General features: G+C 72.8%; 41 protein-coding genes and 1 riboswitch (1 of these 42 only partly in view). Of the genes, 6 read left to right on the top strand and 35 right to left on the bottom strand.

Going from position 1 to position 56,766, the window contains the following annotated elements; all coding sequences use genetic code 11:
- Nucleotides 1-282, top strand: a 282-nt coding sequence (locus AC0B61_RS24640; protein ID WP_471742900.1) for an ATP/GTP-binding protein, incomplete at its 5' end; no start/stop codon positions are given.
- A gap of 88 nt (nucleotides 283-370) precedes the next feature.
- Here AC0B61_RS24640 and cimA read toward each other — a convergent pair.
- The 4 genes from cimA to AC0B61_RS24620 form a co-directional block, all read right to left on the bottom strand.
- A complete protein-coding gene (gene cimA, locus AC0B61_RS24635; RefSeq protein WP_471742899.1) occupies nucleotides 371-1,990 on the bottom strand; it encodes a citramalate synthase in 1,620 nt (539 codons plus the stop codon).
- Between the two features lie 387 nt (nucleotides 1,991-2,377).
- Complete coding sequence (locus tag AC0B61_RS24630; protein ID WP_471742898.1) at nucleotides 2,378-3,490, bottom strand: branched-chain amino acid aminotransferase; 1,113 nt, start codon at nucleotides 3,488-3,490, stop codon at nucleotides 2,378-2,380.
- Between the two features lie 246 nt (nucleotides 3,491-3,736).
- The gene (locus AC0B61_RS24625; RefSeq protein WP_471742897.1) at nucleotides 3,737-4,774 is read right to left on the bottom strand and encodes a 3-isopropylmalate dehydrogenase; all 1,038 of its coding nucleotides are present in this window, start codon (nucleotides 4,772-4,774) and stop codon (nucleotides 3,737-3,739) included.
- Between the two features lie 60 nt (nucleotides 4,775-4,834).
- A complete protein-coding gene (locus AC0B61_RS24620) occupies nucleotides 4,835-4,996 on the bottom strand; it encodes a hypothetical protein (RefSeq protein ID WP_471742896.1) in 162 nt (53 codons plus the stop codon).
- Nucleotides 4,997-5,153: 157 nt separating this feature from the next.
- Here AC0B61_RS24620 and AC0B61_RS24615 point away from each other — a divergent pair, with 157 nt between their 5' ends.
- Nucleotides 5,154-7,652: a YfhO family protein gene (locus AC0B61_RS24615; RefSeq protein WP_471742895.1), complete on the top strand. Its 2,499-nt coding sequence runs from the start codon at nucleotides 5,154-5,156 to the stop codon at nucleotides 7,650-7,652.
- Between the two features lie 77 nt (nucleotides 7,653-7,729).
- On the opposite strand, the gene AC0B61_RS24610 is transcribed toward AC0B61_RS24615, so the two are convergent.
- From AC0B61_RS24610 to AC0B61_RS24500, 23 genes are all read right to left on the bottom strand, one after another.
- Nucleotides 7,730-11,086 carry a S8 family peptidase gene (locus AC0B61_RS24610; RefSeq protein WP_471742894.1) on the bottom strand — a complete coding sequence of 1,119 codons (3,357 nt, stop codon included), beginning with the start codon at nucleotides 11,084-11,086 and terminating at the stop codon, nucleotides 7,730-7,732.
- A 246-nt stretch (nucleotides 11,087-11,332) separates the two neighbouring features.
- Nucleotides 11,333-11,494 (bottom strand): hypothetical protein, encoded by a 162-nt coding sequence (locus AC0B61_RS24605; RefSeq protein WP_471742893.1) that lies wholly within the window; start codon nucleotides 11,492-11,494, stop codon nucleotides 11,333-11,335.
- Nucleotides 11,495-11,822: 328 nt separating this feature from the next.
- A complete protein-coding gene (gene serA / locus AC0B61_RS24600; RefSeq protein ID WP_471742909.1) occupies nucleotides 11,823-13,403 on the bottom strand; it encodes a phosphoglycerate dehydrogenase in 1,581 nt (526 codons plus the stop codon).
- Between the two features lie 246 nt (nucleotides 13,404-13,649).
- Complete coding sequence (gene ilvC, locus AC0B61_RS24595; protein WP_471742892.1) at nucleotides 13,650-14,648, bottom strand: ketol-acid reductoisomerase; 999 nt, start codon at nucleotides 14,646-14,648, stop codon at nucleotides 13,650-13,652.
- Nucleotides 14,649-14,763: 115 nt separating this feature from the next.
- A complete protein-coding gene (gene ilvN / locus AC0B61_RS24590) occupies nucleotides 14,764-15,288 on the bottom strand; it encodes an acetolactate synthase small subunit (protein ID WP_030057405.1) in 525 nt (174 codons plus the stop codon).
- A 35-nt stretch (nucleotides 15,289-15,323) separates the two neighbouring features.
- Nucleotides 15,324-17,177, bottom strand: coding sequence for an acetolactate synthase large subunit (locus AC0B61_RS24585; protein ID WP_471742891.1), 1,854 nt, complete (start codon nucleotides 17,175-17,177; stop codon nucleotides 15,324-15,326).
- A gap of 327 nt (nucleotides 17,178-17,504) precedes the next feature.
- Nucleotides 17,505-20,411, bottom strand: coding sequence for a putative bifunctional diguanylate cyclase/phosphodiesterase (locus AC0B61_RS24580; RefSeq protein WP_471742908.1), 2,907 nt, complete (start codon nucleotides 20,409-20,411; stop codon nucleotides 17,505-17,507).
- Between the two features lie 515 nt (nucleotides 20,412-20,926).
- The gene (locus AC0B61_RS24575; protein WP_471742890.1) at nucleotides 20,927-23,974 is read right to left on the bottom strand and encodes a helix-turn-helix transcriptional regulator; all 3,048 of its coding nucleotides are present in this window, start codon (nucleotides 23,972-23,974) and stop codon (nucleotides 20,927-20,929) included.
- Between the two features lie 134 nt (nucleotides 23,975-24,108).
- The gene (locus AC0B61_RS24570) at nucleotides 24,109-24,267 is read right to left on the bottom strand and encodes a hypothetical protein (RefSeq protein ID WP_471742889.1); all 159 of its coding nucleotides are present in this window, start codon (nucleotides 24,265-24,267) and stop codon (nucleotides 24,109-24,111) included.
- A gap of 295 nt (nucleotides 24,268-24,562) precedes the next feature.
- Entirely contained in the window at nucleotides 24,563-26,074 is a 1,512-nt protein-coding gene (gene gatB / locus AC0B61_RS24565; RefSeq protein WP_471742888.1) for an Asp-tRNA(Asn)/Glu-tRNA(Gln) amidotransferase subunit GatB, read from the bottom strand.
- Nucleotides 26,075-26,157: 83 nt separating this feature from the next.
- Complete coding sequence (locus tag AC0B61_RS24560) at nucleotides 26,158-26,418, bottom strand: hypothetical protein (protein ID WP_030243916.1); 261 nt, start codon at nucleotides 26,416-26,418, stop codon at nucleotides 26,158-26,160.
- Complete coding sequence (gene gatA / locus AC0B61_RS24555; protein ID WP_471742887.1) at nucleotides 26,415-27,923, bottom strand: Asp-tRNA(Asn)/Glu-tRNA(Gln) amidotransferase subunit GatA; 1,509 nt, start codon at nucleotides 27,921-27,923, stop codon at nucleotides 26,415-26,417. The genes AC0B61_RS24560 and gatA overlap by 4 nt, the downstream gene beginning before the upstream one ends.
- Nucleotides 27,924-27,928: 5 nt before the next feature.
- Nucleotides 27,929-28,225, bottom strand: a complete 297-nt coding sequence (gene gatC / locus AC0B61_RS24550) for an Asp-tRNA(Asn)/Glu-tRNA(Gln) amidotransferase subunit GatC (protein WP_030057414.1) — start codon at nucleotides 28,223-28,225, stop codon at nucleotides 27,929-27,931.
- A 250-nt stretch (nucleotides 28,226-28,475) separates the two neighbouring features.
- Nucleotides 28,476-30,281, bottom strand: a complete 1,806-nt coding sequence (locus tag AC0B61_RS24545; RefSeq protein WP_471742886.1) for a putative bifunctional diguanylate cyclase/phosphodiesterase — start codon at nucleotides 30,279-30,281, stop codon at nucleotides 28,476-28,478.
- 322 nt (nucleotides 30,282-30,603) lie between these two features.
- On the bottom strand, nucleotides 30,604-32,892 hold the full coding sequence (gene ligA, locus AC0B61_RS24540) for an NAD-dependent DNA ligase LigA (RefSeq protein ID WP_471742885.1): 2,289 nt from the start codon (nucleotides 32,890-32,892) through the stop codon (nucleotides 30,604-30,606).
- 19 nt (nucleotides 32,893-32,911) lie between these two features.
- Entirely contained in the window at nucleotides 32,912-33,922 is a 1,011-nt protein-coding gene (locus AC0B61_RS24535; RefSeq protein WP_471742884.1) for a methionine synthase, read from the bottom strand.
- A 163-nt stretch (nucleotides 33,923-34,085) separates the two neighbouring features.
- A complete protein-coding gene (locus AC0B61_RS24530; RefSeq protein WP_471742883.1) occupies nucleotides 34,086-36,344 on the bottom strand; it encodes a right-handed parallel beta-helix repeat-containing protein in 2,259 nt (752 codons plus the stop codon).
- Nucleotides 36,345-36,603: 259 nt separating this feature from the next.
- Complete coding sequence (locus AC0B61_RS24525; RefSeq protein ID WP_471742882.1) at nucleotides 36,604-37,293, bottom strand: SDR family oxidoreductase; 690 nt, start codon at nucleotides 37,291-37,293, stop codon at nucleotides 36,604-36,606.
- 13 nt (nucleotides 37,294-37,306) lie between these two features.
- Nucleotides 37,307-37,831 (bottom strand): LOG family protein, encoded by a 525-nt coding sequence (locus AC0B61_RS24520; RefSeq protein ID WP_471742881.1) that lies wholly within the window; start codon nucleotides 37,829-37,831, stop codon nucleotides 37,307-37,309.
- Between the two features lie 149 nt (nucleotides 37,832-37,980).
- Complete coding sequence (locus AC0B61_RS24515; RefSeq protein WP_471742880.1) at nucleotides 37,981-38,532, bottom strand: flavoprotein; 552 nt, start codon at nucleotides 38,530-38,532, stop codon at nucleotides 37,981-37,983.
- A 187-nt stretch (nucleotides 38,533-38,719) separates the two neighbouring features.
- Nucleotides 38,720-39,892 (bottom strand): alpha/beta hydrolase family protein, encoded by a 1,173-nt coding sequence (locus tag AC0B61_RS24510; RefSeq protein WP_471742879.1) that lies wholly within the window; start codon nucleotides 39,890-39,892, stop codon nucleotides 38,720-38,722.
- 137 nt (nucleotides 39,893-40,029) lie between these two features.
- Entirely contained in the window at nucleotides 40,030-41,166 is a 1,137-nt protein-coding gene (mnmA, locus tag AC0B61_RS24505; RefSeq protein ID WP_471742878.1) for a tRNA 2-thiouridine(34) synthase MnmA, read from the bottom strand.
- A 47-nt stretch (nucleotides 41,167-41,213) separates the two neighbouring features.
- Nucleotides 41,214-42,395 (bottom strand): cysteine desulfurase family protein, encoded by a 1,182-nt coding sequence (locus tag AC0B61_RS24500; protein WP_471742877.1) that lies wholly within the window; start codon nucleotides 42,393-42,395, stop codon nucleotides 41,214-41,216.
- Between the two features lie 196 nt (nucleotides 42,396-42,591).
- Between AC0B61_RS24500 and AC0B61_RS24495 the strand changes: the two genes are divergently transcribed.
- On the top strand, nucleotides 42,592-43,365 hold the full coding sequence (locus AC0B61_RS24495; protein ID WP_471742876.1) for an IclR family transcriptional regulator: 774 nt from the start codon (nucleotides 42,592-42,594) through the stop codon (nucleotides 43,363-43,365).
- Here AC0B61_RS24495 and AC0B61_RS24490 read toward each other — a convergent pair.
- Nucleotides 43,271-43,930, bottom strand: a complete 660-nt coding sequence (locus AC0B61_RS24490; protein ID WP_030243933.1) for a trimeric intracellular cation channel family protein — start codon at nucleotides 43,928-43,930, stop codon at nucleotides 43,271-43,273. The genes AC0B61_RS24495 and AC0B61_RS24490 overlap by 95 nt on opposite strands.
- A gap of 145 nt (nucleotides 43,931-44,075) precedes the next feature.
- On the opposite strand from AC0B61_RS24490, the gene AC0B61_RS24485 reads away from it, so the two are divergent.
- Both AC0B61_RS24485 and AC0B61_RS24480 read left to right on the top strand, forming a co-directional pair.
- Complete coding sequence (locus AC0B61_RS24485; protein WP_471742875.1) at nucleotides 44,076-45,365, top strand: acyltransferase family protein; 1,290 nt, start codon at nucleotides 44,076-44,078, stop codon at nucleotides 45,363-45,365.
- Complete coding sequence (locus tag AC0B61_RS24480; RefSeq protein ID WP_471742874.1) at nucleotides 45,362-46,771, top strand: acyltransferase family protein; 1,410 nt, start codon at nucleotides 45,362-45,364, stop codon at nucleotides 46,769-46,771. The genes AC0B61_RS24485 and AC0B61_RS24480 overlap by 4 nt, the downstream gene beginning before the upstream one ends.
- Nucleotides 46,772-46,850: 79 nt before the next feature.
- Here the strand turns inward: AC0B61_RS24480 and AC0B61_RS24475 are convergent, their stop codons facing one another.
- The 7 genes from AC0B61_RS24475 to AC0B61_RS24445 all read right to left on the bottom strand — a co-directional run bounded on the left by AC0B61_RS24475 (nucleotide 46,851) and on the right by AC0B61_RS24445 (nucleotide 55,272).
- The gene (locus tag AC0B61_RS24475) at nucleotides 46,851-47,927 is read right to left on the bottom strand and encodes an ABC transporter ATP-binding protein (RefSeq protein WP_471742873.1); all 1,077 of its coding nucleotides are present in this window, start codon (nucleotides 47,925-47,927) and stop codon (nucleotides 46,851-46,853) included.
- A 34-nt stretch (nucleotides 47,928-47,961) separates the two neighbouring features.
- A complete protein-coding gene (locus AC0B61_RS24470; RefSeq protein ID WP_471742872.1) occupies nucleotides 47,962-49,032 on the bottom strand; it encodes an ABC transporter ATP-binding protein in 1,071 nt (356 codons plus the stop codon).
- Nucleotides 49,029-50,039 carry an ABC transporter permease gene (locus tag AC0B61_RS24465; RefSeq protein ID WP_471742871.1) on the bottom strand — a complete coding sequence of 337 codons (1,011 nt, stop codon included), beginning with the start codon at nucleotides 50,037-50,039 and terminating at the stop codon, nucleotides 49,029-49,031. Before AC0B61_RS24465 ends, AC0B61_RS24470 begins: the two co-directional genes overlap by 4 nt.
- 98 nt (nucleotides 50,040-50,137) lie before the next feature.
- Nucleotides 50,138-51,901 (bottom strand): ABC transporter substrate-binding protein, encoded by a 1,764-nt coding sequence (locus AC0B61_RS24460; protein ID WP_471742870.1) that lies wholly within the window; start codon nucleotides 51,899-51,901, stop codon nucleotides 50,138-50,140.
- Between the two features lie 56 nt (nucleotides 51,902-51,957).
- The gene (locus AC0B61_RS24455) at nucleotides 51,958-52,947 is read right to left on the bottom strand and encodes an ABC transporter permease (RefSeq protein WP_471742869.1); all 990 of its coding nucleotides are present in this window, start codon (nucleotides 52,945-52,947) and stop codon (nucleotides 51,958-51,960) included.
- Between the two features lie 446 nt (nucleotides 52,948-53,393).
- Nucleotides 53,394-54,341, bottom strand: a complete 948-nt coding sequence (locus tag AC0B61_RS24450; RefSeq protein WP_471742868.1) for an enhanced serine sensitivity protein SseB C-terminal domain-containing protein — start codon at nucleotides 54,339-54,341, stop codon at nucleotides 53,394-53,396.
- A 118-nt stretch (nucleotides 54,342-54,459) separates the two neighbouring features.
- The gene (locus AC0B61_RS24445; protein ID WP_471742867.1) at nucleotides 54,460-55,272 is read right to left on the bottom strand and encodes an enhanced serine sensitivity protein SseB C-terminal domain-containing protein; all 813 of its coding nucleotides are present in this window, start codon (nucleotides 55,270-55,272) and stop codon (nucleotides 54,460-54,462) included.
- 208 nt (nucleotides 55,273-55,480) lie between these two features.
- A riboswitch (glycine riboswitch) is annotated at nucleotides 55,481-55,584 on the top strand.
- Between the two features lie 230 nt (nucleotides 55,585-55,814).
- Between AC0B61_RS24445 and gcvT the strand changes: the two genes are divergently transcribed.
- Nucleotides 55,815-56,766: the 5' portion of a glycine cleavage system aminomethyltransferase GcvT gene (gcvT, locus tag AC0B61_RS24440; RefSeq protein WP_471742866.1), read on the top strand. The gene runs 170 nt beyond the window's last position; 952 of the gene's 1,122 nt are visible here — the first part of the coding sequence; it begins with the start codon at nucleotides 55,815-55,817; its stop codon lies beyond the right edge, outside the window.

The raw sequence follows: 56,766 nt of genomic DNA, 5'->3' as shown, positions 1-56,766 counted from the left end.
GACCTCGTCCGCGGCGCCATCGGAGCCGTCGTCCTCGTCGACACCCGCCGCCTCGCCGACTGCTTCCCCGCCCTCGACTACTTCGAGAACAGCGGACTCCCCTTCGTCGTCGCCCTCAACGGCTTCGACGGACACCAGCCCCACACCGCCGACGAAGTCCGCGAAGCCCTCCAACTCGGCGCCGACACCCCCGTCATCACCCTCGACGCCCGCCGCCGCGACAGCGCCAAAAGCGCCCTCATCACCCTCGTCGAACACGCCCTCCTCGCGCGACTGCGATGACCGCGCGGCCCTGCGGCCCACGGGACCTCGTACGGAGTCCGGTGGGCCGCGGGCAGAACGGGCGCTGACAGCCCGGGGCTCCGGCCGACTACTCGGTGGGCTCCAACCCGGCCCGGACCAGGCCGTAGGTGTACGCGTCCTCCAGCGCCAGCCAGGAGGCCGCGACCACGTTGTCGGCCACGCCCACGGTCGACCAGGTGGTGGTGCCGTCGGTGGACTCGATCAGCACCCGGGTCTTGGACCCGGTGCCGTGCTGGCCCTCCAGGATGCGCACCTTGTAGTCCACCAGCTCGAAGGTGGCCAGCGGCGGGTAGATCCCCTCCAGCGCGGTGCGCAGCGCCTGGTCCAGCGCGTTCACCGGGCCGTTGCCCTCGCCCACGGCGATCCGCCGCTCGCCCTTGGCCCACAGCTTGACGGTCGCCTCGTTGCCCGAGACACCCTGCGGGCCCTGCTCGCTGATGGTCCGCCAGGACTCCAGCCGGTAGAAGCGGTCCCGGCTGCCGCGCACCTCGTCTCGCAGCAGCAGCTCGAAGGAGGCGTCGGCGGACTCGTAGGTGTAGCCGAGGTTCTCCTGCTCCTTCACCTTGGCCACCACCCGGCCGGCCAGGTCCCGGTCGGTGGAGAGGTCGTAGCCCAGTTCCTTGCCCTTGAGCTCCACGGAGGCCCGGCCGGCCATGTCGGAGACCAGCATCCGCATGGTGTTGCCGACCTGCTCCGGGTCGATGTGCTGGTACAGGTCCGGGTCGATCTTGATCGCGGAGGCGTGCAGGCCCGCCTTGTGGGCGAAGGCCGAGTAGCCGACGTACGGCTGGTGGGTGGAGGGGGTGAGGTTGACCAGCTCGGCGATCGCGTGCGAGATCCGGGTCATCTCGGCCAGCCGGCCCTCGGGCAGGACCCGGCGGTCGTACTTGATCTCCAGCGCGCCGACCACCGGGAACAGGTTGGCGTTGCCGACCCGCTCGCCGTAGCCGTTGGCGGTGCACTGCACGTGGGTCGCGCCGGCGTCCACCGCGGCGAGGGTGTTGGCGACCGCGCAGCCGGTGTCGTCCTGGGCGTGGATGCCGAGCCGGGCGTCGGGCCGGTAGGTGCGGCAGTGGGCGAGCACGTCGGCGACGATCTCCCGGACGCCGGCCGGCAGCATCCCGCCGTTGGTGTCGCAGAGCACCACCACGTCCGCCCCGGCCTCGTGCGCGGTGCGGACCACCGCGAGGGCGTACTCGCGGTTGGCCCGGTAGCCGTCGAAGAAGTGCTCGCAGTCGATGAACACCCGGCGGCCGCGGGAGCGCAGGAACTCGACGCTGTCCCGGACCATCTCCAGGTTCTCGTCCAGCGTGGTGCGCAGTGCCAGCTCCACGTGCCGGTCGTGCGACTTGGCGACCAGGGTGACGACGGGGGCGCCGGAGTTGACGAGGGCGGCGAGCTGCGGGTCGTCCGCGGCCCTGCCGCCGGCCCGCCGGGTGGCGCCGAAGGCGACCAGCTGGGCGTGGGCCAACTCCAGCTCGGCGGCGGCGCGGGCGAAGAACTCGGTGTCGCGCGGGTTGGCCCCGGGCCAGCCGCCCTCGATGAAGCCGACCCCGAACTCGTCCAGGTGCCGGGCGATGGCCAGCTTGTCCGCCACCGTCAGGTTGATGCCCTCGCGCTGGGCGCCGTCGCGCAGCGTGGTGTCGAACACGTGGAAACTGTCGTCGGTACGGCTGACCTCGGTCATGACCCCTGGTTCTCCGTTCGGGGAGGTTCGTACTGCTCTGGCCGGATTCCGGTCCGGCTCCACTGTCCAGGATCGCGCGCGCTGCCCCGGTGTCCCCGAGCCCTTCGTGGGGGCTCCCGGCCGGTCCGGGGGTGTGCTCGATGGGGCGGTGCCCAAAAAGCGAAAAGACCCCTCGCGGGTGCGAGAGGTCTGCGCGCGGGTCTGGACGCTCGTGGTCGCTCCGCGGAGGGTCCTGCGGAAGCGGTCACTGCGGACCGGCGCGCCTGCTGCTAATCATCAGCGAAAGCGAGGACACGTCGGCAGTCTGGCACAGGGCCCGGGATCCGGCCCGCCCGTCTCGCGATGCGGAACGGGCGGGCCAGGGGGGCCGGGCGGCGTGCGGGCCGCTCAGGCGATCTTGTGCATCCAGTTGTGGGTGTCGGGGCTCTGGCCGCCCTGGATCGCCAGCAGCGCCTTGCGCAGCTCCATGGTGATCGGGCCGGGCTCGCCGGTGCCGACGGTCCAGTCGGCGGCGGCGGACTTCACCGAGCCGACCGGGGTGATCACGGCGGCGGTGCCGCAGGCGAAGACCTCGGTGAGGGTGCCGTCGGCGTTGGCCTGCTGCCACTCGTCGGTGGAGATCCTGCGCTCCTCGCCGGCGTAGCCGAGGTCGGCGGCGAGCTGCAGCAGCGAGTCACGGGTGATGCCGGGCAGCAGGGCCCCGGACAGCTCCGGGGTGACGATCTTCGCGTCCTTGCCCTCGCCGAAGACGAAGTACAGGTTCATGCCGCCCATCTCCTCGACCCACCGGTGCTCGGCGGCGTCGAGCCAGACCACCTGGTCGCAGCCCTTCTCGGCGGCCTGGGCCTGGGCGACCAGCGAGGCCGCGTAGTTGCCCGCGCACTTGGCGGCGCCGGTGCCGCCGGGCGCGGCCCGGACGTACTCCTTGGACAGCCAGACCGAGACCGGCTTGATGCCGCCCGGGAAGTAGGCGCCGGCCGGCGAGGCGATGATCATGAAGAGGTAGGAGTTCGCCGGGCGGACCCCCAGGCCGACCTCGGTGGCGAACATGAACGGCCGCAGGTACAGGCTCTGCTCCGGCTCGTTCGGCACCCACCCCTGGTCCTGCTGGACGAGCAGCTCGACGGCCTCGACGAAGGTCTCGACCGGCAGCTCCGGCATCGCCAGGCGGCGGGCGGAGGCCTGGAAGCGGGCGGCGTTGGCCTCCGGGCGGAAGGTCGCGACGGAGCCGTCGGCCTGGCGGTAGGCCTTCAGACCCTCGAAGATCGCCTGGCCGTAGTGCAGCGTCATGTTCGCCGGGTCGATCTCCAGCGGCGCGTACGGCGCCAGCTGGGCGTCGTGCCAGCCCACGCCCTCCGTCCAGCGGACGGTGACCATGTGGTCGGTGAAGACCCGGCCGAAGCCGGGGTTGGCCAGCCGGGCCTCCCGCTCCGCTACGGGCAGCGGGTGGGCGGAGGGCTTGAGATCGAACGTGATGGGCGCCTGGGTGGGCGTGCTCATGGCTGTTTCCTTCACCGTGGGGTTGGTCCGGGCCGCCACCGCCGGCGGTGCGTTCCGGCGATCGAACGCCGGAATGAACGCACAGCGGCACGGCCCACTGTCGATACTCGCATCCAGAGGGCCGTGCCGAACAGCTGTCCGCTCCTTTGAGAGCTGCAAGCTGCGGTTATGCGGTCCGGCCCACCTGGCCGGAAACCTTGTCGGATCCGGCCGCCCGGCCGGAATCCCGCTGTCGGATCCGGCCCGCTACCCGGATACTCGGCCGACGAGCGCGTCGCCGACCTGCGAGGTGCTGCGGGCGCCGGAGCGCGCGGTCAGGTCCGCCGCGACGGCGGCCTCGACCCGGGCGGCCTCGGCGGCGAAGCCGAGGTGCTCCAGCAGCATGGCGACCGACAGCACGGTGGCGGTCGGGTCGGCCTTGCCCTGGCCGGCGATGTCCGGCGCCGAACCGTGCACCGGTTCGAACATCGACGGGAACTCGCCGCCCGGGTTGATGTTGCCGCTCGCGGCCAGGCCGATCCCGCCGGTGACGGCCGCGGCCAGGTCGGTCAGGATGTCGCCGAACAGGTTGTCGGTGACGATGACGTCGAAGCGCTCCGGCTGGGTGACGAAGAAGATCGTCGCCGCGTCGACGTGCAGGTAGTCGGTGGTGACCTCGGGGAACTCCTCGCCGACCGCGGCGAAGATCCGCGTCCACAGGTGCCCGGCGTGCACCAGCACGTTGTTCTTGTGCACCAGGGTGAGCTTCTTGCGCGGCCGCGCCTGCGCCCGGCGGTAGGCGTCGCGCACCACGCGCTCGATGCCGTACGCGGTGTTCAGGCTGACCTCGGTGGCCACCTCCTGCGGCGTCCCGGTGCGCAGCGAGCCGCCGTTGCCGACGTACGGACCCTCGGTGCCCTCGCGGACGACCACGAAGTCGATCTCCGGCTCGCCCGCCAGCGGCGACTTCACCCCGGGGAAGAGGCGGCCCGGCCGCAGGTTGATGTGGTGGTCGAAGGCGAACCGCAGCTTGAGCAGCAGCCCCCGCTCCAGCACCCCCGACGGCACGCTCGGGTCGCCGATGGCGCCCAGCAGGATCGCGTCGTGCGACTTCAGCTCCGCCAGCACGTCGTCCGGCAGCGTCTCCCCCGTCCGGTGGTAGCGCCGGGCCCCGAGGTCGTACTCGGTGGTCTCCAGCTTCACGTCGGAGGGAAGCACGGCGGCGAGGACCTTGAGGCCTTCGGCCACCACTTCCTGGCCGATGCCGTCACCCGGGACGACTGCGAGACGAATGGTGCGAGACATGCTCGGACCCTACTCCGCCGTCCCAGGGGCTGACACCTGGCGTCCACGATCCGGACAGGGTCAGGTCAGGTCGATCTCGACCGGGAACGGCTGATCGACCTTCAACTGCTTGTGGTGGATCCCGGTCGGGAAGTACCGCGTGGATGCCGGCTCAAGCTCGTCCTCTACCGTGTAGCCACCAGCAGGAGGCCGAATCCAGTCGGGGTACGGCGCGATGCTCATGGTTCCTCCCATACGGGCATCCTGATGGCCCTCTCAGGCTACTCGGCAGCGCCTCCTCTGACGCCACTCCTTCGATGGAGCGCGTGCGTCGAATTCCGCGCCGGGGGCGCGCTTAGGGTGGCGAGATCCGGGGTCATCGGCAGAACGGGGCGCGTGGGTGAGGGCCGAGCGGCGGCGGGAGGTGCTGGTCTGCGGGGGTGCGGCGGGGCTGGCGACGGGCGGGTACGCGGTGGCGGCGGGGCTGCGGGGGCGGTGGCCCGCCGGGGCGGACGCGGTCGCCGTCCCGTACCACGCCCACCTGTGGGACCTGCTGCACGGGCAGGCCGCCGGGGACCTGTTGTTCGACTGGAACAGCGGGTACGGCGTCCCGTTCCTGGCGGACTTCTTCGCCTATCTGATGAACCCGTTCTCCTGGCTCGCCGCGCTGCTGCCCCGCGACCGGGGCGAACTCGCCGTCTTCCTGGTCACTCTCGCCACCATCGGCCTCGGCACCGCCCTGATGGCCCGGCTGCTCGGCCGCGTCCACCCCGGCCCGCGCCGGCTGCGGGCGCTCGCCGCCGTCGGGTACGGGCTGTGCGCCTGGGTGCTGGACGTCGGCGGGGCCGCGCCGATGTGGCTCTGGGGCCTGGTCTCGCTGCCGCTGCTCGGCCTCGCCGCCGACTGGTGCCTGCACGAGCGGCGCTGGGTGGCCGGCTCGCTGTGCGTCGCCGTCGCCTGGGCCGGCAACCTGTACACCGCCGCCCTGGCCACCCTGGTCGCCGGACTCCTGTTCGCCGTCCGGCTGTTGGCCACCCCGCGGCCGTTCCGCCACCGGGTCCGGGCCACCGGCCGGGCCGTCACCGCGGTGACCGCCGGGGTGCTGCTCGCCGCCCCGGTGCTGTTCGTGGCGGTCAGGGCCGCGCGGGGCGCCCAGCCGGAGTCCCCGGTGCAGCCGCTCGGCCCGTCCGGCGTCGGCGGCCACCTCGCCCAGTTGCTGCCCGCCACCCACGGCGGGTCGGCGCTGCCGGACGTGGCGATCGGCCTGTTCGGGCTGCTGCTGGTGTGCGGGCTGCCGTTCAACCGGCGGGTGCGGGTCCGGGAGCGGGCGGTGTGGTGCGCGGCGCTGGCGCTGGTGGTGCTGGGCTTCGTCTGGACGCCGACCGTCCTGGTCTGGCACGGCCTGGCGATTCCGGCGGGCGGGCCGTACCGGGTGGCCTTCGTGCTCAGCGGGCTGCTGGTGCTGGCCGGCTGGGTGTCGTTGGCGCACCGGCCGGACGCCCGCACGCTGCTGGGCGGCGCCGCCGTGGTCGCGGTGGTCGCCGGGCTGGCGGCGGGCCGACATGCGGTGCGGCCCGCGACCTGGGTGCTGCTGACCGTCGGCGGCGCCGTCCTGTTCGCCGCGCTGTGGATCCTGGACCGCCGGCACGCCGACCGGCGGGCGAACGCCGTCGCGACCTGGGTGGTCGGCGCCGTGGTGCTCGGCAACGCCGTCTGGTCCGGGTACTCGGCGCTCGGCGCGGCGCCCTCCGACGGGGTGCGTCCGGCGGCGGTGCGGGCCGGCCACGCGGCGGTCCGCGGGGCCGACGACTGGCCGCGCGGCCGCAGCGACCCCGGCCCGCACGCCTTCACCGCGAACGACCCACTGCTGCTGAACGGTCAGGGCGGCGGCTACTTCAGCAGTTACCTGCCGACCGTCACGGCCCTGCTGCTGCACGACCTCGGCGCGGGCTGGACGGCCGGCGGCCGGCAGACCGCGAGCGTCGCCGACCCGGTCGGGCAGTCCCTGTTCGGCGTCCGCGCGCACCTGGCGGACGGGCCGCCGCCGTACGGCTTCGCTCCCGGCCGGGCGGCCGCGCCGCCGCTGGTCACCGTGCTGCCGCCGGGTGCCCGGCCGGACACCTCCTCGGTCTGGTCGCGGCAGGATTCGCTGCTCGGCAGCCAGGTGTACGACGCCCCGCTTCCCGTCCCGGCCGGCGGGCCCGCGCCCACCCTGCACGGCACGAGCGGCTGGTCGGTGCCGCCCGGCGGGGAGGGCACCGTCCTCACCGCCGCCTGCACGCCCGGCTCGACGGCGTACTTCCACGGCGTCTGGTACCGCGGCACGGTCAGCGGCCTCGGCACCGCCTACCGCAGCGACGGCGAGCAGCCCACGACGGCGGTGGCGATCCACCGGCTGGGCACCGTCCCGGCGGACGGCGTGGTCCGGGTGACGCTGCGGTCCGACACGGTGAGCCAGGTCCCCGCCCGGCCGATCGGCTGCCTGCGGGCGGACGCCCTGGACGCCGCCGTGGCCCGTCTCTCCGCCACCGGCGCCACTTGGGTCGAGGCCGGCGGGCACAGCCTCGCGGCGGCCCTCCCGGCGGGCTCCACCGGTACCGCGCTGCTCTCCGTCTCCGCCGCCGAGGGCTGGACCTGCGCCGTCGACGGCGGCCGGTACACCGCCCCCACCTCGGTGCTGGGCATGATCGGTGTCCCGCTCGGCCCGGGTGCGTCCCGCGTCGCCTGCGCCTTCCGGCCGCCCGGCCTCACCGAGGGCCTGACCGTCGCCTCCGCGGCCGCCGCCGCCCTCGTCCTGGTCGCCGCCTTCGCCTTCCTCGCCCGTCGCCGCCCCGCGCACACGTCCCGCCGCGACCGCCGCCGGTCCGCCGCCCAGAGGTCGGCCGAAGGGTCGGCCTGAGCCTGCGGCCGGGCGTGGCGGTACGCGAAGGGCGGCCCGCGGTGGTCGCCGGGCCGCCCTCCTGCACGCCGCGGGGGTCAGGGCAGGGTCACCACCTGGGCCCGCCGCTCGCCCGGGTTCAGGTGGTGCAGCAGCAGCACCTTGGAGGTGTCACCGGCGGCGCGGTGCACGGCGAGGACGCTGCCGGGCCCGACGGGGGCCAGCACCGCCGGGGGCCCGGTGAGGCCGGCCCGGGCGGCGAGGGCCGGGTGTAGGACGTCCAGCGGGACGGCCGGGCGGGTGCCGTGCAGGCCGATGGCGGAGTAGGCCTCGGCCACGTCCGGGGTGCCGGGGGCGGGGGTGCCGGTCCAGACGCCGTAGTGGACGGTGCTCTGCCCCGGCCGGACGCCGGGCAGGGCGCTCAGCCGGACGGGCAGGACGAGCACGTCGCTGTCCAGCAGCGCGGTGTCGGTGTCGCCCCAGCGGGCGTTCAGCGGCTGGACGTCGAGTTCGGCGCCGGTCCGGGCGTCGAGGGCGCGGGAGACCAGGACGTCGCTGCCGCGCAGCCGGTCGGCCTCGAGGATGACGTCGGTGGTGCCGTCCCCGTCGGTGTCCAGCGAGACGCGCACGCCGAACAGCCCGACCGGGCTCGCGGCGGGGGCCCACAGCTGCGCGCCGACGTACAGCAGGTCGGGGTCGACGGCCGCGCCGACCGCCCGCAGGTCGGCGGACCGCTCACCGGGGTGCTCGACGCAGACGTCCTGCGCCGGGTCGCCGCCCTCCCCCGCGCCCTCGGGCCGGATGCCCGCGCCCGGTCCGACGGCGGCCCCGCTGCCAGCCGGGCAGTCGGCCCAGCGGGCGCCTTCGCCGCCGAGGGCGAGGGCGGTGACCAGTCCGGGTGTCGCGCCGGGCGCGGCGCTGCCGCCGAGTGTGACGAGCGTGCCGTCCCGCGCGGTGCGGGCGGTGGCCGTCGCCGCGAGGCCGCTCGCGGGCCGCGGGGCGGCGAACACCGGGATCCGCAGCTGCGGCAGGGTGTCGTCCGCGGCCGGGGTGAGGAGCACCCGCCCGGAGAGTTCGCCCCGGTAGCTGCGTGCCTTGCCGCCCTGCTCGGTGTCGATGGTCGGGTCGGGCGCGCGCCCCAGCCCGCCCGGGACGGACAGCGTCACCCGGACCCGCGCGGTGCCGCCCGCGGGGACGTCGACCCGGGCCGGGGACACCTCGTACGCGGCTCCCGGCAGTTCGGTGGCCGCCGCGTAGCCGGTGCGGTAGGCCAGCGGCGCGGCGGAGAGGTTTCGGACCTCGATGTCCCGTCCGAGTGCCGTCGGCCCGTCGACCTCGACCGGTCCGAAGGAGACTCCGACGGCGCCCTCCTCGGCGCCGTCCCCCGCCGCGTAGGCGACGGCGGGCGTGCGCACCGCCCGGTCGACCCGGACTCGCCCGGCCCCGGTGCGCTCGGGCCCGTAGACCGGCCCGCCGTGGTCGTCGCCGAGGTAGGTGTCCGCGGTGGTGTTCATCAGCGCGGCCTTGAGCTGTTCGACCGGCCAGTCCGGGTGCGCGGCGCGGACCAGTGCGGCGAGCCCGGCGACGTGCGGGGTGGCCATCGAGGTGCCGCTCTCGCGCTGGCCGCCGGCGCCGCTGCCGACCAGCGCGGACCAGATGCTCTCGCCGGGGGCCGCGAGGTCGGGCTTGACCACCCCGGGCACGCCGAGGCCACGCGAGGTGAAGTCGGTGAGGGTGTCGGCCCGGGCCGGCTGGTCCTGCGCGACCGAGCCGTGCAGCGGGTTGCCGGGCGCGGCGAGCCGGACCCGTACCGGCCCGGCGGCCGTGGCCTGCCGCAGCCGCTCGCCGTCGGCGTGGGCCAACAGCGCGGCCGGGATGCGGTCGTCGCCCGCGATCTCGGCGAGGTGGTCGGTGTCGGCGGTGTAGAGCGCGCCGATCGCGCCGGCGTCGGCGGCGTGGTCGGCGCGCGGGCCGGAGTTGCAGGCCCGGTCGGCCTCGGCGGTCTTCCAGGCGAGTACGGCGATCCGGCCGGCCAGTCGCTGCCGGTCGGCCTCGCTGAAGGCGGTGCAGCCGTCCGACTGGTCGGCGGGCAGGGCTAGTTCGCCGTTGACGTCGGCGGTGGACCAGCCCTGGTAGCGCTCGCTCCAGTGCGCCGGGACGACGCCGGCGAGGTCGGCGGGGGCGAGCACGGTGAGGCCGTCGACGTCGGCGTGCCCGTGGACGGAGGCGGCGACGGTGATCGCCCGGGCGGCGGTGCCGGGGCTGCCGCCGATGCCGTACACGTCGCCGTCGTTGCCCGCGGCCGCGACCACGACGGTGCCGAGCGCGGTGAGCCGGTCGACGGCCAGCGCGTCGGTGTCGTCGGGGCTGCCGAAGCGGCTGCCGAGGGAGAGGTTGACGACGTCCAGCCGGTCGCCGAGGTCGCCGTCGCCGTTCGGGTCGGCGGCGAGGTCGAGGGCCTGGGCGAGCCGGTCGGTGGAGCCGTCGCAGCCGAACACCCGGATCGCGTACAGCTGGGCGCCGGGGGCCGCGCCGGGGCCGACCCTGAAGGCGGCCGGGTCCAGCCCGGGCCCGTACGGGCCGGTGTACGGGTGGCCGTCGGCGGTGACGCCGTACCCGGCCGCGGTCCCGGCGACGTGGGTGCCGTGTCCGTTGCGCACGCAGTCGAGCGGGTTGTCGCCGGGGTGCGGCACGGGCTGGTGGTGCGGGGAGCTCGGGTCGGGGTCGTAGTCGTCGCCGACCAGGTCCTTGCCGCCGACGACCTTGGCGTTGGGGAACAGTGCGGGCGGCGCCGGCTTGCCGCGCTCGACGGAGCGGAAGGCCTCCTCGGTGCCGGGGCCGCCGAAGTCGGCGTGGGTGTAGTCGATGCCGCTGTCGATGATCCCGATCCGCACGCCCTTGCCGGTGTTGCCGTCGGGCGCGGGGCCGTCGGCCCAGACCTGCGGGGCGCCGGTCAGCGGGACGGAGTGGGCGTTGTCCCGCCGCTTGTTGACGATCGGGTGGACGGCCCGGACGCCGGGCAGTGCCCGCAGGGCGGGCAGCCGGTCGGCGGGCGCGCTGACGGCGAGGCCGGTGAGCAGGGTGCGGGTGCGGTAGAGCTCGCGGGCGGCGGGGGCCGCCCGCCGGACGGCTCCGGCGAGCCGGTCGAGCGCGTCGCCGGTGCGGGCCCGCTGGGCGGCGCCGGCCTGCGCGGCTTCCCGGCGGACGGCCTCCGGGGAGCGTTGGGCCCGGCGGGCCCCGTCGGCGGCGCGCTGCCAGGCGGGGCCGGCCGCCTCGGTGGTGAGTTCGAGCAGGACGGAGGCGGTTCGGCCGGCCCCTGGCGGCCCTGCGGCGGGCGGCCCTTCGGCGGGGCGGCCGCCTGCCGCCGGGGCGGCGGCGAGGGCGACGCTCCCGGCCAGCAGGGTCAGGGTGAGGCCGATCCGGGCGATGGGTCGGCGGACGGGTGGCAGGCGCACTGGGCCCTCTCCCCCGGCAGGGGGGACTGATCCGCACTCCGTGTCGCTGGCGCCCGCCCGCGCGGACGCCGATCACCCTTCCGGGGGCCCCAAATTAGGATGATCGCGCCGACGGGGGCGAGCAACTTCCCTCGGACGGACCGCGGTTGCACTCTACGGAGTGACACACCGTCAGCCCGTTCGGAGCAGTAGCCCGATGAACGCCACCCGCGGCGCCGCTCAGCGGTGACGGCCAGAGATGGCCGCTCAGCGGTGGCCGGTCACGCCGCCGTTGTCCCGGCGGTCCAGCGCGCGCTGCAGGGCATCGGCCGCGAAGGGGTTCCGCTCGGCGGCCCGGCGGCGGCGCGGGGCGCGGACGGGGGCGGCGGAGGGAGTGGGGGTGGCGTGGCGGTCGGCGGTGGAGGGCATACCTGGCTCCTTGGAAGCGGCGCTGCGGCACAGCGCGGGAGGGAGAAGGAGGTGCCGTGTGCGGCGTGCCCCCGAGGGGGCGGCGGTGCGCGGCGGGTGCGCGCGGGGCAGGGGTCGCCCGCCCGTGACGGCGCACGCACACACGGGCCGCGCGCCCTGGCTACAGGGGCGGCTCACCGTGTGGCTCTTCCACGGTACGACCAGGCCCGGATCGTGTCTGCACGAATACTCGGATTTCCTACTATCTGAGACGGGAGCCTCCCCTGGGAACGCAGCGGGGCCCGGACCGCCGTTGGAACGGCGGTCCGGGCCCCGCGGGGCGTCAGTCTCAGCCCAGGTCGACCGACCGCGCGAAGTGGGCGCCGATCTCGGCGGCGATCACGGTCAGCACCTCGGCCGGGATCTCGCTGTCCACGGTGATGGAGGCCAGCGCGCTGCCGCCGTCCCGCGCGACCTGCATGCCGGCGATGTTGATGCCCGCGTCGCCGAGGTGGCGGCCGAGCACGCCGACCACGCCGGGGCGGTCCTCGTACTTGAAGAAGGCCATGTGGTCGGTGAGCGCCACGTCCACGTCGAAGGCGTCCACGCCGACGATCTTCTGGATCTGCTTGGGGCCGGCCAGCGTGCCGGAGATGGCGATCTCCTCGCCGTTGCCGAGCGTGCCGCGCACGGTGATCACGTTGCGGTGCTCGGGGCTCTCACTGGAGGTGGTCAGGCGGACCTCGACGCCGCGCTCCTGGGCGAACAGCGGGGCGTTGACGTAGGACACCGTCTCCGCCACGACGTCCTCGAACACGCCCTTCAGGGCGGACAGTTCGAGCACCTTCACGTCGTGCTGGGTGATCTCGCCGCGGACCTCGACGTCGAGCCGGACGGCGACCTCGCCGGCCAGCGCGGTGAAGATCCGGCCGAGCTTCTCGGCCAGCGGCAGGCCCGGGCGGACGTCCTCGGCGATCACGCCGCCCTGGACGTTCACGGCGTCCGGCACCAGTTCGCCGGCCAGCGCGAGGCGCACCGACTTCGCGACCGCGATGCCGGCCTTCTCCTGCGCCTCGTCGGTGGAGGCGCCCAGGTGCGGGGTGGCGACCACGTTGTCGAAGGCGAACAGCGGGGAGTCGGTGCACGGCTCCTTGGCGTACACGTCCAGGCCGGCGCCGGCCACCCGGCCCTCGCGCAGGGCGCTCGCGAGCGCCTCCTCGTCGACGATGCCGCCGCGGGCGGCGTTCACGATGCGCACGGTCGGCTTGACCTTGTGCAGCGCCTCGTCGCCGATCAGGCCGATGGTCTCGGGGGTCTTGGGGAGGTGGACAGTGATGAAGTCCGCGACCTCCAGCAGCTCCTCCAGGGAGACCAGCTTGACGCCCATCTGGGCGGCGCGGGCGGCCTGGATGTAGGGGTCGTACGCGACGATCTTCATCCCGAACGCGGACATCCGCTGGGCGACCAGGACGCCGATCCGGCCGAGGCCGACGACGCCGAGGGTCTTCTCGCTCAGCTCGACGCCGGTGTACTTGTTGCGCTTCCACTCGCCCTGCTTGAGCGCGGCGTTGGCCGGCGCGATGTTGCGGGCGACGGAGATCAGCAGGCCGCAGGCGAGTTCGGCGGCGGTGACGATGTTGGAGGTCGGCGCGTTGACGACCATCACGCCGGCCTTGGTGGCGGCGGCCACGTCCACGTTGTCCAGGCCGACGCCGGCCCGGGCGACCACCTTGAGCTTGCGGGCGGCGGCCAGCGCCTCGGCGTCGACCTTGGTGGCGGAGCGGACCAGGATCGCGTCGACGTCGGCGATCGCGGTCAGCAGCTCGTTGCGGTCGGCGCCGTTGCAGTGGCGGATCTCGAAGTCGGGGCCGAGGGCGTCGACGGTGGCGGGCGACAGCTCTTCGGCAATCAGTACGACGCCGGTTTTCACAGTGGTCGCAGTGCTCACGACAGTGTTGTCCTTAACTGTCCGGTTCCCCCGGCACGTAGGTGGCGTGGAAGGGCGGGGGAAGGTGGCATGCCGCGTAGGTAGACGCACGACGCTGTGGGCCTGACGCGCACTCGGAAGTGTATCGACGGGCTGGGTGCCAGGCTGCTCCCGTCCGGCGAAATCACCCGGACGAGAGCAGCCTACTTGTACAAGGGAGTTACCGGACCGAGCCGACGGGGAAGGGGGTCAGGCCTTCTCGTTGACCCAGCTCATCAGCGAGCGCAGCTTCTTGCCGGTGGTCTCCAGCAGGTGGTCCTCGTCGGCCTTCTTGTACTCGTTGTACTTGGGCAGGCCGGCCTTGTACTCGGCGATCCAGGTGTTGGCGAAGGTGCCGTCCTGGATCTCGGTGAGGACCTTCTTCATCTCGGCCTTGGTGTCGGCGGTGATGATCCGCGGGCCGGTGACGTAGTCACCCCACTCGGCGGTCTCGGAGACCGACCAGCGCATCTTCTCCAGGCCGCCCTCGTACATCAGGTCGACGATCAGCTTCAGCTCGTGCAGGCACTCGAAGTAGGCGATCTCCGGCTGGTAGCCGGCCTCGACCAGGGTCTCGAACCCGGCCTTCACCAGGGCGGCGGTGCCACCGCAGAGGACGGCCTGCTCACCGAACAGGTCGGTCTCGGTCTCCTCGGTGAAGGTGGTCTTGATGACGCCGGCCTTGGTGGCGCCCAGGCCCTTGGCGTACGACAGCGCCAGGGCGAAGGCGTTGCCGGTGGCGTCCTGCTCGACGGCGACGATCGCGGGGACGCCGCGGCCCTCCTCGTACTGGCGGCGGACCAGGTGGCCCGGGCCCTTCGGGGCGACCATGCAGACGTCGACGTCCGCCGGGGGCTTGATGAAGCCGAAGCGGATGTTCAGGCCGTGGCCGAAGAACAGGGCGTCGCCGGCCTTCAGGTGCGGGGCGATGTCGGCCTCGTACACGTCGGCCTGGATCGGGTCCGGGACCAGGATCATGATGACGTCGGCCTCGGCCGCCGCCTCGGCCGGGGTGACGACGCGCAGGCCCGCCTCCTCCGCCTTGGCGCGGGACTTCGACTCCGGCTTCAGGCCGACCCGGACGTCGGCGCCGGAGTCGCGCAGGGACAGCGCGTGGGCGTGGCCCTGGCTGCCGTAGCCGATGACCGCGACCTTGCGGCCCTGGATGATGGACAGGTCGGCGTCGTCTTCGTAGAACAGCTCGGCCACGGGGGCACATCTCCTTGCGTGATGGGTGCCGGGTACGCGGTGACTACCGTATGCGCACCCGACGGGGGTGTGGGTCTTCGCTTCAGAAGGTGAGACGGTCGTCGTCTCGCGCGGGCTACGCGCTGCGGTCGAGGGCGCGCAGCGACCGGTCCGTGATCGAACGGGCGCCGCGGCCGATGGCGACCAGGCCGGACTGGACCAACTCCTTGATGCCGTAAGGCTCCAGCATCCGGAGCATGGCCTCCAGCTTGTCCGAGCTGCCGGTGGCCTCGATGGTCACCGCTTCCGGCGACACGTCCACGGTCTTGGCGCGGAACAGCTGGACGATCTCGACGATCTGCGACCGGGTCTCGTTGTCGGCGCGGACCTTCACCAGGACCAGTTCCCGCTGGATCGCAGCGGCCTGGTCGAGTTCGACGATCTTTATCACGTTCACGAGCTTGTTGAGCTGCTTGGTGACCTGTTCCAGCGGGAGGTCCTCGACGTTGACCACGATCGTCATCCGGGACACGTCCGGGTGCTCGGTCGGGCCGACCGCGAGGGAGTCGATGTTGAAGCCCCGACGGGAGAACAGCGAGGCGATACGGGCGAGCACGCCGGGCTTGTTCTCGACCAGGACGGAGAGGGTGTGCTTGGACATGTGGTTCCTCAGTCGATCCGGGTTGGCAGGGGCTGTCACTCGGAGTCGTCGCCGAAGTCGGGGCGCACGCCCTTGGCGAACTGGATCTCGTCGTTGCTGGTCCCGGCCGCGACCATCGGCCAGACCATGGCGTCCTGGTGGACGATGAAGTCGATGACGACGGGGCGGTCGTTGATCTCCATCGCCTGCTGGATGACCGCGTCCAGGTCCTCGGGGCGCTCGCAGCGCAGGCCGACGCAGCCCATCGCCTCGGACAGCAGGACGAAGTCGGGGATCCGGGTGCCCTGGGCCGGCGGCTCGATGCCGTCGTGGTCCGGGCCGGCGTGCAGCACGGTGTTGGAGTAGCGCTGGTTGTAGAACAGCGTCTGCCACTGCCGGACCATGCCCAGCGAGCCGTTGTTGATGACCGCGACCTTGATCGGGATGTCGTTCAGGGCGCAGGTGACCAGCTCCTGGTTGGTCATCTGGAAGCAGCCGTCGCCGTCGATGGCCCAGACCGGGGTCTCCGGGCGGCCGGCCTTGGCGCCCATCGCCGCGGGGACGGCGTAGCCCATGGTCCCGGCGCCGCCGGAGTTGAGCCAGGTGCCGGGCTTCTCGAACCGGATGAACTGCGAGCTCCACATCTGGTGCTGGCCCACGCCCGCGGCGTAGATCGCCTCGGGGCCGACCAGCCGGCCGATCCGCTCGATGACCTGCTGCGGCGAGAGCTGGCCGTTCGGGGCCGGCTCGTAGCCGATCGGGTACGTCTTCTTCCACTCGTCGAGCTTCTCCCACCACTCGGCGTAGTCGCCCTTGTGGCCGGCGTCGAACTCGGCCTGGACGGCGACGATCAGGTCGGCGAGCACCTCGCGGGCGTCGCCCACGATCGGCACGTCCGCCGGGCGGTTCTTGCCGATCTCGGCCGGGTCGATGTCGGCGTGGACGATCTTGGCGTACGGGGCGAAGCCGTCCAGCTTGCCGGTGACCCGGTCGTCGAAGCGGGCGCCGAGGGTGAACAGCAGGTCGGCCTTCTGCAGGGCGGTGACGGCCGGGACGGAGCCGTGCATGCCGGGCATGCCCAGGTGCTGGGGGTGGCTGTCCGGGAAGGCGCCGAGCGCCATCAGGGTGGTGACCACCGGGGCGCCGGTCAGCTCGGCGAGGATCCGCAGCTCGGCGGTGGCCTGCGCCTTGATCACGCCGCCGCCGACGTACAGCACCGGGCGCTTGGCGCCGACCAGCAGCTTCGCGGCCTCGCGGATCTGCTTGGCGTGCGGCTTGGTGACCGGGCGGTAGCCGGGCAGTGCGGTCTCGACCGGCCAGCGGAAGGTGGTGGTCGCCTGCAGCGCGTCCTTGGCGATGTCGACCAGGACCGGGCCGGGGCGGCCGGTGGCGGCGATGTGGAAGGCCTCGGCGATCACCCGGGGGATCTCCGACGGGTCGGTGACCAGGTAGTTGTGCTTGGTGATCGGCATCGTGATGCCGCAGATGTCCGCCTCCTGGAAGGCGTCGGTGCCGATCGCCTTGGAGGAGACCTGGCCGGTGATCGCGACGATCGGCACGGAGTCCATGTAGGCGTCGGCGATCGGGGTGACCAGGTTGGTCGCGCCCGGGCCGGAGGTGGCCATGCAGACCCCGACCCGGCCGGTGGCCTGGGCGTAGCCGGTGGCGGCGTGGCCGGCGCCCTGCTCGTGCCGGACCAGGATGTGGCGCACCTTGGCGGAGTCCATCAGCGGGTCGTACGCGGGAAGGATGGCCCCGCCCGGAATGCCGAACACGGTGTCCGCGCCGACGGCCTCCAGGGAGCGGATGAGCGACTGGGCGCCGGTCATGGTCTCGACGACGTGCTGGGGAGCGGGAGCGTTGGCGGCCGGGTTGTCCCCGCGGCGGGGGGATGCGGCGTGCTCGGTCATCTGCCTGTCTCTTCTCGGGTTTTGCCGACCTGGTACTGCGGGCCCCGTGCTGCGAGGTGGGGTCCCGGTCCGGGCCGATCGCCGGCTCTGCCTCCATCGTCCCGCTCGATCCGACAAGTCGGACGTTCTGGGGCGGTGAGGCCAGGGGTCTTGCGGGGTGGAACAGCGTCAGTGCAACAAAAAACCCCTCGTGCCCAAGGGCATGCGAGGGGTGGCGCGTCGGTCTGTCACGAGCAGGGCTTGTGTGCCCTGTCAGCCGACGCGCCCGCCAAGTACGAGAATTCGGGTGCGCATGGCAACGACCATCCTCCCGTCCGGGGTGGCGTGTCAAGCAGGTGGGACGACCGTCTCGCCATGCGGACCTCCGCCCGGACCGCCGGCGGCACGGTGTTCGGGCAGGTCAGAGCCGCTGTGGTGACGTACGACACGTCCCGGCGCGGCGTCCGTCCGGCCACTCGTCCGGGCGTCCGGGGCCGGGTACGCGCGGCGGGCGGCGAGCGCGCCGAGCGGCGTCGGCAGCGGGTAGCCGCGGCGGGCCAGCGCCCGGCGCAGCCGGGGCTCGTCCAGCGGCGGGGCGAAGGCGGAGCCCTGGGCCTGTCCGCAGTCGAGTTCCTGCAGTGCGGCGACCTGCCGGGGCAGGTCCACCCCCTCGGCGGCGGTGGCCATCCCGAGGTCGCGGCCGAGCCGCAGGGCGTGCCCGGCGAGCGTGCGGGCGAGCGAGGACTCGCCGAGGTCCTGGACGAGCGTGCGGTCCAGCTTGAGGCCGTCGAGGGGCAGCCGGGCGAGGGCGCCGAGCGAGCCGCCGCCGGCGCCGTAGCCGGCCAGCCAGACGCCGACGCCGAGGCGGCGCAACGCGGCCAGTCGGCGGCCGAGTTCGTCGGCGAGCGCGTCCGGCCCCGTCCGGGCCACCTCGATCACCAGCTCGCCGGCCGGCAGTCCGCTGTCGCGCAGCGCGGCGGCCACCGTCTCGTACAGGCCGGGCGAGCAGAGCCGCTCGACGGAGAGCCGCACGGCCACCGGGACGGGCTGCGGCACGCCGCGGCTGCGGCCGACCGTGCCGCGCCGGTCGACGGCCGCGGCGACGGCCTCGCGGACCAGCCAGCGGGAGAACCGGGTGGCCGCGTCGCCGTGCTCGGCGGAGCGCAGGAACTCGGCCGGGGTGAGCAGCAGGCCGCCCGCCGAGCGCCAGCGGGGCTGCGCCTCGACGCCGGTGACGGCGCCGCTGGCGAGGTCCACGACGGGCTGGTGGAGCAGGGTGAAGCCGCCCTCCCGGACGGCGAGTCTCAGCCGTTCCTCCAGTTCGGTGCGGCGCTCCAGGTCGGCCCGCATGGCGGGGGTGTAGAGCACCACCCGGCCCTTGCCCTCGGACTTGGCCCGGTACATCGCGAGGTCGGCGTTGCGCATCAGTTCGTCGGCGGCGGCCCTGGGGTCGGCGGCGGGGCCGCGTTCGGGGGTGCCGAAGGCGATGCCGATGCTGGCGGCGACGCTGAGTTCGGCGCCGCTGATCCAGTACGGCGCGGAGAGCGCGATGCGCAGCCGCTCGGCCAGTTCCTGGACCTGGAGGCGGCCGAGCGGTCCGCAGACCAGTGCGGCGAACTCGTCGCCACCGAACCGGGCGACGGTGTCCCCGGAGCGGACGGCGCCCTGCAGCCGGCGGGCGGCCTGCACCAGCAGTTCGTCGCCGACCTGGTGCCCGGCGCTGTCGTTGACCGCCTTGAAGCCGTCCAGGTCGAGGAAGAGCACCGCGATCCCGGCGCCGGTCCCGCCCTGCTGGCCGCGAGCGCCGAGGGCGCCCCGCAGCCGCTGGGTGAACAGCGCCCGGTTGGGCAGGTCGGTGAGCGGGTCGTGGAAGGCGTTGTGCTGCAACTGGGCCTGGAGCATGACGCGTTCGGTGACGTCGCGGCTGTTCAGCAGCAGGCCGTCGCGGTGCCGGCTGACCGTGGACTCGACGTGCAGCCACTCGCCGCCGCCCGAGCTGATCCGGCACTCCACCCGGGCCGAGGGCTCGGCGGTGCCCGGGACGCGGTGGGCGGTGAGCCGGACCCTGGCGAGGTAGCGGCGGACCTCGGAGAGCACCCGGTCCACGTCCTCGGGGTGGACGAGGTCCAGCAGGTTGCCGCCGACCAGCTCCTCCGGATCCCGCCCGTAGACGCCGAGCGCGGCCGGGGAGACGTAGGACAGCACGCCGTTGGCGCCGGCGATCATGATGACGTCGCTGGAGCCCTGCACCAGGGAGCGGAAGTGCGCCTCCTTGTGGGCGAGTTCCTGGGCCAGCGACAGGTTGTCGAGCAGCATCACGCCCTGTCTGAGGATCAGTGCCAGCCCGACGGTGCAGGCGGCCGCGGCCACCACGCGGTCCAACGCGCGCCCGCCGAGGGCGTTGTAGAGGATGCCGGCGGTGCAGACCGCGGCGGCCGCGTACGGGGTGAGCGCGCTGAAGGTGGTGGCCACCCGGCGGCGCGGCAGGCCCCCGGCCGAGGGGTGCTCGCGCAGCGGGCGGCGCCGGCGCGGTGACCACGGGGCCCAGGCCAGCAGCAGGCTGCCGGAGAACCAGCCGGCGTCCAGCAGTTCGCCCGAGTGGTAGCTGTTGCGCAACTCCGGGGAGGTGAACAGGGCGTCGCACAGCACGGTGACGGCGAGCGCCAGCATCGCGGTGTGCACGGCCGCCCGGTTGCCGTCCCGGCCGCCGAAGCGCAGCCCGACGACCAGGCTGACCAGCAGGATGTCCAGCACCGGGTAGCCCAGGTTGAGGGCCAGGCGCAGCGGGGAGCCGTCCTCGCCGGCCGCGATCCGGCCGAGTGCCAGGCTCCAGCTGAGGGTGAACAGCGAGCCGGCGATCAGCCAGCCGTCGAGCAGCAGGCAGAGCCAGCCGGCCGCCGAGCGCGGGCGCTGGGCGAGCACCAGGACGCCGGTGATGGCGAGCGGGGCGAACAGCAGGAAGGCGTACTCGGCTAGCGAGTCCTGCGGCAGCGGGGTGCGCAGGACCAGTTCGTACCAGCCCCAGGTGCCGTTGCCGAAGGCGACCATCAGTGAGGAGAGGCCGAACAGCAGCCAGGCCGGGCGGGTGTGGCCGCCGGCCGTGCAGCCGTACACCAGGCAGGACAGCGCGGCCGCGAGGGCTGCTGCGGCCAGGCCGAAGTCGCCCATGAAGATGGACAGTTGGCGGGATCCCCAGCCGGTGGCGGCGCCCGTGGCGTAGGCCACGCAGAGTGCGCCCAGGGCGAGGCCGGGCACGGTGCGGCTCTCCTCGAGCGGGCCCCGCCGGCCGGTGTCGGCGGGCGCGGGCAGGTCGGTGGCGGTCGTGTCGGTGGCGGACGTGTCGGCGGGCGGTGCGCCCGGGCGTCCGGCTCCGGGCAGCACCGTTTCGGTGGAGCTCACTCGGCCTCTCCCCCTCCAGCCCGGGGCCTCGCGCCCCGGCCACGGGCCACCGGTCGCGTACCTCTTGGCCGTACGCGGGGGCCTGGTGCCCCGTCAGGACGGCGGCCCAGGGGGTGGGCGGCCTTCCGGCCGCCGCACCGCACCGATGCTCCCGAACTGGACCCTACACCAATTCCGTCACTCAATGACACGCACATTCAACTTAGAGTAATGGCGGAAGGGTGGGGGAATGCCCCCGATTCCGACGGATCGGCCCGGTTGGCGGCGGCGCGCGGACAGGGGCTCACGCGGCGCGCACGGGAGCACGCGGCGGCGCCCCCGCCGCCGGGCGCCGCGTCGACGGCGGTCCGGGCCCGGCGGCGGGGGCGGGTTCAGCGGCCTGACAGGGCCTGATCGTCCGGGAACAGCCGCAGTCGGTGCGCCAGCGCGGCCGCCTCGCCCCGGCCGGCGACCGCGAGCTTGCCCAGGATGTTGGAGACGTGCACGCTTGCGGTCTTCGGAGAGATGTACAGCTCCTCCGCGATCTGCCGGTTCGTCCAGCCGCGCGTGAGCAGCCGGAGCACGTCGCGCTCACGGGGGGTGAGGTTGAAGGAGTCCCCGGCGGCCGCGGCCGGCGCCTCCTCGACGGCCGCCCGCTCACGGGGGGCGAGGTTCACCCCGGCCCGCTCGGCCAGGCCCGTGATCTGCGCCAGTAGCGGCCGGTCGTCCCGTACGGCCGCCAGTTCGACCGCCTCGCGCAGCAGTTCGGCCGCGCCCTCGCGCCGCCCGGCCCGCACCTCCGCCTCGCCGGCCCGCAGCAGGGCGAGCGCCAGCGGGTACGGCAGGCAGGTGGGGCGCAGCGCCTCGACCGCGGCGGCCCACTGCGCGGGGGTGTCGGCGCCCCCGGCCCGGGCCAGTTCGGCCTCCAGCAGCCGGGCCCAGCCGTGGTGCAGCGGCGCCCGGGGCCGCAGCCCGGCGGCCGCCGCGGCGATCGCGGCCAGCGCCCCGGCCCGGCCCGCCTCGGCCTCCGGCAGGCCGCGGCTGTCCGCCTCCGCCGCGGCGGCCTCGACCAGCAGCGGGTAGACGTCGGACTCGTGGCTCAGCCGCCCGTCCTCGGCGAGCGCGGCGAGCAGTTCGGCCCGGGCCTCCAGCGGCCGTCCGCCGACCGCGGCGAGCCGCACCGCGAGCCGGCTGATCGGCACGCTGTGCTGGACCTGGCCGACCCGGTTGGCCGACCGGGCCCGCGCCAGCATGGTCGCCGCGCCGGGCAGGTCCCCCTTGAACAGGGCGAGTTCGCCCCGCATCCGGTCCAGGAACTCGGCGTGGGTGCCGCTCAGGCTGATCAGCTCGCAGGCGGCGAGCACCTCCTCGGCCTCCCGGACCCGCCCGAGGTCGGTCAGCGCCTCGACCAGGTTGCCGGTCAGGATGGTGCCGATGTTGCGCAGCAGGCCGCTGCCGTCGGCGAACTCCAGGCCCTCGCGGGCCAGCTTCACCGCGTCCTCGGCCCGGCCCAGCCCGCGCTGCAGGCTGGACAGGTTGTTGATGCCGCGCAGCAGCAGGTCGGGCACGCCCAGCCGGCGGGCCCGCTCGACCGCGCCGGCCAGCTCGGCCAGCCCGCCCTCCGCGTCGCCCTGCACGTCGTAGCGCAGGCCGCCGAGGGTCATCCGGGCGTGCACCTCGACGGAGTGCGCGCCGACCTGCTGGGCGATCCGGATCGCCCGCTCGGCGAGTTCGAGGTGCTCGGGCCCGGGCTTCTTGAGCATCGCCGAGCCGGCGCCGAGCGCGAGCACCTCGGCCTGGACGGCGGACGGCGGCAGGTGCTCCACCAGCCGCAGCGCGTGGTTGATCTCCTCCTCGTCCCCGGAGCGGCGCAGACTGCCCAGCATCCGGGCCCGGTTGATCCGGAACCAGGCCGCGCGCACCGGGTGCACCGTCTCGTCGACCAGCCGCAGCCCGCGCTTGGCCAGGCTCAGCCCGCGCTCGCGGTCGCCGCAGCGCCGGGCCGCCACCACCGCTTCGGCCAGCACGTCCTCCAGCTGGATCCGGTCGCAGTCCTCGTCGGCGGCCTGGTGGTCGCAGGCGCCGGGCGGGTAGGTCTCGGCCCAGTCGTACGGGCGCAGGGTGTGCGCCAGCACGTCCTCGGTGACCATGTCCCACAGCTCCAGGGCCCGCTCCAGCATGCCCAGCTGCTCGGCGAAGGCGTTGCGGCGGCGGGCCGCCCGGGCGGCGTCCAGGGCCGTCGGCAGGGCGCGGGCCGGGTCGTGCGCGTGGTACCAGTAGTTGGCCAGCCGGGCGGGCAGCGCGTCGCCGGGGACCAGCTGCGGCTGCGCCTCCACGGCGAGCGCGAACTTGCGGTTGATCCGGTGCCGTTCGCCGGGCAGCAGGTCGTCCGAGACCGCCTCGCGGACCAGCGCGTGCCGGAACCGGTAGCCCTCGCCCTCGGAGTCCGGGCGCAGGATGTTGGCGCCGACGGCCGCCCGCAGCGCCTCGATCAGCGCCTCCTCGTCGTCGTCCAGGACGGCGGCCAGCAGGGCGTGTTCGACGTGCGAGCCGCCCTCGGCGGCGATCCGCACGACCCGCTGGGCCTCCTCGTCCAGGCCTTCGACCCGCACCAGCAGGATGTCCCGCAGCGAGTCGGTCAGCCCGGCGCCGCAGCCATCGTCGAAGGCGGTGGCCAGCTCCTCGACGAAGAAGGGGTTCCCCTCCGAACGGCGGTGGATCCGGTCCACCAGCTGGCGTTCGGGGACGGCGGTGCCGAGGATGCCGGCCAGCTGGGCGGCCACCTCGCGGCGGTCGAACCGCGCGAGTTCCAACCGCTGGACGGTGCGCAGCCGGTCGAGCTCGGCGAGGAAGGGGCGCAGCGGGTGCCGGCGGTGCAGGTCGTCGCTGCGGTAGGTGGCGACCAGCAGCACCCGGGAGCGGTGCAGGGTGCGCACCAGGAAGGCGAGCAGCTCGCGGGTGGAGCGGTCGGACCAGTGCAGGTCCTCGACGGCGAGGACGAGGGTACGGTCCGCGCCGAGCCGTTCGAACAGCCTCGCGGTGTGCTCGAACAGCCGGGCCCGGCTGTACTCGTCGTTCGGTTCGCCGTCCGCCTCGCCCAACTCGGAGAGCAGCCGGGACAGATGGCCCTCACTGCCGGCCGCGGCGGCCTCCAGTTCGGCGCCCAGCGAGCGGTGCAGCCGGCGCAGCGCGGTGGCCAGCGGCGCGTACGGCAGGCCTTCGGCCCCGACCTCCAGACAGCTGCCGAGCGAGGTGACCGCTCCCCGGTCGGCGGCGCGCTGCAGGAACTCCTCCAGCAGGCGGGTCTTGCCGACGCCGGCCTCCCCGCCGATCAGGATGGCCTGCGGGCTGCCGGTGCCCGCCCGGCGCAGCGCGTCGGTCAGTTCGGTGATCTCGCTGCCACGGCCGACGAAGACGGGGCTGACCGATATCTGCTGCATGGAGGCGAGCATGCCATAGCCGGTGGTGACCGGCCGAGAGGATATCTCCCCGGGCGAACGCCCGGAGGGGGAGACGCTGACTCGCAGCGTCTCCCCCTCCGGAACTCCGTCGGCACCGTCCTGGTGCCGCACCGTCAGCATTCGGTCTGACGGACGGGCCGCCGCTGGAAGCGGGCCGCCACCGGACGGCGCTGCAGGCGGCGCGCCGCCTTGGCCTCGCGCACCAGGCGCTCGTGCTCGGCGCGGGCGACGAGCTCGTGGGCCTGTTGCTGGAAGGTCTGGTACTCGATCATTTCGGTTCCCCCTGCGGGTCTCACTGCGTTTCCCTGTCGAGTAAGACTTTCCTCTCCCAGTGGGGGGTGCGGCATCGGGAGCGTGCCCGATCTTTCGGGGTCCGGATGCCTTAGATCGGGCTCCGGAAAAGGTTTGAGGCCCGGCCCCACCCCAATACGGGGGCGAGACCGGGCCTTAGACCTTACTTAGAGGGCCTTAGACGCCTTAGACGCCTTAGGAAGACAGGCTCGGCGGCCTGTACGCCCTCGGAAGAGCCCCGCTCAGGCGGAAACGCCCAGCCGCTCCAGGATCTGCCTACTGTCCTTCCACGCCCAGCCGCTCCAGGATCAGGTCCTTCACGCGGGCGGCGTCGGCCTGGCCGCGGGTGGCCTTCATGACCGCGCCGACCAGCGCGCCCACCGCGGCGACCTTGCCGTCGCGGATCTTGGCGGCGATCGCCTCGTTCCCGGCGATGGCCTGGTCGACGGCGGCGCCGAGCGCCGAGTCGTCCGAGACCACGGCCAGGCCGCGCTTCTCGACGATCTCGTCCGGCTCGCCCTCGCCGGCCAGGACGCCCTCGATGACCTGGCGGGCCAGCTTGTCGTTCAGCTTGCCCTCGGCGACCAGCGCGGCGACCCGGGCGACCTGCGCCGGGGTGATCGGCTGCTCGATCAGCTCGGTGCCGGTCTCGTTGGCGCGGCGGGACAGCTCGCCCAGCCACCACTTGCGGGCCTGGTCGGCCGGGGCGCCGGCCGCGATGGTCTCCTGGATCGGCTCCACCGCACCGGCGTTGAGGACGGCCTGCATGTCCTTGTCGGTGAGGCCCCACTCGGCCTGCAGCCGGGCGCGGCGCACCCGCGGCAGTTCGGGCAGGGCGGAGCGCAGTTCCTCGACCCACGCGCGGGCGGGGGCCACCGGCACCAGGTCCGGCTCGGGGAAGTAGCGGTAGTCCTCGGCGTTGTCCTTGATCCGGCCCGAGGTGGTGGTGCCGTTGTCCTCGTGGAAGTGGCGGGTCTCCTGGACGATGGTGCCGCCGTCGCCGAGCACGGTGGCGTGCCGCTGGACCTCGAACCGGGCGGCCCGCTCCACGCTGCGCAGCGAGTTGACGTTCTTCGTCTCCGAGCGGGTGCCGAACTTCTCGGTGCCGTTCGGACGCAGCGACAGGTTGACGTCGCAGCGCATCTGGCCCTTGTCCATCCGGGCCTCGGAGACGCCCAGCGAGCGGATCACCTCGCGCAGCTCGGCGACGTACGCCTTGGCGACCTCGGGGGCGCGGGCGCCGGCGCCGACGATCGGCTTGGTGACGATCTCGATCAGCGGGATGCCGGCCCGGTTGTAGTCGAGCAGCGAGTGGGTGGCGCCGTGGATGCGGCCGGTGGCCCCGCCGACGTGGCTGGACTTGCCGGTGTCCTCCTCCATGTGGGCGCGCTCGATCTCCACGCGGAAGGTCGAACCGTCCTCCAGCTGCACGTCGAGGTAGCCGTTGAAGGCGATCGGCTCGTCGTACTGCGAGGTCTGGAAGTTCTTGGGCATGTCCGGGTAGAAGTAGTTCTTCCGCGCGAACCGGCACCACTCGGCGATGTCGCAGTTCAGCGCGAGGCCGATCTTGACGGCCGACTCGACGCCGACCGCGTTGACCACCGGCAGCGAACCCGGCAGGCCCAGGCAGGTCGGGCAGGTCTGGCTGTTCGGCTCGGCGCCCAGTTCGGTCGAGCAACCGCAGAACATCTTGGTCTTGGTACCGAGCTCGACGTGGACCTCAAGGCCCATCACCGGGTCGTACGACGCGAGAGCGTCCTCGTAGGAGACCAGGTTCATGACGCTCACAGCGTCCCTTCACTCAAAAGACTTCGGAGGTACGGGCCCGGCCGCCGCTCGCGCGGGGGCCGGGCCTGGGCGCTCGGGTCGGCTCAGCCCAGCAGCACGTCGTCGGAGCCCAGCTGGCGCAGCTCGCGCACCAGCAGGGCGGTGCCGGTGACCAGCGCGGCGGCGCCGACCAGGGCGTTGACCAGCTTGAGGGTGTCGTTCTCGGCGCGGGCCTTGCGGACGTCCTTGGCGATGGTGACGGCGCCGAAGGCGCTGGTGCCGATGGACAGCCACAGGCCGGGCTTCGAGTGCTTCCACCCCTTGAGCGAAGCGGACTGGGCCTTGGCCTTCTCGATCTTGCTCACAGTGCCGGTGCCTCCTCCAGCAGGGTGTGCCCCCACTTGTCGTTGAGTGCGGCCTCGACGGCGCCGCCCACGCGGTACAGGCGGTCGTCCGCCATCGCGGGTGCGATGATCTGCAGGCCGACCGGGAGATTGTCCTCCGGGGCCAGGCCGACGGGCAGCGACATGGCCGCGTTGCCCGCGAGGTTCGACGGAATCGTGCACAGGTCGGCCAGGTACATCGCCATCGGGTCGTCGGCGCGCTCGCCGATCGGGAAGGCGGTGGTCGGCGTGGTCGGCGAGACCAGCACGTCCACCCCGGCGAAGGCCGCGTCGAAGTCGCGCGAGATGAGCGTGCGGACCTTCTGGGCCGAGCCGTAGTAGGCGTCGTAGTAGCCCGAGGACAGCGCGTAGGTGCCCAGGATGATGCGGCGCTTGACCTCGTCGCCGAAGCCGGCCTCGCGGGTCAGCGCGGTGACCTCCTCGGCCGAGCGGCTGCCGTCGTCGCCGACCCGCAGGCCGTAGCGCATCGCGTCGAAGCGGGCCAGGTTGGAGGAGCACTCGCTGGGCGCGATCAGGTAGTACGCCGGCAGCGCCAGGGTGAACGACGGGCAGGAGACCTCGACGACCTCGGCGCCCAGCTCGCGCAGCAGCTCCACCGACTCCTGGAACCGCTGCATCACGCCGGCCTGGTAGCCCTCGCCGGCGAACTCCTTGACCACGCCGATCCGCATGCCGCGCACGTCGCGCCGCTTGGCGGCCTCGACCACGGCCGGGACGGGCGCGTCGATCGAGGTGGAGTCCAGCGGGTCGTGCCCGGCGATGGCCTCGTGCAGCAGCGCCGCGTCCAGCACGGTGCGGGCGCAGGGGCCGCCCTGGTCCAGGCTGCTGGAGAACGCCACCAGGCCGTAGCGGGACACCGAGCCGTAGGTCGGCTTGACGCCGACGGTGCCGGTGACGGCGCCGGGCTGGCGGATCGAGCCGCCGGTGTCGGTGCCGATCGCCAGCGGGGCCTCGAAGGCGGCCAGCGCGGCGGCCGAACCGCCGCCGGAGCCGCCGGGGATGCGGGTGAGGTCCCACGGGTTGCCGGTCGGGCCGTAGGCGGAGTTCTCGGTGGAGGAGCCCATCGCGAACTCGTCCATGTTGGTCTTGCCGAGGATGACCACGTCCGCGTCCTTGAGACGGGTCGTCAGCGTGGCGTCGTACGGCGGGATCCAGCCCTCGAGCATCTTGGAGCCGCAGGTGGTGGGGATGCCCTTGGTGGTGAAGACGTCCTTCAGTGCGAGCGGGACGCCGGCCAGCGGGCCCAGCTCCTCGCCCTTGGCGCGCTTCGCGTCGACGGCCTTCGCGGCCGCCAGCGCGCCCTCGGTGTCGACGTGCAGGAAGGCGTTGACCTTCTTGTCGACGGCCCCGATGCGGTCCAGGTGGGCCTGCGCGACCTCGACGGCGGACACCTCGCCCTTGGCGATGGCGCCTGCGGTCTCGGCGGCGCTCCACGTGATGATGGGAGTACGGTTCGGCTCGGTCATCTCGGTCAGTCCTCCCCGAGGATCTGCGGCACACGGAAACGCTGCTCTTCGGCGGCGGGGGCGCCGGACAGCGCCTGCTCCGGGGTGAGCGACGGCCGCACCTCGTCCGCGCGCATGACGTTGGTCAGCGGCAGCGGGTGCGAGGTCGGCGGGACGTCCTGTCCGGCGACCTCGGAAACGCGGGCGACCGCGCCGATGATCACGTCGAGCTGCTCGGCGAAGTGGTCCAGTTCTTCGGGCTTCAGCTCAAGACGCGACAGCCGGGCGAGGTGGGCGACCTCCTCGCGCGTGATGCCAGGCATGCAGCGATCCTCAGGGTGAGTTCTGGTGAGGCCCGGCGGTGCCTTGCGGGCGGTGCCGGGCCCGGGCAGGAGCAGCCGGGTTCGGCGCTCCGTCCTCATGGTCTTTGCACCCATCCTATGGGGCCCGGCGCGGGCACCGGCCAACGAGTGAGCCGCGGCGCCCGTCACCGCGCTCCCATGGCGTCCTCCGCCGGTCTCCTGCGGCGCTTCCCCCCGCGTTCCCCCGTGTCCCCGGCGTCCCCTGTGTCCCCTACTGCGGCCGGGTGCGGGCCCAGTCCTGGGCGCCGGGCGCCTTGACCTCCAACTGGGCGGCCGGCACCGCCTGGACCACGGGCGGCAGCCCCGGCGTCAGCCCGGTCGGCCTGACCGGCGGCAGGACGGGCGGGAGCGTCGGCGGGATGGCGGGCTGGACGATCGGCTTGCCGCTCTGGACCGGCTGGAACCGGGCGTGCAGTTGCGGCGGCGCGCCCAGCCGCTCCGCCGGCGGGGCGCCGGTGCGGTGCACCCGCAGCCAGGCGGTGGCCTGCTCGGCCGGCAGCGCGGCCGACACCAGCCAGCCCTGGACGGCGTCCACGCCCATGCAGTGCAGCCGCTCCCAGGTCTCGTCGTCCTCGACGCCCTCGGCGACCACGGTCAGGCCCAGCGAGTGGGCGAGCTCGACCGAGCAGCGGACCACCGCCGCGTCGTGGTCGTCGATGACCATCCGGGAGACGAAGGAGCGGTCGATCTTCAGCTCGCCGACCGGCAGGCTGCGCAGCCGCACCAGCGAGGAGTGCCCGGTGCCGAAGTCGTCGAGGGACATCCCGACGCCGTAGCCGCGCAGTTCGGCGAGGGTGTCGGCGGCCCGCCGGGAGTCGTCCAGCAGCAGCCGCTCGGTGATCTCCAGCTGGAGGGCGTGGGCCGGCACCTGGTGGCGCACGAGGTGGCCGGCGACGCGCTGGGCGAAGCCGGGGTTGAGCACGTCGCGCGGCGAGACGTTCACCGCGACCTGTACCTGCAGCCCCTGGTCGCGCCAGTAGGCGAGCTGGCCGACGGCCGCCTCCAGCACGTAGTCGGTGAGCCGGGGCATCAGGCCGCTGGACTCGGCGAGCCCCACGAACTCGTCCGGCGAGACCTTGCCCTGCCCGGGCCGCTCCCAGCGCAGCAGCGCCTCCAGGCCGACGACCCGGCCGTCGAAGGCCACCTTCGGCTGGTAGTGCAGCTGCACCTCGCCGGTCTCCAGCGCCCGCCGCAGGTCCCCGAGCAGCCCGATCCGGTACGGGGTGTCGGCGTCCTGGGTCTCGTCGTACTGGGCGACGCCGCTGCAGCCGCGCTGGGCGTGGCCCATCGCGACGTCGGCCCGGCGCAGCAGCGACTCGGCGTCCTGGGCGTGCTGCGGGTAGACGCAGACGCCGGCGCTGGCCTCCAGGACGAGCAGCAGCCCGTCCAGCCGGATCGGGGCGGCCAGTTCGGCGATGAGTGCCTTGGCGACCCGCTCCAGGCTGTCCGGGCAGTTGATGCCGGGCAGCAGGACGGCGAACTCGTCGCCGCCCATCCGGGCCACCATCGGTCGGCCGCGGCGGTAGTGCCGGGGCAGTCCGGCGAAGACGTCGTCGATGGACTCCCGGGTGGCGCTGCCGGCCGGGCCGCCGGAGCGCAGTGCGCGGTGCAGCCGGCGGGCGATGTGAACCAGTAACCGGTCACCGGCCGTATGACCGAGTGTGTCGTTGAGTGACCGGAAGCGGTCGAGGTCGAGCAGGATGAGACCGACGCTGTAGCCCTGGTCGCACTCGGCGATCGCCTCCTGGGCGGCCAGCAGCAGGGCCTGACGGTTGGGCAGGTCCGTCAGGGGGTCGGTCAGTTGGTCGCGGGCGCGGTCCCGGGCGATCCGCCAGGCCGCGACCAGCACGGCCAGGGGCACCGCGAACAGCGGCAGCAGCTCGGGTTCGTACCGGTAGACCAGGACGGCCAGCGGGATGAGCGGCGCAGCTCCGGCCAGCAGCACGCCGAGCAGCAGGACCGCACCTGCCACCCCCTGCGGCGGGCGTGTGGGCGCACCGCCGGTCGTACGATCCATAAGCCCTGTCCTCCGTCGGGCCCGCCCCGTCAGGCCGCCTTACGGTGAGGCACCGTGCCGGTACCGACAGCTGCCGGGCATGGAGCGACCCCGAGGAGCACCGGCGCAGCCGGTGCCCCCACCCCTGCTGACATTCTGTTGCGCTCCAGGGTATGCCGGGGTCCACCCGGTGGGCAGACTTTCGGACAACCGGGAACGCGTCACCTCGCCCGGGTGTCACACAGTGACACAATGCCCGCTTTCACTGCACGGCACCCGGTGACGTTGCATCAGGACGATAACAACCCGGATTCGGCCACCCGCCGCTCGGGTCGGCTCCGGGTCAGCCCTCGGCGGGCGCCTCCTGAGGTGCGGCGGCCTGCTCCGGCTCGGGAAGTCCCAGGTGGGCCCGGGCGGCGGCCGGTCCGTCGGACAGCAGCACGGCGAAGCCTGCGTCGTCCAGGACGGGCAGGCCGAGCTGAACCGCCTTGTCGTACTTGGACCCTGGATTCTCACCGGCGACCACGAAATCGGTCTTCTTCGAAACCGAACCGGTCACCTTCGCTCCGCGCGAGGTCAGCGCCTCCTTGGCGCCGTCCCGGGTGTGGCCGGACAGCGTCCCGGTGACGACCACCGTCAGCCCCTCCAGTGGACGCTCCGCCGCCTCCTCGTCCGCGAACTCCTCGGTGAACCGGACGCCGGCGGCCCGCCACTTCTCCAGGATCTCCCGGTGCCAGTCCTCCTGGCACCACTCGACCACGGACCGGGCGATGATCGGCCCCACCCCCTCGACGGCGGCCAACTCCTCCTCGGTGGCCGAGAAGATCCGGTCCAGGTCGCGGAACTCCCGGGCCAGCTCCTGCGCCGCGACCGGCCCCACGTGCCGGATCGACAGACCGTTCAGGAAGCGCCAGAGCGGACGCTCCTTCACCTTCTGCAGGTTCTCCAGGAGCAGTTCGGTGTTCTTCTTCGGCTGCCCCTTGAGGTTCGCGAAGAAGAACACCTCCTTCTCCTCCCCGGTGACGTCGTCCAGCCGGGGCATGCCCGTCTTCGGGTCGCGCACCAGGACCCTGATCGGCAGCAGCTGCTCCATGGTCAGGCCGAAGATGTCGCCCTCGTCCTTCACCGGCGCCTCGGCCGGCTCCAGCGGCTGGGTCAGCGCGGTGGCCGCGACGTAGCCCAGCCCCTCGACGTCCAGCGAGGAACGCCCGCCCAGGAAGGCGATCCGCTCGCGGATCTGGGCCGGGCAGAACTGGGCGTTGGGACAGCGCAGATCGATGTCCCCCTCCGACATCGGGCGCAGCTCGGCCCCGCACTCGTGGCAGTGCGAGGGCATCACGAACTCCCGCTCGGTGCCGTCCCGCAGGTCCTCCACCGGCCCGAGGATCTCCGGGATCACGTCACCGGCCTTGCGCAGCACGATCGTGTCGCCGAGCAGCACGCCCTTGGCCTTGACGACCTCCTGGTTGTGCAGCGTCGCGTACTGCACCATCGAGCCGGCCACCTTCACCGGCTCCGCCAGCACCGCGTACGGGGTGGCCCGGCCGGTGCGGCCGATGCCGACCTTGATCTCCGCCAGCTTGCCGGTGACCTCCTCCGGCGGGTACTTCCAGGCGATCGCCCAGCGCGGGGACTTGGAGGTGGCGCCGAGCCGGCCCTGCAGGGCGATCTCGTCCACCTTGACCACGACGCCGTCGATCTCGTGCTCGACCGAGTGCCGCTGCTCGCCGAAGTGCCGGATGAACTCCCGCACCTCGTCGAGGGTGCCGACCACCCGGTTGTGCCTGGCGGTGGGCAGGCCCCAGTCGTGCAGCAGCCGGTAGGCGTGCGACTGGTTGTCGATGTCGAAGCCGACCCGGGCGCCGATGCCGTGCACCACCATGTGCAGCGGGCGGGACGCGGTGATCTGCGGGTCCTTCTGGCGCAGCGAACCGGCGGCGGCGTTGCGGGGGTTCATGAACAGCCGGATCATCGCCCGGGGCCGCTTGCCCTCCTTCGCGCGCTCCTCGTTCTCCAGACGGCGGCGCTCGTTCTCCGCCACGAACGAGGCGTTCAGCGCCTCGAAGGCCTCGGTCGGGAAGTAGACCTCGCCCCGGATCTCGACCAGCTCGGGGACGTCGTCGCCCTTCAGCCGGTGCGGGATCTCCTTGATGGTGCGGACGTTGGCGGTGATGTCCTCGCCGACCCGGCCGTCGCCGCGCGTCGCCGCCTGCACCAACTGGCCGTTCTCGTAGGTGAGGTTGACGGCCAGGCCGTCCACCTTGAGCTCGCACAGGTAGTGGTAGTCGATGCCGTGCAGCTCGGTGGCGACGCGCTCGGCCCAGGCGGCGAGCTCCTCGTCGTCCATCGCGTTGTCGAGGCTGAGCAGCCGCTCGCGGTGCTCGACCTCGGCGAACAGCCCGGTGGGGGCGCCGCCGACCCGCTGCGTCGGCGAGTCCGGGGTGGCCAGGGCCGGGTGCTCGGCCTCCAGCGCCTCCAGTTCGCGCATCAGGGCGTCGAACTCGGAGTCGCTGATGACCGGCGCGTCCTGCTCGTAGTACCGGGCGCGGTGGTCGGTGATCTCCTGCGCCAGCTCGGCGTGCCGCCGACGCACCTCCGCCGGGACGTCCTCCCAGCCCTCGACAGCCGTCACCGCAAGCCCTCCTACGTTCTCATTCCGGGTTGTCCACCAGGCTCCGCGCCGCCCGTGCCGCGAGCGACAGCGCTGTGCGCGCGTACGCCGGGGAGGCCCCGGCCAGCCCGCAGGTCGGCGTCACCAGCACGCGGCGGCCCAGCAGCTCCGGGGCGAACCCGAGCCTGCGCCACAAGGTCCTGACACCCTGGACACTACCGGCCGGGTCGGACACTGCCTGGTCAGTGGCGGGGACGACACCGGCGAGGATCGCCGTGCCCCCTTCGACCGCCTCGCCGAAGTCGTCGTCCGAGCGCTCCGTCAGCAGCGAGAAGTCCAGCGAGATCCCGGCCACCCCGGCGCGGCGCAGCAGCGGGATCGGGACATCCGGCGCGCAACTGTGCACGACCACCGGCGCGTCCAGGCTCCCGACCACCTCGCGCAGCACCTCCTCGGCCACCTGCCGGTCCACGGCGCGCAGCCGCTGGAAGCCGCTGGCGGTCTTCACCGAACCGGCCAGCACGGCGGGCAGCGAGGGCTCGTCCAGCTGGAGGACGACGTCGGCGCCCGGGATGCGGCTGCGGACGTCGGCGAGGTGGCGGCGCAGGCCCTCGGTGAGCGAGCCGGCGATGTCCCGGCAGGCGCCGGCGTCGGAGAGCGCCTTCTCGCCGTGCTTCAGCTCGATGCTCCCCGCCAGCGTCCACGGGCCGACGGCCTGGACCTTGAGCGCGCCCCGGTAGCCCTGGGTGAACTCCTCCAGTGCGTCGAGGTCCTCGCGGAGCCAGGAGTGGGCGCGCCGGGTGTCCCGGCCGGGGCGGTCGGTGAACCGCCAGCCGCTGGGCTCGGTCTGGGCGAACAGCTCGACGAGGAAGCCGGCCCCGCGCCCGATCATGTCGGCGCCCGGGCCGCGCTCGGGCAGCTCGGGCAGGAACGGCAGGTGCTCCAGCGCTCCGGTGGAGGTCTTGGCGGCCTCCCGGGCGTCGGTACCGGGCAGCGAGCCGACGCCGGTGGCGGCGCCGCGCAGGTCAGGGAAGGCATGTGGGGTGCTCACCTGCCCGAGCCTACTCACGACGACGGCCCCGGTGCCGAGCGCGGGGGCTCGGCACCGGGGCCGTTCGTACGGGACGGGCGGGGTACGCCCGTTCAGTGCGCCTGTTCAGTGCGCCCGTTCAGTGCGCCTGTTCAGTGCGCCTGTTCAGCGCGCAGTGCATCTGTCAGTACGACTGGTAGCCGAACTCGTCGACGATCAGGTGGATCGGGGCGCCGCTCGCGTTGTAGAACGAGACCACGCCGTCCTTGACCGGGACGACCACCTGGTTGGGGATGGTCTCGCCGGGCAGGAAGTTGAGGTTCGACGCGTCGGGCGCCGCGTCACCGTGCGGGTAGACGGTGAGGTGGCCCTCGGCGCCCGGCTCGGTGACGGTCACGTTCAGGGTCAACGCGGCGAGGTTGGGGATCTCGCCGACCGGGACGTCCACGGTGCCCCACGCCGGGACGGTGCCGGCGGGGCGGGGGCCCGACTCCCAGTAGGTGTCCTGGCGCGTGTCGAGGATCCGGTACGGCCCGTCCGGGCGGTAGCTGACCTTGCCCTGGGTGGCGTAGTAGCCGGCGAGGTCGGCGATCAGGTGCACGGTGCCGCCGGAGGCGTTGTAGAACGACACCTTGCCGTCCTTGACCGGGACGGTCACCAGGTTCGGGATCGTCCGGCCGGCCGTCCAGTTGAGGTTGGAGGCGTCCGGCGCCTTGCTGCCGTGCGGGTAGACGGTCAGGTGCCCGTCGGCCTGCGGCTCGGTCGCCGTCACGTTCATCGTCACCGCCGTCACCCCGGACGCCGGCACGCCGGCCACACCGGTCACCGGCAGGTCGACGGTGCCCCAGGCCGGAACGGCCTGCGCCACCGGGACGCCGATCGGCTGCCGGGTGTCCAGCAACCGGGTCGGGCCCTGCGCGTGGAACAGCGAGCCCTTCGGGCTGTAGTAGCCCTCCAGGTCGGCGATCAGGTGCACGGTGCCGCCGGAGGCGTTGTAGAACGAGATCTTGCCGTCCTTGACCGGGACGGTCACCAGGTTCGGGATCGTCCGGCCGGCCGGCCAGTTGAGGTTGGAGGCGTCCGGCGCCGCGTCACCGTGCGGGTAGACGGTCAGGTGTCCGTCGGCCTGCGGCTCGGTCACCGTCACGTTCATCGTCACGGCCGTCACCCCGGACGCCGGCACACCGGCCACACCGGTCACCGGCAGGTCGACAGTGCCCCAGGCGGGCACGGCCTGCGCCACCGGGACGCCGATCGGCTGCCGGGTGTCCAGCAGCCGGGTCGGACCGGCGGGGGTGAACGCGCTGCCCACGTCGAGCATCTCGTTCGCGCCGCGGTCACGGATGCCGCTGCCCGTACCGGTGTTGGTGGCCGTCGGGTCGTCCACCGGGGCCCAGCCGCCGCGGTCGGTCGGGAGCATGCCCGGCGCGGTCTCGTCGGCCGAGTCGATCCGGTGGTCGACCGGGGCGTTCGGGCCCTTCGGCACGTAGGTCAGGGCGACGAAGTCGTGCGCGCCCTGGCCGGTGCTCGCGGTGAGCTGGCCCTGCGTGGTGAACGGCGCGCCGGCCCAGCTGTAGGCCGCGCCGCCGCTGCGCGGGTCGATCAGGTTGTAGTCGGCCCTGGTGCCCGCGGTGGCGTTCGCGCCGACGGTGATCCCGGTGGCGCCGGCCGGGCTGTCGCAGGCCGCGTTCTGGTCCTTCGCGGTGTTCACGACGTTGTTCTCGACCACCGCGCCGGTCGAGGTGCCGTCCAGCACGATCCCGGCGAAGCAGGGCGAGTAGACGGTGTTCGCCACCACGACGGTGTTCGGGGCGTCCTTGACCAGGATGCCCGTCATGTCGTCGACGCTGTTGGGCTGGACGACGTTGGTGGTCAGGACCGTCCCGGTGGAGCCGCCGTCGACCTGCAGGAGCGGGCCGGGCGCGTAGCTGAAGGAGCCGCGGGCCCAGGTGACCTTGTCGGAGGCGCCGGTGATCAGGACGCCGCCGCCCGAGGCCGCGATGTTGGTGAACGAGACGTCGTGCCCGCCGTCGACCACGACGGCCGGCCGCTTGTTGCCCGCGAGCGCCAGGTTCTCGAACCTGAGGTGGTCGGCGCCCTTGACCACGATGGCGCTGTCCGGGTAGTTCGGCGCCCCGCCGTTGAGCCAGGCGGCGGCGCCCGGCGAGTTCGGCCGGGACTCGCTGCGGAAGGTGATCGGGGCGTCGGCGGTGCCGGAGCGGGTCACGGTCACCGCGGTGTCGTTGTAGGCGCCGGCCTCGATCTCGACGGTCTGCCCCGGCTGGACGACCGCTGCGGCCGCCGCGACGTGGCAGAACGGCGCCGACTGGGCGCCGGTACCGCTGTCGGTGCAGTTGGCACCCGCAGCGTTGTTGACGTAGAGCGTGCTGCCGGCTGCTGCCGCGCTGCCCGCGCCGACGGCCGGCAGACCGACCGTTCCCACGAGCAGCGCGCCGACGGTCAGCGCCGTACGAGTTCTGGAAATGGAAGCCCCCTGGGCACTTTGAAGCGCAAATGACGCTTTCCTATCCCACCGTGTCCGAATTCGATCGGCCGGAGGGCGGAGCGGATCATCGCACAGCCACCAAGACGGCGCCAACGGGGATTTCCCGGATTTTCGGACCGCACGCGAACGGCCCCGGTGCCGAGCGCGGGGCTCGACACCGGGGCCGTTCCTACGGACGTCTGGCCCGGTTGCGCGGCTAGCGGCCGGGGCGGACGGTGACGTCCGTGATCTCCGCGTCCCGGGAGGCGTCCAGCGCGGCGAGGATCGCCCGGGCGACGGACTCGGGCTCGATCCAGCGGTCGGCGTCGTACTCCTTGCCTTCCTGCTGGTGCACCTTGACCTGCATCGCGGTGGCGGTGCGGCCGGGGTAGACGGAGGTGACCCGGACGCCGTTCGCATGCTCCTCGTGGCGCAGCGCGTCGGCCAGCGCCTTCAGGCCGTGCTTGCTCGCCGCGTAGGCCGACCACTCGGCGTGGGCGTTCAGGCCCGCACCGGAGTTGACGAACACGACGTGCCCCTTGACCAGGCGCAGCGAGGGCAGCAGGAGCCGGGTCAACTCGGCGGGGGCGACCAGGTTGACGTTGAGGGTCTCCTGCCAGGCCTTGACCGGCAGCTCGCCGACCGTGCCCAGCTCGACCACGCCGGCGACGTGCAGTACGGAGTCCAGCTCGATGGGCAGCGCCTGGTGGCCGAAGGCCCAGGAGAGCTTGGCCGGGTCGCCGAGGTCGCCGACCAGGGTGCGGGCGCCGGAGAAGCGCTCGCGGAGTTCGGCGGCGCGGCGGGCGTCGCGGGCCAGCAGCCAGAGGTCGTCGCCGCGTTCGGCGAGGCGCTCGGCAAGGACGGCGCCGATGCCGGAGCCGGCGCCGGTGATCAGATGAGTGGCCATGGTGGTGATCCTCTCAGGCCTTGAGCTGCGCAAACACCTCGGCGGGCGTGTCGGCGAAGGTGAGCAGCTCGGCGAGCGGCCGGGGCAGGAAGCCCTCGGCGTCCATCCGCTCCAGCTGGGTGCGCAGGCCCGTGTAGAAGCCCTCGGTGTCCAGGACGACCACCGGCTTCTCGAACATGCCGTGCTTCTTCAGCTCCAGCACCTCGGTGACCTCGTCCATCGTGCCCATGCCGCCGACCAGCACGACGATCGCATCGGCCCGGGCCACCAGCTCCGCCTTCCGCTCGGCCAGGTCACGGGTCACGACGAGTTCGTCGGCGCCCACGTACCCCTTGTGCTTCAGCATCTCCACCAGGATGCCGACCAGCTTGCCGCCCGCCACCTTCACCTCGTCGGCGAGCAGGCCCATCAGCCCGGCGTTGGAGCCGCCCCACACCAGGGTGTGCCCGCCCTCCCCGAGGAGCCGGGCGAACTCGGCGGCGGGGGCGGTGTAGCGGTCGTCGAGCGAGTACGCGGAGCAGAAGACTGTGATGTTCATAGTGCTATGTGGTCTATCACGCCCCGCCGCCCCCGCGAGTCGTGTCCTCTGCCTAGCCGCCCTCTCGGCCATGCGTTGCAGCGCCGTGTCCGATACGTCTGGAAACCTGTTCACCTGGCGGCCTGCTCGGTGAGCAGGCCGCCAGGTGACTACGGCTGTTGTGCGGTCGAGTGCACCAGCGGACGGAGCAGGTCGAGGACGTGGGTCCAGTTGTACTTGTCGCGGGCTCCGCCGGACTTGGGCTGGTGGGGCACGTAGTCGCCGATCAGGACGCCCATCGAGCGAAGGCGGCCCAGGCTCTCCGCGTACGCCGGGTGCGCCGCCAGGGCGGAGTTGACGTAGGGCTGGACAGCTACGGGGATCCCGAGTCCGTACGCCTCGCAGAGGATGCCGAGTGCGAGTGTGTCGCAGATGCCGGCGGCCCACTTGTTGATGGTGTTGAACGCGGCGGAGACGACCGCGATGGCGTCGGCCGGAGGCAGCGGCTGCGGGATGCTCGGTGTGCGCCAGGCCGAGCGGATCGGGTAACCGGTCTGGGCTTCGATGGTGTCCTGGTCTATGAAGCCCAGAGCGCTGGGGGTCGCTATCACACCGGCCCTCCAGCCCTCGCTGTGTGCAGCTGTGATCAATTCGCCTACGCCGTCCGCAATCCCCGTGGCGCAGACGATGACGTAGAGGAACGGCTCGCGGTGCTCGGTCAAAACCGGACTCCCAACTCCATGCAGAAACGGCGGAGTTCCGGGACGCTACCGCGCCGGTCGCGGGCAGCCATGTCACCGGCCAGCTCCAAGACGCTGGGGCGTCCCGGTGAGCCGGCAGCCGCCGGACGACGGTCTGCCGTGCCCGGCCGTCCGGACCGGACGGCCGGGCGCCGAGTGCGGCGGCCGGTCACGGCTGTTGGAACCGCACCTCCGGGTTCGCCGGGGACGGGCCGTCGAGGAGGGGCTGGTGGATTCCCTTCAGGGTCTGGTCGAGGAAGGCTGCGACGTACTCCCGGGTCAGCTGTGTGCCGCGTTCCGGTGAGGTGGTCGACCCCGGGGGGAGCGGCAGGCCGAGCTCGGCGGCCAGGATCGGGACGTCCGTGAAGCTTGCGTGATTGGCGCCGGTGACGGCGAGCCAGGGCTTGTAGCCGTTCCAGCCCGCCCAGGTCTCGTCCCAGGAGGTGTCCCCGCTGCCGGCGGAGTGGTCGCTCTGCTTTCCGAGGAGGAGGAACGAGCGCCCTTCCAGGGTGTCGGCCGGGGTCGGCGGGAAGAACGTTCCGTCCATGTTGATACCGGCCTGGATCCGCTGGTCTTCGGCCATCGCGGTCAGCGTCGACGCGCCGCCGATCGAGTGCCCGGCCATGCCGATGCGGTCGGGGTCGATCAGGTGGGCCAGGCGCCAGGCCGGGTGCCGCCCGGTGAGCCGGTCCAGGACGAACGACACGTCCTTCGCCCGGCTGGCGGGGAGGGTGTCCGGTGCGCCGTTGTCGCACAGCGCGCAGCCCGGGGTGCTGCCGTCGGCGAGCGTCTCGCCGGAGTCCTCGTAGGTGTGGCCGATCAGGGCCACGACGTAGCCGTGGCTGGCCAGTTCGGTCGCGAGGCTGGTCAGGGTGGCGCGGGGGTTCTCGAAGCCGGGTGAGAGCACCACGAGCGGGTACTTCCCGCCGGCGGCTTTCGCGCCGGTGTAGGCGTGGGTGTCGGTGTCCGCGAGGTCCTGCGGCTGGAGTCCGGTGCCTGCCGGCACCCGTGTCGCCACGAAGCCGCGCGCTTCGCCGAGGGTCATGTACGGGGCGGGCGCGCCGGTGTCGGGCCGGGCGGGGTAGAACATCGACACGGCGAGCTGCCGTGGCCCGGCGGAGGGCGTCCAGGGGTCGGTGCGGCTTCGGTCGGTGAGGTGCAGCACCTCCTCGCCGGCCGCGTACGGCCCGGTCGGGCGGGGCAGTTCGCCGTGGAACGCGGCAGGGATCGAGGAACGGGCGGCAGTGCCGGACAGCGGCGAGGCCGTCGCCGCCCCGGCGATCGGGAGGGGCAGGGCGAGGACGAGGGCTGCGACGGCCGCGAGACGGCGGGTTCGGTTCATGGCCCTGAGGCTAGGTTCGCGCCCCGGGTCGTCGGATCGGTCGGATTGATGCAGTCTCCGGCCCGTGGTCATCCGTGGGATTCAGCGGCGTCATCCCTGCGGATGACGCCGCTGCCGCTGCTCGGAAGAGGGCCCGCTCAGGCGTTGACGGCCGGGCGCTCGGTCGTGGCGATGGTGGCGGAGCCGACGACTCGGGTGCCGTCGTAGAGGACGACGGCCTGGCCGGGGGCGATGCCCCGCACCGGGGTGTCGAGCTGGACCCGCAGTCCGCCGTCGACCACGGCGGCGCTGACCGGTACTTCCTCGCCGTGCGCCCGCAGTTGGGCGGTGTAGCGGCCGTCGGCGAGGGGCTCGGTGCCGCACCAGCGGGGGCGGATGGCGGTCAGCGCGGTGACGTCCAGGCCTTCGACGGGGCCGACCGTCACGGTGTTGTCCACCGGGGAGATGTCGAGCACGTACCGCGGCTTGCCGTCCGCCGCCGGGCGGCCGATCCGCAGGCCCTTGCGCTGGCCGATGGTGAAGCCGTAGGCGCCGTCGTGTTCGCCGAGCTTGGTGCCGTCGGCGTCGAGGATGTCGCCGGTGGCGGTGCCGAGGTGCCGGGCGAGGAAGCCCTGGGTGTCGCCGTCGGCGATGAAGCAGATGTCGTGGCTGTCCGGCTTCTTGGCGACCGCGAGGCCCCGGCGTTCGGCTTCCTCGCGGATGGCTTCCTTGGTGGTGTCGCCGAGCGGGAAGAGCGAGTGGGCGAGCTGGTCGGCGTCCAGGACGCCGAGGACGTAGGACTGGTCCTTGGCCGCGTCCACGGCCCGGTGCAGTTCGCGCGAGCCGTCCGGCAGGTCGACGATCCGGGCGTAGTGGCCGGTGCAGACGGCGTCGAAGCCGAGCGCGACGGCCTTGTCCAGCAGCGCGGCGAACTTGATCTTCTCGTTGCAGCGCAGGCAGGGGTTGGGCGTGCGCCCGGCCGCGTACTCGGCGACGAAGTCGTCGATGACGTCCTCGCGGAAGCGCTCGGCGAGGTCCCACACGTAGAACGGGATGCCGATCACGTCGGCCGCTCGCCAGGCGTCCCGGGAGTCCTCGATGGTGCAGCAGCCGCGCGCGCCCGTCCGGAAGGACTGCGGGTTGGCGGACAGTGCCAGGTGGACGCCGGTCACTTCGTGCCCCGCCTCGACGGCGCGGGCGGCGGCGACGGCGGAGTCGACTCCGCCGGACATCGCCGCGAGCACGCGCAGGCGGCCGGTGGACGGCGTGGTGGGGGCACCCGGGAAGTCAGTCATGGTGACTACAAGAGTACGGGGCCACCGGACATGCCCGGCCGGCGGATTTACCGCCGCACCGATGCCGGCCCGGCGTTGCGCGCCCGCTGGACGACCGGGCCGATGGCTTCGGCGAGCGCGGTGACGTCCGCCCGTACGGAGGTGTGCCCGAGCGAGAACCGCAGCGAGGCGCGGGCCAGCAGCGGGTCGACGCCCATGGCGAGCAGGACGTGGCTGGGCTGCGGCACCCCGGCGGTGCAGGCCGAGCCCGTGGAGCATTCGATGCCGGCCGCGTCCAGCAGCATCAGCAGCGCGTCGCCTTCGCAGCCGGGGAAGGAGAAGTGGGCGTTGGCCGGCAGTCGTCCTTCGGCCGCCGGGTCGCCGTTGAGGACGGTGTCGGGGGCGGTGGTGAGGACGGCGGCGACCAGTTCGTCCCGCAGGGCGCCGAGCGCCCCCGCGTGTTCGGCGCGGTGTTCCACGGCCCAGGACGCGGCGGCGGCGAATCCGGCGGCGCCGGGGGCGTCCAGGGTGCCGGAGCGCACGTCGCGTTCCTGGCCGCCGCCGTGCAGCAGCGGGACGGGGGTGGCGCCGCGGGAGAGCAGCAGGGCGCCGATGCCGAAGGGGCCGCCGATCTTGTGTCCGGTGACGGTGAGCGCGGTGAGCCCGGACTCGGCGAAGGAGAGCGGGACCTGGCCGAGTGCCTGCACCGCGTCGGCGTGCATCGGGATGCCGTATTCGGCTGCCACCGCGGCGAGTTCGCGGACCGGCTGGATCGTGCCGACCTCGTTGTTGGCCCACATCACGGTGACCAGCGCCACGGAGGCCGGATCGCGTTCGATCGACGAGCGCAGCGCTTCGGGGTGCACCCGGCCGTACCCGTCGACCGGCAGGTACTCGACCTTGGCGTCCTCGTGTTCGGAGAGCCAGTGCACGGCGTCGAGCACCGCGTGGTGCTCGACGGGGCTGCACAGCACCCGGGTGCGGGCCGGGTCGGCGTCGCGGCGGGCCCAGTACAGGCCCTTGACCGCGAGGTTGTCGGACTCGGTGCCGCCGCCGGTGAGCACGATCTCGCTCGGGCGGGCGCCCAGTGACTCGGCCAGCGATTCGCGCGCTTCCTCGACCACCCGGCGGGCCCGGCGACCGGCCGCGTGCAGGGACGAGGCGTTGCCGACCACCCCCAGGTGGGCCGTCATCGCGGCGATCGCCTCGGGCAGCATCGGCGTGGTCGCCGCATGGTCCAGGTATGGCATAACCCCCCGATTGTAGAGCGCTGTGCCGGGCGGCTTTCCAGGCCTGCGCGCGTTCCGGCCATCGTGCGTCCGTACTGTGCCGGAGGCCGCGCCCGTACCCGCCGCCGGACGGCCGCGTCCGGCACTGGTTTGTACCACTGCGCCACCCAGCGGTTAGCCTGGCGAACACTTCTCCAGCCGGATCAACGGGGGCGCCATGTCGCAGTCGGTCGACCGCGCGCTGAGTCTGCTCGACGCGCTCGGCGACGCGCCGCTCTCCCTGGAGCAGGCCGCGAGCAGCCTCGGGGTGCACAAGTCCACCGCGCTGCGGCTGCTGCGCACCCTGGAGGAGCACGGCTTCGCCCGCCGCCAGCCAGACCTGCGCTACCGGGTCGGCGGCCGGGTGCTCTCGCTGGCGCACCGCGCGCTGGAGGACTTCGACGTCCGGCAGGTCGCCGCGCCGTACCTGGCCGCGCTCAACGCCCGCTGCGGCTACACCGTCCGGCTCGCCGTGCTGCACGACGGCGAGGTGCTCTACCTGGACGAGGTGGCCGGGCGCTGGGCGGCCGGGCCGTCCCGGATCGGGCGCCGGGCCCCGGTGACGGGTACGGCGGTGGGGCGGGTGCTGCTGGCGGGGCTGCCCACGCCCGCGCCGGGGCCGGGCGAGGAGGCCGAGTCGGCGGCGGTGCGCCGCCGGGGCTGGGCGGCCGAGTCGTCCGAGCACGGGGAGCCGGTGACCTGTGTGGCGGCGCCCGTGGCGGGCAGCGGCGGGCGGACGGTCGCGGCGTGCGCGCTGAGTGCCCCGGCCAGTGAGGTGCCGCCGGCCGAACTGGCCCGGATGGTGCCGGAGCTGCTGTGCACGGCCGAGGCGATCTCACTCGCCTACGGCGGCTCGCCTACTCCTCGCTGGTGCGAGAACCGTTGCGGTGCCAGGCCCGGGGGGCGCGCCAGCCGTACTTCAGGGCGAGCATCCGCAGCCCGAAGGCGGTGAGCGCGGCGGCGGTGCCGGTCAGGCCGGTGAGCCGGTCCACGCCGATCAGCAGGGCGACGAGGGCGGCGCCGACGAGCGCCGGGACGGCGTAGATCTCGCGGTCCCAGCGCAGCAGCGAGGGGATCTCGCCGGCCAGTACGTCGCGGATGACGCCGCCGCCGGCCGCGGTCACCATGCCGAGCGCGATGGCCGCGACCGCGCCGAGCCCGTAGTCGTGGGCCTTGGCGGTGCCGGTGACGCAGAACAGTCCGAGCCCGAGGGCGTCGAGGGTCTGCACGGCCCGGTTGATCCGCTCGACCTCCGGGTGGAGGAAGAACACGACGAGCGCGGCGGCCAGCGGGGTCACGAAGTAGCCGAGGTTGGTGAAGGCGGCGACCGGGGTCGCCCCGATGACGAGGTCGCGCATCACCCCGCCGCCCAGCGCGGTGACCTCGGCCAGTACGCAGATCCCGAAGATGTCCATGTTCTTGCGGACGGCGAGCAGGCCCCCGGAGAGGGCGAAGACGAAGATGCCGACGAGGTCCAGCGACTGCTGCACGTCGGACGGGAAGATCTGCGAGGTCACCGTCCATGTGTACCCGATGTGTCCGAATGCGCCGATCCGCGGTCACATCACGTCACCACCAGCCACCAGCGGTCACATGCCGTCATCGTTCGTCACGCGGGTCGGCCGCGGTACGGCCCGGGTGGATTCGGCTAGCCTCCCGGCTGTGAAGAAGCTGAAATCCCCCGCCTCGCCCCGGCTCGGCTGGCTCGACGCCCTGCGCGGACTGGCCGCCCTGGCCGTCGCGATGCACCACTTCGGGCTCCTCGACAAGATCCCGCACGGGGCGAAGGTGCCGCAGTACCTGGATCTCGGCTTCTTCGGCGTGATGCTGTTCTTCCTGGTCAGCGGCTACATCATCCCGGCCTCGCTGGAACGGCGCGGCGACGTGCGGGCGTTCTGGGCGGGCCGGTTCTTCCGGATCTACCCGGCGGTGGTCGTGACGGTGGTGGCGAGCCTGCTGGTGCTGCCCCGCAGCTCGACGATCGTCCAGGGCTTCTCCTTCGAGCACCCGCTGCTGTCGTCCGCGGCGAACGGGCTGATGCTGCAGGACCTGATGGGGGTGGCGAGCACCATCGGGGTGATGTGGTCGCTGACCTACGAGATGGTCTTCTACTACTTCGTGACGGCCCTGTTCGTCCTGGGATGGCACCGCCGCAGCGCGCCGGTCACGGTCGGTTTCGCGGCCCTCGCCCTGGTGCTCGGCGCCTGGCTGCCGCTGGGCGCCATCACCGTGGACCTCGCCTCGATCCGGCACCTGGTGGCCGCCGGCGCGGTCGTGGTGGTGACGGCGATGGTCTGCATCGCCACCGGCCGCCCGGACCTGACCCGTTGGGGCTCGCTGCTGCTCGGCGGCCTGGGCCTGACCCTCGTCACGCTGAACGGCCGGGCCGCCGGCTTCGAGACCATGCTGATCTTCGCGACCATGTTCGCCGGGACGGTGCTGTACCGGCTGGAGCACGGCCAGATCGACCGGCTCCCGGCCCTGCTCTGCTGCTCGTTCGTCGTCGTCTGCGGCGTCGCGGTCGGCTACCTGTACGACTACGGCACGGCCCTGTGGCACACCTGGACGGCGTCGTGGATGGCGTTCTCCCTCAGCTACCTCGCCGCCTGGGCCGTCTTCGCGGGCGGCATGCTGCTGCGCCACCGGCGGTTCCCGCGCTGGCTCAGCGGGCTCGGCACGATCAGCTTCTCGGTCTACCTGCTGCACGGCCCGCTGATGTTCGTGATCGGCTGGCAGCTGCAGGACTACCCCCCGATCGTCGGCTGGAAGGGGCAGACCGCCCTCACCGTCGGCTTCCTGGCGGCGCTGGTCGTCCTCGGCTACCTCAGTTACCGCCTGGTGGAGATCCCGTTCCAGCGCCTCGGCCGCAGGGCGGTCAAGGCGCTGAACCGCCGCTTCCCGGCGCCCGCCGCGGTACCCGCGGAGCGGATTCCGCTAGCCTCCCGCGTGTGAAGCTCATCGAACGCGCACCCTGGCGCCGCAAGAACGCCCGTACCGCGGCGGGCGGGCCGGCCGCCGCCTCGTCGCGGCTGGGCTGGCTCGACGCACTGCGCGGCATAGCCGCGCTCTCCGTGGCGGTCTACCACCTGGCCCTGCCGTTCGTCTGGCTCCATGCCGACCACGTGCCACGCTACCTGGACCCGGGCATCTTCGGCGTGATGCTGTTCTTCCTGGTCAGCGGCTACATCATCCCGGCCTCGCTGGAACGGCGCGGCGACGTACGGGCGTTCTGGGCGGGCCGGTTCTTCCGGATCTACCCGGTGGTGATCGTCGCCGTGGTGCTGAGCCTGCTGATCCTGCCGCGCAGCCACACCGTCGTGCAGGGCTGGGCGTTCGACCACCCGCTGCTGACGCTGGCGGGCAACGGCCTGATGGTCCAGGACATGATGGGCGTCACCAACGTCATCGGGGTGATGTGGACGCTCACCTACGAGATGGTCTTCTACTACTTCGTGACGACGCTCTTCGTCACCGGCCGGCACCGGCAGAGCGCCCCGATCGCGATCGGCTTCGCGGCCGGCGCGCTGGTCCTCGGCGCCTGGCTGCCGCTCGGCACGATCACGGCCGACGGGCTGCCCGCCGTCCGGCACCTGGTGCTGGCCGCCGGGGTCGTCGTGGTCGCCGCGATGGCCTTCATCGTCACCGGCCGGGCCGACCTGACCCGGTGGGGCGGGACGCTGCTCGGCGGGCTGGGCCTGGTGCTGGTCCTGCTGAACAGCCGGTCCACCGCCTTCGAAAGCCTGATGATCTTCGCGACGATGTTCGCCGGGACGGTGCTGTACCGGCTGGAACACGGCCAGATCGACCGCACCCCGGCGCTCCTGTGCTGCGCCTTCGTCCTCACGGCGGGCTTCCTGTCCGGCTTCATGTACAACCACGACCAGGCCCTGTGGCGCACCTGGAGCGAGACCTGGAAGTCGTTCTCCTTCGCGTACCTGGCCGCCTGGGCCGTCTTCGCGGTCGGCATGCTGCTCCGCCGGCGGCGGTTCCCGCGGGTGCTCGCCTGGCTGGGCACGATCAGCTACTCGGTGTACCTGCTGCACAACCCGCTCATCCACGGGATGGAGTGGCTGCTGGAGGACCGCAAGCCGTTCGTCTCCTGGCAGGGCCGCAGCGTGCAGTTCGTCGCCTTCATGGCCGCCCTGCTGCTGGTCAGCTACCTCAGCTACCGGCTGGTCGAGATCCCGTTCCAGAACCTCGGCCGCAAGGCGGTCAAGGCGCTGAACCGCCGCTTCCCGGCCGAGGCGCTGCCCGCCCGTCCGGCCGTCCGGGCCCCAAGGCAGGAGGAGGCCCCCAAGGCGGCAGCCCCGGAGGCTACGGCCCCTGAGGCAGAGCCCGTGCCGACCGGCCGCCCCTGACGCCCACGGCGCGTGAACGACGGAAGGCCGCCCTCCCCCTTGCCGGGGGCGGGCGGCCTTCCGTCGTTGGGCCCCGAGCTCAGGACGCCGGCGCCTCCGACACGCTCGCCGGCGCCTTCTCCGGCGCGTTCTCCGGGAAGTGGCACGCCACCTGGTGCCCGGTCGCCAGCGCGGTCAGCGGCGGCTCCTGGGTGGCGCAGACGTCCTGCGCCTTCCAGCAGCGGGTGCGGAAGCGGCAGCCGCTGGGCGGGTTGATCGGGGAGGGGACGTCGCCGGTGAGCAGGATCCGTTCGCGGCCGGCGCGCTGGCGGCGGCGCGGGTCGGGGACGGGCACGGCGGACATCAGCGCGTTGGTGTACGGGTGCATGGGGCTGCGGTAGAGCGCGTCGCGGTCGGCGATCTCGACGATCTTGCCGAGGTACATCACCGCGACCCGGTCCGAGACGTGGCGGACCACCGAGAGGTCGTGCGCGATGATCAGGTAGGTCAGTCCGAGTTCCTGCTGGAGGTCGTCCAGCAGGTTGACCACCTGGGCCTGGATCGAGACGTCCAGGGCGGAGACCGGCTCGTCCGCGATGATCATCTTCGGCTTGAGGGCGAGCGCCCGGGCGATGCCGATGCGCTGGCGCTGGCCGCCGGAGAACTCGTGCGGGTAGCGGTTGTAGTGCTCGGGGCTGAGGCCGCACAGCTCCAGCAGTTCCTGGACGGCCTTCTTGACGCCGCCTTCGGGCTGCACGCCCTGGAGCTTGAAGGGCGCGCCGACGATGGTGCCGACGGTGTGCCGGGGGTTCAGCGAGGAGTACGGGTCCTGGAAGATCATCTGGATGTCGCGGCGCAGCGGCCGCATCGCCCCGACGCCCAGGTGGGTGATGTCGGTGCCCTCGAACTCGATCTTCCCGCCGGTGGGTTCGTCGAGCCGGGTGACCAGTCGGCCCATGGTCGACTTGCCGCAGCCGGACTCGCCGACGACGCCCAGCGTCTCGCCGGCGTTGACCGAGAAGTCGATGCCGTCGACGGCCCGCACCGCGCCGGTCTGGCGGCGGAGCAGCCCGCCGCGGATCGGGAAGTGCCGGGTCAGGCCGGTCACCTTCAGCAGCGGCTCGCGGTCGGAGGCGGGCGCCGGCCCCGGGATCGTGGCCGCCTGAGTGTCCGTCATCGGTTCTCTCCAGAAAGGTGGTACGAGGCCGGGCTCACAGCCGGGGCGCGATCTCTTCGGCGAAGATGCGGTGCCGCTCGTCGGCCGGCAGGTGGCAGGCCGCGTGGTGGCCGGGTGTGGCTTCGACCAGCTCCGGGACCTCGCTCGTGGAGCGCCCGTCGGTGAGGGCGGCGTACGGGCAGCGCGGGTGGAAGGCGCAGCCCGACGGCACGTTGATCAGGCTGGGCGGGGTGCCCTTGACCGGGATGAGCCGGTCCTGCAGTTCCCGGTCGAGGCGCGGCATCGAGCCCAACAGGCCCCAGGTGTAGGGGTGTTCGGGCGCGTCGAAGAGGGTTTCGGCCGGGCCGCGCTCGATGCACTTGCCGCCGTACATGACCAGGATGTCGTCGGCCAGCTCGGCGACCACTCCGAGGTCGTGGGTGATGATGATGACGGCGGAGCCGAACTCGTCCTGGAGGTCGCGGATGAGGTCCAGGATCTGCGCCTGGACGGTGACGTCCAGGGCGGTGGTGGGCTCGTCGGCGATCAGCAGGGCGGGGTCGTTGACGAGCGCCATGGCGATCATGGCGCGCTGGCGCATGCCGCCGGAGAACTGGTGCGGGTAGTCGTCGACGCGGCGGTCCGGCTGCGGGATGCCGACCCGGTCGAGCATCTCGACCGCCCGGGCCCGGGCCTGCTTCTTGGTGGCCTGCGGGTGGTGCACCCGGTAGGCCTCGACGATCTGCTGCCCCACCGTGTAGTAGGGGTGCATCGCGGTCAGCGGGTCCTGGAAGATCATCGCCATCTCGCGGCCGCGCAGTTGGCGCACCCGGTCGGGGCCGGCCGCGATCAGGTCCTCGCCGCCCAGCAGGATCTCGCCGCTGATCCGGGCCCGCTTGGAGCGGTGCAGGCCCATGATGCCGAGCGAGGTGACGGACTTGCCGGAGCCGGATTCGCCGACGATGCCGAGGGTGCGGCCCTTCTGCAGGTCGAAGCTGACCCCGTCCACCGAGCGGACCAGGCCGTCGTCGGTGTCGAAGTGGATCCGCAGGTCGCGCACGGAGAGGAAGGGGTCACCGGACGGGGTCTGTGCGGTGGCTTCCGTGGTCTTCTGGAGCTCGGTCACGAGAGCCTCACCCGGGGGTCGACGAGGGCGTACAGGAGGTCGACCACGAGGTTGCAGGCGACGATGAAGAAGGCGGCGAGCAGGGTGACGCCGAGGATCTTGGGCAGGTCGTTGTCGGAGATCGCCTGGACGGCGAACTGGCCGACGCCCTGGAGCGAGAAGACCTGCTCGGTGATCAGGGCGCCGCCGAGCAGCAGCCCGAGGTCCATGCCGAAGATGGTGACGATCGGGGTGAGGGCGGCGCGCAGCCCGTGCCGGGTGACGACCTTGCGCTCGACCAGGCCCTTGGCCCGGGCGGTGCGGATGTAGTCCTCGCTCATGGTCTCCAGCATTCCGGCGCGGGTGAGCCGGGCGTAGAGCGCGGAGTAGAGGAAGGCCAGCGAGATCCAGGGGAGGATCAGGTTGCGGGCCCACATCAGCGGGTTGTCGGTGAAGTCGACGTACTGCAGGTTGTCCAGGATCGGCCACTCGTAGCTGAACAGCGTGAGCAGCAGCGCGCCGGTGAAGAAGACCGGCAGCGAGACGCCGGCGAGGGCGACGCCCATGGAGAGCCGGTCGAAGATCGACTTCGGCTTGAGGGCGGAGACGACGCCGGTGGCGACGCCGGAGACCAGCCAGAGCACGGCCGCGCCGGCGGCGAGCGACATGGTGACCGGGATCCGCTTGGACAGCTCGGGCCAGACCTCCAGGTGGTTCTTGAAGGAGTAGCCGAAGCAGGGCACGTGGCAGGTGGCCGGTTCCGGCCCGAACTTGTACTCGGCGCCGCTGACCAGGCCCTTGAGGAAGTGCCAGTACTGGGCGTACAGCGGCTGGTCGAAGCCGAGGTTCTGCTTGACCGCGGCGATCGCGTCGGGTGAGGGGTTCTTCCCGATGTACTGGGCGGCCAGTTGGTCGGCCGTCTCGCCGGCGACGCGCGGGAGCAGGAAGAAGATCGCGAAGGTGACGGCGCTGACGACCAGCAGCAGCAGCACCGCCGCGAAGATCCTGCGGATGATGTAGGCAAACACAGTTGGGCGGCTCCGGCGGCCCGCCGTCGTCCGGGATCCTCCGGACGACGGCGGGCGCCGCTGCCTTCACCTGCCTTCAGGGATGCGGAGCCAGGCTCTTACTTGGTGGTGCCGATGTTCAGGTAGTCGTACTCACCCGAGAACGCCGGGGTGGAGGCCATGTTGGTGGCGTTGTCCGGGCGGTACAGGAAGACCTTGAAGTAGGTCAGCGGGACGATGACGGCCTGCTCCATGACCTTCTTGTCGATGTCGCCGTAGAGCTTCTCGCGGCCGGCCTTGTCCGTGTTGACGGCGGCGTCGTCGATCATCTTGTTGACCGACGGGTCGTTCAGCTGGGACAGGTTGCTGTTGCCGGAGGCCTTGATCGCGCGGCCGTCGACGATCTGCTGCAGGAAGCCGTAGCCGGTCGGCCAGTCGGCGCCCCACTGCATCATCATCAGGCCGATGTTGTGGTCCTTGGTGAACTGCGGGGCACCGGCGCTGTCGGTCAGGTACTTGCCCTGCGGGAACTGCTGGATCTCGGCGTTGATGCCGACCTTCTTCAGCGCGGCCTGGATCGAGGTGGCGGCGGCGACCTCGGTGGCGCGCTCGGTGCGGGCCGAGATGACGGTGTTGATGCTGTCCTTGCCGCAGGCCTTCAGGGCGTCCTTGGCCTTGGCCTCGTCGCCCTTGTTGTCCTTGGTCTCGAACTGGTTGAAGTCCTGGTGGCCCGGGATGTCCGGCGGGAGCACCGTGTTGGCGATCTGGCCGCGGATCGGGCCGCCCTCGGCGGTCTGCACCGAGACCTTGTCGATCGCGAACTGGACGGCCTTGCGGCAGTCGACGTTGTCGAACGGCGCGACCTGGGAGTTGATCGCCAGGTAGACGAGGCGGCCACCGTACGCGTTGTCGGTGCTGGCCTTGAGCTTCTGGTTCTGCAGGATCTGCGCCTGGGTCTGCGGGTCGACGCCGCCGCCCACCAGGTCGACCTGGGCGTTGCCGGCCAGCAGGTCCTTGTCGATGGTGGCCTGGTCGATGTTCATCTTGAGCAGGATCTTGTCCGGCAGCTGCTTCCGGATCGGGTCGGTGCTCTTGTCCCAGTTGGTGTTGGGCACCAGGACGGCCTGCTTGCCGTCCTCGTAGGACTCGAACTTGAAGGAGCCCGAGGACACGATGTGCTTGACGTAGTCGGCACCGGTGTCCTTGGCCTGCGGGACCGGCGCGGTCTGCGGGGCGCTGACCAGGTAGTCGAAGTCCGCGAACGGGTGCTTCAGGTGGAAGACGACCGTGGTGTCGTCCGGCGTCTCGATCGCGTGCAGGTCGCCGGTCTTGTCCTTGTACGGGCCCGCGTACGGCGTGTCGTTGTCGACCAGCAGGTCGTGGAAGTAGGTCGGGCCGTTGGAGTTCACGTCCGGCGCGAAGTTGGAGCGCTCGACGGCGTACTTGACGTCCTTCGAGGTGATCGGGGTGCCGTCGTCGTACTTCAGGCCCGCGCGCAGCTTGTACGTCCAGGTCAGGCCGTCCGCGCTGGGCTGGCCCATGGACTCGGCGAGGTCCGGGACGAGCTTGTTGCCGTCCTCGCCCGCGGCCGGGTTGAAGGTGGTGAGCGGGCGGGCGTACAGGCGGGAGAAGTTGTAGATGTACGCGTAGTACGTGTTGCCCGGGTCGAGCGAGTCCGGGGTGCCCTTCATCTCGAAGGTGACCGTCCCGCCCTTCTTGTCCGAGGCGTTGACGATGTTCTTGGTGGCCGCGTTGGCTCCGCCGCCCGAGGCGGAGGACGACGAGGACGCGTCACCGCTCTTGGACGAGCTGGAACAGCCGGTGACGACCAGGACCGCGGCGGCGGCCGCCGCGGTCAGTGCGACGGTACGGGACCTGCGCATGGGTGAGATCAACCCCTTGAGGATGTGGAGGCGGTGGAGGGTTCCGACGCTGGGTGTCAGTTGCTCTTGGGATCGAGGGCGTCACGCAGCCCGTCGCCGAGCAGGTTGAAGGCGAGCACGGTGATGAAGATCGCCAGACCGGGGACCACCATGTACTGGGGGTCCACCTGGTAGTACCGGATCGCGTCCTGGAGCATGCCGCCCCAGGAGGCCTGCGGGGGCTGGATGCCGACGCCGAGGAAGCTCAGCCCGGCCTCGAAGAGGATGTTGGTCGGGATCAGCAGGGTCGAGTAGACCAGGATCGGACCGACCAGGTTGGGCAGCAGCTCCTTGAACAGGATGAACGGGCCGCGGGCTCCCAGGCTCCGGGCCGCGTGGACGAACTCCCGCTCGCGCAGGGAGAGCGTCTGTCCGCGCACGATCCGGCCCATGTAGGGCCAGTTGAAGAAGCCGATCACGAAGATCAGGACCAGCATGTGCAGCGGCAGGCCGTGCAGGCCGAACGCGCCGCCCTGCAGCGAGGTCGAGATCGCGATGGCGAAGAGCAGCAGCGGGAACGCCAGGAAGACGTCCATGACCCGGCTGATCAGGGTGTCCACCCAGCCGCCGTAGTAGCCGGCCATGATGCCGAGCACGGTGCCGATGGTGTTGGACAGCAGGGTCGCGCCGAAGGCGACCAGCAGGGAGACCCAGGACCCCTCGATGACGCGGGTGAGCAGGTCGCGGCCCTGCAGCGGGTCGACGCCGAGCAGGTGGTCCCCGCTCATGCCGCCCCAGTCGCCGAACGGCAGGCCGCCGAGGTCGGCGTCCAGGAGGTCCTGGTGGAGGGCGTCCGGGTCGAGGCCGAACGCCGACTCGATCGGCTTGGCCAGTACGGCGAGCAGGATCAGCAGGATCACCACGACGCCGCCGGCGACGGCGGCCTTGTCCCGCTTGAAGCGGGTCCAGGCGATCCGACCGAGGGAGCGGCCCTCGATCGTCTTGGCCGGGCTCGCGGCGGCGGCTGCCTCCGGCTCGTTCCCGGCGGTGGTCACGGATGCGGTCATGGTCAGTTGGTCCCCTCGCCGACGGTGGCCGGCCCACGGGTGCCGGTCGCCGGCTTCGGCGGTGCGGCTGCGGACGTGCGAAAGGTGCTTAGGAGGAACGGGTGTTCGCGGCAGTGCGTCGTGCACAGGCACTGCCGTCACGCGGGATGGGCTTCGCGTGGGCGGGTGGTCGGCACGCGCGCTCACCTTTGTGGGGTTCCAGTACGTGCGGTGCGTTGCGCAGAACTCTCTGCCATGCGAACTGGCTTACGCCAGACCTGACAACCGAGAGATGCCCAACTGTGATCTGCAGGCATGCACGTCGCCGCCCGCCGGCATATCCCTCTTCACATGGCTGTAACAGGCATGTCAAGATCTTCGGGTACACGAATCGGGAATTCGTCCGGAACGCATCGAAGCCGACTTGATGGACAATCAAGTCGGCTTCGCGGAAAAAGACCTGGCGGTCAGCGCCCCGGATATCCGGGCCACGGCCGCTGCGGCGGCTGCGGCTGCTGCTGCCAGCCCTGCGCGGGCGGCTGCGTCCCGTAGGACCACCCCGGCGTCGGCTGCCCCGACATGGACTGCCCCGGGTACGCGGGCGGCGGCACCGGCGGGTACGGGCCGGTCGCCGGGCGGCCCGCCTCCCGGTCGAAGAACGGGCGCGAGTTGGCGCGCATCCACAGCGCCACCGGGTCGTACTCGTCCGACATCGCCACCGTCGACACCGCCAGCCCCTCCGGGGCCACCGCGATCGCCCGCTGCATCAGCGCGCGCACCGCCTCCACCGCCGGCGGCGAACTCTCGTACAGGTCCAGGCCGATCGCCAGGTACGGCTCCCCCACCGCCGGCTGCACCCAGGCCCGGCGCAGTGCCCGCACCGCGCGCACCTCGCCGGCCTGCCGCTCCAGCAGCGCGAAGAACTGCTGGGCGTTGACCTGCGGCTCGCTCAGCTTCAGCGGGCCGGCCGGCAGCCGGTCCAGGCCCGCGGCGATCCGCCGCAGATCCGCCCAGGGCACGCCGACGCCGCCGCCGGGCGCGTGCGGGTTGAGCCACAGGCCCCAGCGGGTGCGGTACAGCGCCGCGGCGACCTCCCGGCCGGAGATGACCTCGTGGGCCCGGGCCCAGCCGGAGGCGGCCAGCTGCTCGGACGAGGTGACGGCCGGCGCGTAGCCGTGGCCGCTGATCTCCATGTTCCCGTACTGCGCGTCGGGGCTGCCGGGCGTGCCGTGCCAGAGCAGCATCCAGACCCGGCCGTCCGCCAGCGCGTGCAGCAGCCGCTCGTACGCGTCGTAGCGCTCCGGCGCGACGTCGCGCAGGGCGTGCTCCAGCACGGCCGGATCCGCTCCCGGGTGCCCGGCCGGTGCCTGGCCCCAGGGCCCTGGCACCCCGCCCGCTCCCGTTCCCGCACTCATGCGCCCACCTCGCCGCGCCTCTTTCCTCGGACCGCCGGCCCGTCAGCCGTCTGCACGCACCCTATGGCGCGGCACCGGCCACCGCCACGGCGACGTGCCTGTGATACGAACCCCCGGCTCACGCCCGCGCGTAGAAGGGCATGACCTGGGTGAGCAGCCACTCGACCACCGGGTCGTCGGCGAGGTCGAGCAGTACGAGGTGGACGCCGCCCGGCAGCGGCGCGGTTCCCAGGGCTCGGCCGAGCGCGTCGTTCACCGCGGCCGGGTCGGCCGGGGCCGTCGGGTCCAACTGGACGCCCACGAACATCACCGTCGGCTCGCCCTCGATGCTGGCCAGCGCCCTGCGCGCGGTCAACACTCCGGGCAGTGCCGACAGTTCGGCCCGGCAGGCGGCCAGGAAGTGCTCCGGGTCCTCGCCCGGCACCGGCTCGCGCAGCGCCACCCGGCCGCCGGTCGGCGCCGCCTGGCCGTCCGCGCCGTCCGCGCCCTCCCAGCGGTCCTGCCGCGGGCCGCGGCGCAGCTCGGCCACGCCCTGCGGCGGCACCGGGATGCCCACCGCCGCCTCCGGGTTCACCGCGATGCCCACGCCCAGCGGCAGTCCGCGGGCGAACTCCCAGACCGGCGCGATCGCGAACGCCATCCCCGGCGCCTGCTGCAGGAACACCTCCTGTGAGGAGAACACCGGCACGTACGGCTCGCCGGCCAGCTCGATGGTCGGCAGGTCCAGTGCCTGCCCCTGCGGGTCGGCTCCGGCCGGCAGCGGCACCCACACCTGGCTGCGGGCCAGCACCTCGATGACCCGCGGCGTCGCGCCCGGGTCGCCCAGGGCGGCGGTCAGCACCTGCTCCAGTTCGTTGGCCGGCCAGGTGCCGCCCGTCGGGGCCTGCTCCGGACCGCCCCACCCCTGCTGCTGCTCCACCGGGTACCCCATGCGCCGCCGATTCCGCCCTCTGCCGGTCGGCCGCCCACTGCTGCGCCGACGCGCAGCAGTCTAGGGCCCCGGGGCCCCTTCCTTAGGGCTGCTGTTCGGTCCGCCGCCGTGTGACCGGGCCCCCTCTCCCCTCCTCGTCCCGGACGTGCCATGATGTGCGCGTCCGACGGCATGCGCCGCGGGCCCCCACAACTCCATACCGGCCGCTCGAACCCGCGCGGGAGAGCCCGGAGTGCCGCTCGGCGGCACAGCCGGCGCCGAAGGAGCAAGTCCTCCCCGGAATCTCTCAGGCCCCCCTACCGCACGGGTTAGGCACATCTGGAAAGCGGCGCGCGGCCCTGTCGCGCGCCCACCCACGGTGCAAGCCGCCATGCTGTGCCCGATGCTGGAAACAGCTGCGGGCCGCGCGGCGGTGAAGCTCTCAGGTTCGACGACAGATGGGGAGACCCACGCCGCCGCATGCCCGCGCGCAGGGGTCGGTCCCCAGCGGGTCCGGTCCGGCGCGTGCACCCCTGAGTGCCCCGACCGAGGAGTTCCTGGCCATGTCGTCCCTCCGCCTGACCGCGCTCGACGCGCTGCACCGCGCCCTCGGCGCGACCATGACCGACTTCGCCGGCTGGGACATGCCGCTGCGTTACGGGAGCGAGCGCGAGGAACACCTCGCCGTCCGCACCAAGGCCGGTCTGTTCGACCTCTCGCACATGGGCGAGATCACCGTCACCGGCCCGCAGGCCGGCGAGATGCTGGACCACGCGCTGGTCGGCTTCGTCTCCGCGCTGGGCGTGCTGCGCGCCCGCTACACCATGATCTGCGCCGAGGACGGCGGCATCCTGGACGACCTGATCGTCTACCGCCTGCGCGAGGACGCCTTCCTGGTCGTCGCCAACGCCTCCAACGCCCAGCTGGTCCTCGACGAGCTGATCGCCCGCGCCAAGGGCTTCGACGCCGTCGTCACCGACGACCGCGACACCTACGCGCTGATCGCCGTCCAGGGCCCGGAGGCCACCGCGATCCTCGCCGACACCACCGACGCCGACCTGCCCGGCCTGAAGTACTACGCGATCCTCCCGGCGCAGGTGGCCGGCCGCGACGTGCTGCTCGCCCGCACCGGCTACACCGGCGAGGACGGCTTCGAGATCTTCTGCCACCCGGTCGACGCCGAGGGCATCTGGCAGGCGCTGACCGCCGCCGGCGAGGGCCGCGGCCTGATCCCGTGCGGCCTGTCCTGCCGCGACACGCTGCGCCTGGAGGCGGGCATGCCGCTGTACGGGCACGAGCTGTCCACCGACCTCACCCCGTTCGACGCGGGTCTGGGCCGGGTCGTCCGCTTCGACAAGACCACCAACGACGGCGCGTTCGTCGGCCGCAAGGCGCTGGAGCAGGCCGCCGCCGCGGCGGAGGGCAACCCGCCGCGGGTGCTGGTCGGCCTGGTCTCCGAGGGCAAGCGCGTCCCGCGCGCCGAGTACACCGTGGTCTCCGCCGACGGCGCCCCGA

The organism is Kitasatospora sp. NPDC023385 (genome assembly GCF_055664045.1).
Note: the sequence above shows the minus strand (reverse complement) of the source record. Positions and strands in the feature narration are given on the sequence as shown.

Excerpts from the sequence above, each read along its gene's own strand:
- AC0B61_RS24460 (WP_471742870.1), bottom strand. The coding sequence starts at position 51,901 with ATGCGCAGGTCCCGTACCGTCGCACTGACCGCGGCGGCCGCCGCCGCG.
- AC0B61_RS24620 (WP_471742896.1), bottom strand. The coding sequence starts at position 4,996 with ATGAGCATCGCGCCGTACCCCGACTGGATTCGGCCTCCTGCTGGTGGC.
- gatC (WP_030057414.1), bottom strand. The coding sequence starts at position 28,225 with ATGCCTGGCATCACGCGCGAGGAGGTCGCCCACCTCGCCCGGCTGTCG.
- AC0B61_RS24585 (WP_471742891.1), bottom strand. The coding sequence starts at position 17,177 with ATGACCGAGCACGCCGCATCCCCCCGCCGCGGGGACAACCCGGCCGCC.
- ilvN (WP_030057405.1), bottom strand. The coding sequence starts at position 15,288 with ATGTCCAAGCACACCCTCTCCGTCCTGGTCGAGAACAAGCCCGGCGTG.
- AC0B61_RS24450 (WP_471742868.1), bottom strand. The coding sequence starts at position 54,341 with ATGAGTGCGGGAACGGGAGCGGGCGGGGTGCCAGGGCCCTGGGGCCAG.
- mnmA (WP_471742878.1), bottom strand. The coding sequence starts at position 41,166 with ATGACTGACTTCCCGGGTGCCCCCACCACGCCGTCCACCGGCCGCCTG.
- AC0B61_RS24625 (WP_471742897.1), bottom strand. The coding sequence starts at position 4,774 with ATGTCTCGCACCATTCGTCTCGCAGTCGTCCCGGGTGACGGCATCGGC.
- AC0B61_RS24475 (WP_471742873.1), bottom strand. The coding sequence starts at position 47,927 with ATGACGGACACTCAGGCGGCCACGATCCCGGGGCCGGCGCCCGCCTCC.
- AC0B61_RS24510 (WP_471742879.1), bottom strand. The coding sequence starts at position 39,892 with ATGAACCGAACCCGCCGTCTCGCGGCCGTCGCAGCCCTCGTCCTCGCC.
- AC0B61_RS24455 (WP_471742869.1), bottom strand. The coding sequence starts at position 52,947 with ATGACCGCATCCGTGACCACCGCCGGGAACGAGCCGGAGGCAGCCGCC.
- AC0B61_RS24570 (WP_471742889.1), bottom strand. The coding sequence starts at position 24,267 with ATGATCGAGTACCAGACCTTCCAGCAACAGGCCCACGAGCTCGTCGCC.
- AC0B61_RS24605 (WP_471742893.1), bottom strand. The coding sequence starts at position 11,494 with ATGCCCTCCACCGCCGACCGCCACGCCACCCCCACTCCCTCCGCCGCC.
- AC0B61_RS24525 (WP_471742882.1), bottom strand. The coding sequence starts at position 37,293 with ATGGCCACTCATCTGATCACCGGCGCCGGCTCCGGCATCGGCGCCGTC.
- AC0B61_RS24630 (WP_471742898.1), bottom strand. The coding sequence starts at position 3,490 with ATGAGCACGCCCACCCAGGCGCCCATCACGTTCGATCTCAAGCCCTCC.
- AC0B61_RS24545 (WP_471742886.1), bottom strand. The coding sequence starts at position 30,281 with ATGGATCGTACGACCGGCGGTGCGCCCACACGCCCGCCGCAGGGGGTG.
- AC0B61_RS24495 (WP_471742876.1), top strand. The coding sequence starts at position 42,592 with ATGTCGCAGTCGGTCGACCGCGCGCTGAGTCTGCTCGACGCGCTCGGC.
- gatA (WP_471742887.1), bottom strand. The coding sequence starts at position 27,923 with ATGACCGAGCCGAACCGTACTCCCATCATCACGTGGAGCGCCGCCGAG.
- AC0B61_RS24445 (WP_471742867.1), bottom strand. The coding sequence starts at position 55,272 with ATGGGGTACCCGGTGGAGCAGCAGCAGGGGTGGGGCGGTCCGGAGCAG.
- cimA (WP_471742899.1), bottom strand. The coding sequence starts at position 1,990 with ATGACCGAGGTCAGCCGTACCGACGACAGTTTCCACGTGTTCGACACC.
- AC0B61_RS24575 (WP_471742890.1), bottom strand. The coding sequence starts at position 23,974 with ATGCAGCAGATATCGGTCAGCCCCGTCTTCGTCGGCCGTGGCAGCGAG.
- AC0B61_RS24500 (WP_471742877.1), bottom strand. The coding sequence starts at position 42,395 with ATGCCATACCTGGACCATGCGGCGACCACGCCGATGCTGCCCGAGGCG.
- AC0B61_RS24520 (WP_471742881.1), bottom strand. The coding sequence starts at position 37,831 with ATGAACATCACAGTCTTCTGCTCCGCGTACTCGCTCGACGACCGCTAC.